Here is a 57671-nt window from a genome sequence, read left to right on the forward strand (position 1 = left end):
ATGATCTCAATTACCCTCCACATTCCCCACACGCTTCTTTCCTCTCAAATCCAAAATTCTCTCAAACCCATACACTCTCAATCCCTTCAATGCAGAGTATTCATCAAGGTACAACTGAGAGAATTCAGGACGGATGTAACTGTAGCCGGTAATGAACGCATGCTTGATAATTCGTTGATTGCCTTCTGCGACTTGATTGTGGACACCATTCTTTGACCATCGATCACGAGCCCACACATTTCTTTTTTTGTCCTTTGCTCGTGCTGAATGATTCACAGAACGATGATTGTCATTATATCTTTTCAACCAGGGATAGCCTTCATCCGTAAATGTTGGAGCATTGGCTGGCAGGAAGTCGAATAAAGGTTTGATGGTATGTTGCTTTTGGTCTGGAACGCTATCGAATATGACAGGACCTTTTTTAATGCCAATAGTATGTACCAAAGTGCCTATTTGATACTTTCCTCTTTTGTCAGCCACAGAATCACTCAAATATATGCTGGCTGTCTGTCCATGGTGCTTATAACGCTTCCTATAGCCATTAGAACGCTCTCTGGCACTGAATAATGCCACAGTATCGGCATAAATAACAGGTTTTTCCTCTATTTGCTTACTGAGGTCAATTTCTGGCTCTTTTGGGAATCTGAAGGAATCTCCAAATTCTTTATCAATATCTTTGACCATCAATGCTTTAATATCAGGGATGAATTCTGATAAAAAGAGCTGCAGTCTCCTTTTGAGCAATATGGCCGAATTTGATGATACTCCGAGTTTTCTTTGAATGGATGCTGTGTTTAATACTTGAGGATGTAACTGCATTGCTTCTGTCAGGATATAGCCAAATGTCCATAATGGCAATTTGAAATGATGTAATGGTGTATATGCTGTTCTTGATCCTTGGTAGTGGCATTGAGGACATCTGATTGCTGTTTCTCTGTTATAAATATTTACTGATAGTTTTGTTTTGCAATGAGGACAGTATTTGGGATATATGTTGTCTAAAATATTTTTTGTGAGTTGTGTGTAGTATTCGATGTTGATCTGAGGGAATTTGCCGTTGAATTTTTCTTTGGTTGTTTGGCTGTAAATTTCTTTGGAATTGTTCAGTTTGTGTGGAATGTGAGAGGGAAATATGATCTCGTGATCAGCTTCGTTAGCGGCGCCAACGACTACCTGTACAAGCCGGTGGAGCGCGATGAGCTCATTGCCCGGGTGAGGACCCAGGTGGAGCTGAAGAGGACTGTCCGTGACCGTGACGAGGCCAAGTACAAGCTTCTTCAGGAAAGAATGAATCCCCACTTCCTGTTTAACTCCCTCAACACGGTCCACGCTCTGATCGGCAGGGACCGCGTCAGGGCAGACCAGGCCGTCATCATGCTGGCCGATAATTACCGGTTCCTGATCGACTATTCCTTTCTTTCGCTGATCCCCTTTGACACTGAATGGCGCTTTGTGGAAAACTATCTGAAGCTGGAGGAGCTTCGCTTCGAAGATTCACTGTCGATCACCATGGAGCGACACGGCGATTTTACGTCGATCCGGATCCCGCCCCTGACGATTCAGCCGCTGGTCGAGAACGCGCTGAAGCACGGGTTTCGCCGGAAGGGGGGCCATGGAATGATCAGGATCCATGCGGAAGCGGGAGATAGCCGGGTGTTGATTTGCGTGAGTGATAATGGTCCGGGACCATCATCCGCTGATCTATTCTCCCGTTCCCTCGGCAATATACGGAACCGCCTGAATCATTATTACCGGGACGTGGAGATGACTATCGATAAAGCGGAGGGCGGTGGGGCCCTGGCCCGTCTCGCCTTTTCCTATGAAAACAATATAACAATAGGCATGAGGAGCGCTCTATGAAGAATGATGGAGATCCAATATATTCAGTTCTTATCGTGGAGGATGAAGTACCGGCACGGGAGCTCCTGGTGGATTGCCTTGTGACACGCAATGAGCTCAAACTCTCCGGCATCGCCAGGAACGGCGAAGAGGCCCTGTCGAAACTCTCCGGCGGGGAATACGACCTTGTATTCATGGACATCAACCTTCCCTGCCTTTCCGGCATCGAGGTGCTGCGGCGCGTCAAAAAGCCGCCCTATGTGATATTCACCACCGCTTACGAGGCTTACGCCATCAGCGCCTTTGACGTGGGCGCGGTGGATTTTCTCCTCAAGCCCTTCACCATGGAGCGATTTGACCGTTCCGTAGAGAAGTTCCTGAACATGACCGAAGCCGCCGCGAGGAAGGAGAGCGGCGTCCATGGTTCTGCGGACCTGGGCCTGGCCTACCGCGCCGGGGGGAAGCACCGCATCCTGCCATACAATGATATCGTGTACGCGTGCTCGCGGGGGAGGAGCTCCATTATCCATACCCTCTCCGGTTCCGTGGAGGTGCCCATGATCCTGAAGGACCTGGAGCTCAAAATCCCGGCCGGTCTCTTTGTCAGGATCCATAAACAGCACATTGTGAATGTCACTTTTATTGCGGAGGTGGAATACTATATCGGAGGCCAGTATCTCGCCCACCTCAAGGATGAGGATGAGAGCATTCTCACGGTGGGAAGAAAATACGCCCCCTATCTCAAATCGCGGCTGAACATGGATTGACCCGTCATCGGGTTGTACCGCGCAGCTCAAGGCCTGACGGTTTTTCCTTGAAAAAAACCGGGGCGGTACGGTAGGGTGGTCCTATACCGGTGATGTCGAGGGTGCCAATGAAAAAAATCTGTTTGATCCTGGGGATGATGCTGTTCCATTCCGCCATTTTCGCCGATCAGCTTTTCCTGAAGGACGGCTCGATCCTGAAAGGAAAAATTATCCGGATCACCGAACATGACGTTGAATATGACCCTGAGGGTCCCCGGGTATTTGACGTTGTTGACAGGAGTTCGGTCGCGCAGATCCTTCATGATAACGGAAAGACGGTGAGCGCAGAAATGGAATCTCTCAAAGAGTTGTCGCGCCCCGGGGGGTTCCTCGATGCCCGGGTGCGGGTCGGCGGCTTTTTCACCGCGAGCGCCCTCCGGGGCGGGGTCGTGGACCATGAGAGGCGCCTCTTCAGTTTGTATCGTCCGGATCTTTACATTGCCTATGTCAAGTCGAGGGATTATGGTCTTGGCATTACGGCCATGGGGGGCGGCGGGGAGATCGATCTGCTGCCGCCGGCCCTCAGGTTCGAACGGAAGCGGGATTTCGATTTCACCGGGATTAAATTCGGCCTGAAGGCCCGATATTGGTTCCAGTTCTCCGACAGCGCCGTCGTCAATGAGCGGGTCTACTACAGCTCCGTCGAGGGGTACGAGCAGTTCCGGGGCAGGCTCATGAGCCATCACGGCTGGGGCGCCGGCCCGGAAATGAACCTGGTCTTCGGTCCGCGGAACAACAGCTTCAATTTCCTCATACACTGGTATGCCCTGGTGGGGCAGGTCTTCGGCGGCCGGATCAAGGCGGCTGCCGCCCTGCGGAGCGCCCACCAGCTGCAGTTCGAGCTGGCGGGCCTGTACGGGTTCCCGGCCCTTATCACCGCCGCGGCCCCCGGCGTCATAGCCGCCACCCGCCTGTGCAACAGGGCCTCCTTCGGCGGTTACACCTTGCGGCTGGGACTGGGGCCGCATTTCACCATGAACAGGAATTTCCCCATCACCTTTGGCCTCAACGTTTTCTATGGCTACTGGAACATCACCTTTTCAAGGGCGCCCCTGGCCTATCTCGACGGGAGAAGAAAAGCTGCCCACCATGAGATCGGAGCGGAGATATCATCGGGCATTCATATATAGATAGTTTGCCTCGACTACGCTCGGGGCAAGGGTTCGGCGACCGAACACAGTCGTATCTCGACTTCGCTCGATAACCGGGGAGTGGTATAGTCCTTGACAATAATCAACAGCGGCCCCATCTCATAACCCCATGAGAATCGTCCTGGTACATCCAGCCGGGTCCAACTGGATCAAGGGAATGCAAGACCTCGCAGCCGTGGCGAACCGCATGGCGCCGTTGGGCCTTCTCTCCATCGCCTCGTACCTGGAGCGGTCGGGCCACGAGGTCTTCGTCCATGACTGCCTGGGCCCCGGCGCCCTCCGGGGGACAGAGAAAAACGCGGCCGCCGTGGCGACCCTGAGGCCGGACATGATCGGCGTTTCAGCCACCACCTCCGGCTTTCTCGATGGGTACCGCCTTGCCTCCCTCGTCAAGGAAAAATGCCCCGGCGTCATAACCGTTTTCGGCGGCGTCCATATCTCGGCCCTGGGTGGGGAGCTCCTCGAAGGGTATCCTGAAATCGATTACCTCTGCCTCGGCGAAGGGGAGGTCACCATGGCGGAACTGGCCGATGGCCGGGACCCGAAGGCCATCGACGGCCTGGCCTGGAGGAACGGGAAGGGCGTCACGGTAAACCGGCCCCGGGTCCATATCGCGGACCTTGATTCGCTCCCCTTCCCGGCCTACGGAAAGCTGGCGGGGTTCCCCCGGGGCTACAACCTGCCCCTCTTCAGCTATGTGAGGGCGCCGGGCGCCACCATGATCACCAGCCGCGGGTGCCCCTACCAGTGCTCCTACTGCGACCGCTCCGTGTTCAAGCGTGGTTTCCGCTACAATTCGGCCGGGTACATCTACGAGCACATGAGGCACCTCCGGAACGACTTCGGCGTACGCCACGTCAACATCTACGATGACCTCTTCACCATGAACCGGGATCGTATCGAGGAGCTGTGCGGGCTTCTCGTTACAAAGCCGCTGGGGATGAATTTCAACTGCGCGGTCCGCGTGGGCCACGCCGATGACGACCTCCTGGCCCTTCTTAAAAGGGCCGGGTGCCTCATGGTGTCCCTGGGGATCGAGTCTGCCGACCCGGATATGCTGAAGCGCCACAAGGCCGGTGTGAAGCTCGAGGCGGTGCGCGACACCGTGGCCCGGATCCGTAAGCAGGGCCTGCGGGCCAAGGGGCTCTTCATGATGGGCCTCCCGGGCGAGACCGAGGATTCAGTCCGGGCCACGAGCGACTTCGTCATGTCCCTGGGCCTGGACGACATGAACATGGCTAAGTTCACTCCCTTTCCCGGAGCCCCCATCTGGGCCGGCATCGAGAAGGAAGGGACCCTGGAGAACGACTGGCAGCAGATGAACTGCCTCAACTTTGTATTCGTGCCGAAGGGGATCTCTTCCCGGGAGCGCCTAGACCGCCTCTACAACGAGCATGTGAAGCGCTTCTACTCGGACCGGGCCTGGCGCAGGAGGTTCGCGAAGCGCCTCTGGCAGCACCGGTGGAGCCTCTGGTATTTAATCAGACACATCCCCTCATTCGCCCGGGCCCGGAAGAACTTCGAGCCGGGGGAGTAACCCCGGCCTGATCGGAGAATGACACCGACCGGTCGTAAATGTTTTTTTCTTGCCTTAATTATCACAATCCTATAGCAAGTTCCGGGGGCCGGTGTACAGGTACGCGAGGGGGTTTCTGCCATGAATAGTAACCATGCTGCCACGGACGGTATCGAATCTGTCCGAAAAGACCTGAAGAATTTCACGACCATGTTTATCATCTCCACGGAGAGCGTGAGCTTCCTGGCCATAATTCCCATGATCGTGCTGTATGCATGGACCAACTTCAACATGAGTCCCGAACAGGCCGCTGTTTTTTTCCAGTGGGTCGCGGTGGCGGTTACCTTCGGCTTGATATCGACGAATATAACCGATCGCATCATCATCGCGCCGATATCCAGGTATTTTAAAAAGCTCCTGCGCAATGAACCGGTGTCAGACGAGGAGTATCTGCGGGCCCAGATCAGGTTTTTCAAGCTCCCCTACATTCATGCGGTGAACTCGGCCTTCCAATGGCTGGTCGGTCTCAGCGTTTGCGCAGTTCCCTTTACCCTGACCGCCGACAACCTGACGGCAATGCAGATCATCAATGTGTACCTCGTCGTCATTATCATCCCGCCCTTTGGAGGAGTGCTTTTTTTCCTGCTTACGGAGATCTTTTTACAGAAACTGCTTAACAAGGGGATCTTCAGCCACCTCGCGCTGAAAAGCTTCAACTTGAAAATGAGCCTGATGAGGCGTGTGTTCCTGTCGATCATCTTGGTTCTGATCGTGCCTTCCATCGCTCTGAACGGCTACTATCTGGTCTTCATAGAGAACGCCCGCCTGATAACGTCGGTTTCCATCGCGAAGCTCGGCGGCATCATCCTTTTCGGGATTGTCATGGCGGTCAGTGTGGTGATCGCCCTCTGGAAATCCATGTCGGAGAAGATCAGGCTGATATCAACGTTCATCGAAAGGATCGGCAGCGGCGATCTCGCGACGGCCAAGAGCCTTTTCGCCGTCATCGACGAGCTGACGAACATCAACCAGACCGTGTACGTCATGAAAAAGAACATAAGCACCATGATGTCCGACATCAATACGATCTCCGCGCAGATCGATAATTCAAGCAATGACACCTCCCGGATCACCCAGTCCTTTTCCGAGGTCACGCAGAACCAGGCGGCCACCGTGGAGGAGGTGACCGCGACCATTGAAGAGATATCGGCGGGGATGGACCAGATCGCCACGGGCGCCCAGGGGCAGGTGATGAGCCTGAAATCGCTCATCGACCGGATGGGGGACCTGTCGCGGATTATAAAGGAGCTTTCGGAGAACGTTTCGAGCGCGTCGGAGCTCTTTGGAGGAATTTCCGCGGAAGCGCTCCAGGGGGAGGAATCGCTGCGCCAGATGAACGACAGCATGCTCACCATAAACGCGAGCTCCCAGGAGATGACGAACATCGTGAGCATCATCCAGGACATATCGGATAAAATAAACCTCCTGTCGCTCAACGCGTCCATCGAGGCGGCGCGGGCCGGGGAGGCCGGCAGGGGTTTTGCCGTCGTCGCTGACGAAATATCGAAGCTGGCGGAAAACACGGCGTCCAGCGTAAAGGACATCGACAGGCTCATAAAGACGTCCGACGGCGAGATCCGCAAAGGGCTTTCCGGCGTCACCGACGTGGTGGACCGAATCGGCCGGATCGGGACCGGCATCAACTCCATGAACGAGATGGTGGAGAATATAGCGGGGATCATGCAGAAACAGATCGATATCAACGAGATGGTCGATCAGGAAGCGAACAAGGTCATGATCAAGTCCCGGGAGATCGAGGGCGCCACCATGGAGCAGAAGACCGCCATTACCGAGGTCGTGCATTCCATCACCAGGATCAACGAGCTGACCCAGACCATCAGCGCCGGGTCCGAGGAGATCACGTCCAATACGGACGAGAACGCGAAAATGGCCAGTGAACTCAAGGCCAAGGTCGAGCAGTTCAGGATCGCCTGAGGCCGCATAATCGCTCAACATCACAGATCATAGTTACTTCCACAGAAATTTTCCTTGATATTATCAACCATATCCGGATGAATACATTCTATGTCTGATATTGTCTCATTAATCCGCCGCCTTCTTTCCGGTCCGGCCGAGCCTCTGAAGGAATTTGTCTCCCCCGGATGCACCTACGGCGACTGCTACAGCCACGGGGCCGGCTTCGTGGACCGTTTTTCCGCGATCGAACATGACGGCGAGCCGGTTTGCCTGTGCACCGAGGACCGGGGCATCATCGCGTCTGCCATGCTCTCCTCCCTGGCGGGAGGACCGGTGTGCGTGCTGCCCTATTCGCTCTCGCCCCAGGTGCTTTCGGAGATGCGCGATATCCTCGGGTTTCGGTACGCCATTGTGGACGCTCCCATGGAGCTTCCGGACGGCGTGGCTGGCATACTGCCCGAGCGGGGCCAGTGGCCGCCGGCGAAGCGGCCGAGGGATGCCGATTCCGTCTTCATGCAGCTGTTCACCGGCGGGTCCACCGGTAAGCCGAAGGTCTGGCAGAAAACGGCGCGGAACCTCCTTGCCGAGGCGGCCTACCAGGCCGAAAAGTACGCTTTCGTCGGCAGCGACCTGGTTGCCGCCACGGTGCCGCCCTATCATATATACGGCCTCCTCTATACCGTGATGGCCCCTTTTCTCGCTTCCGCCTCGGTCCTGCCCGGCACCTACGTGTTTCCCGGCGAGATCGCGTCGGTCCTCGCTGAAAAGCCGGCCACGATCCTGGTGAGCGTTCCGGTCCACTACCGCCTGCTCAAGGGCGCCGACATGGACGCGCCGAAGCTCCGCCTGGCCTTTTCATCGGCCGGGCCCCTGGACAGGGAGGACGCGGCAGCATTTTACCGCCGGACCGGCGTCGGGCCGGAAGAGATATACGGCTCCACCGAAACGGGAGGGATCGCCTGCAAGTCATCGGCGACGGGGCGCAACGACCTGGAGCCCTTTGAGTGCCTTGAATGGAAAATCAGCCATGACCGCCTCTGTGTAAAATCGCCCTTTATCTCTCCGGACCTTCCCGTGGACGGCAAGGGCTTTTTCATGACCGGGGACCGGGCCATGGCCGCCGGCGGCGGCCGCATCACCCTCCTCGGCAGGGCCGACGGCGTGGTGAAGGTCGGCGGAAAAAGGGTTGATTTAAATGAGGTGCAGGATAAGATAAAACGGCTTCCGGGAGTCCGGGACGCCTGCGTGATATCAATGAGCGGCAGCAGGGGAAGGGGAACGGACATAGCCGCAGTCATCGAAACCGACATGAGCGAAGAGGAAGCCCGCGCGTGCATGGCGGGCGCCCTGGAACGCTATGCAGTGCCGCGGCGGATACGGACGGTGGCGACAATGCCGGCCACCTCGACCGGCAAGTACGACCGCGAAGCCATCATGAAATACTTCGAATTTGAGCAGAAATGAAAGGGGGCGCTATGGGCGAAAAAACGGTATACATGTTTCCGGGCCAGGGATCGCAGTCCGTCGGGATGCGGGGCAAGCTCGGCACCCTGACCTCTGAGCAGAAAGAGCTTTTCAGCGCCGCGGATTACATCCTCGGATTTCCCCTGAGCGCCCTTATCGACGAAGGTCCCGACGAGGAGCTCACCCGCACCCCCAACACGCAGCCGGCCCTTCTGGTCATGGGGACCGCTTTCGCCATGGCCCTTGACGCCCGGGGCCAACGGGCGGACATCGTCATGGGCCATTCCCTCGGCGAGTACACGGCGCTGGTGCACTGCGGCGTGATCGACTTCAGGGACGCGGTGAGGATCGTGCGCCGCCGGGGCGAGCTTATGGAGAAGGCCGTGAAAAATACGCCGGGTAAGATGGCGGCGGTCATCGGCACGGAACGGGAAAAGCTCGAGGAGGTTCTCTCCCGATGCTCGAAGGAGGGCGTTATCGAGATCACTAACTTCAATTCCCCCCAGCAGGTGGTGCTTTCAGGCGAGACAGCGGTGGTGAGCCGCGCCGTAGCGATGATCAACGAGGGAGGCTCCGGCAAGGCGGTGGAGCTCAACGTGTCCGCGCCGTTCCATTCATCCCTGATGAAGCCGGCGGCGGAGGAATTCGAAAAATTTCTCGCGGAGTTCGCCTTCGCCAGGCCCAGGCTTGAATTCATAGACAACGTGACCGGCGCCATGGAAAGCGACCCGGAACAGATTAAGAAAAAGCTGGTGGACCAGCTCTCGAGCCCGGTCCAGTGGGAGAGATCGGTGCTCGCCGCCTGCGAAGCCGGCGCGTCCGTTTTCGTGGAATCGGGACCGGGCACGGTTCTCTCCGGCCTGGTGAAGCGCATCGTGAAGGACCAGAAGATAGTGAACGGCGAAAAGCTCCTCAGGGAGGCCTGATCGCAAAACATTATGCGACAAAATGCCCCGCAGCTTGCTGCGGGGTATTTTATTCAACCCTCGTCCCTGTCGGGGGGCTCCTCCTTTTTTGCCCTCTCCATCATTTCCATTATGTTTTTCCGGTGATTGAAGACAATGAAAAGCGCCGTGACGATAGAACCAACCGCCGCAACCGCGCTGTAGTCGCAGGCGGCTATGGTTCCCAGGGCCAGCACGGCGATCATGGCAAAGGAGGCCACGAAGGGCAGTCTCTTCACAAGGTAGACCAGGACCCAGGCAATGGCGGACACGACCGCCCCGGCCGGTGTAACCACCGCGGTGAATCCCAGGTAGTTGGCCACGCCCTTGCCCCCGCGGAACCGGTGGAAACAGGGATAGGTGTTCCCGGCCACGAGGGCAAGTCCCGCCCAGGGGACCTGTACCGGCGAAAGGATCCATGTCGCGATAAGGGCCACGGCCACGGCCCTGCCGATGTCGAGGAGGAGCACCGCCGCGGCCCACACCGGCCCCGCCAGGCGGTACACGTTGGTCACGCCGGCGTTGCCGCTGTAGCTTTTACGCGGGTCCCCCTTGCCCAGGAAACGGAACAGCAGGATGGAAAAATTAACCGACCCGGCCAGGTAGGACAGCATCATTATAAAAATTAGTTTCATTGCCCGGCGTTATATTATTTCAGAGTATGTACGCTGCTATACCGAATAAACGCATTAACACCGGTCCCTCAATTTATCAAACAAAATTAACTGGATGGAAAAAATTTTGTCATTTTCCCGTTTTTCCGGATACGAAATAGAAGTGGTGCATAAATAATATTGATAATGTTGTTCACGGTTCAATATTCCATCATCACATGTATTTATAACAATTCAGGAGGGTATTAATGAAGAGGTTTGTTGTATTTATTATTATTGGTTTATTGGCTGCCGGATGCAGGTCCTTTGATGTCATAGTCAAGGATGATCCTTTCAAGGGAAGTACCATTGTTACCGCCGACATGTGGCACAAGGTGACTGATGCTAAGATAGATAACCGCCGTGCGTTATATAAAAAAGAAATCGTTAGGGGCAAAGTTTCAAATCCAACGGTGAGTTTTGAATTTGGAGCTCAGATCATTCCAATAATTGGATATCAGGGCGCGCCCCTTGGAAACGATGTCTATATACTATGCGATGCCAAAAACTTCATGGTTAAATTAATCGATAACAATAAGGTTATGCAAACACAAATCGGATCAGGTCAAAGCATAAATGTGCAAATGACCAATATATGCACATTAACCGGCAGAATAACGTTAACCCCGGATATTCAAAAGGCGATCCAAAATCGTCAGAATTATCAGATCCGTTTTAACATAGGCAATGACAACCTTACACTAAAAGCAACACCGGCTCAGCTGGATGCTGTAAAGAAGTTTATTGCAACAAATACGCCCGATGCGGGTAAAAAAGAAATAAAGTAAACAAGTAGAGTTGTTGCAAATCTGAATCTTTTAATCGGGGTTAAGGGGCGAAGCCCCTTACAAGCCCCCCGCAGGGGCTATCCTGCGAGCGCGAGACGCAGTTTTGCAACAAGTCTCGTCATTATGATATGAGATAATGACATATTGATCAAATTTGCATTATTCAAGCACAATCAGCGTCACCAGATGGCCCTCCACCCTTGCATGTAGGGCCTCATATTTTTTACCTTCGATTCTGATAAGGCTGGATTTCTCTCCAATGGCTGTTACCGCCGACTTGCCCCAGGTCTCCGTCAGGTGCAGTCCCGTCGCCTTGGACAGGGCCTCCTTGGCGGACCATACCCTGATGGACGCCTCCATTTCGCCCAGGGGATGGCCTTTGACCAGGGAGATTTCCTCTTCGTTCATATAGTGGCCCTGGCCCTTGAGCACCCTCGGGGTGATCTCCTCCACGTCTATGCCGATGGGGTTTTCCGACACCGCTGCGATGGCGAAGCGCGAATCGTGGGAGGCGGTGCAGCAAATTTCTTCGCCGCTCCCTGTCAGGGGACACCGGGGCCTTCCGTCGGAGTGGATCGTATTGATCTCCTCCGGCGCGGTAGCCATGTCATTGCCGGATTGTCTCCGGGAGAGCCGTTTCAGGGCCAGGCGGGCGGAGCAGAAGGTGAGGCGCCTCTTTTCCCGCATGGAAGCGGAGCGCTTAAGCTCCGGGCCGGAAAAGATCTTTTCGCAGGGAGCGGTGATCGTATCGAGCTCTATGAGGGCCATGTCTGTGCAGCGGCCGCGGATTTCCGACAGGGGATCCCCTGTGCCCTCGCCGATCCACTGCGGCGGAAGCAGAGTGCCGCCGCTCACGTCCCTCATCTGGAGGCCCCGGACTTCCTCGCATAATATGCCGCCATTGTCGTATATCCAGAGGTCGTATACCAGAAGGTCTTTGTTTGTTGAGCGGGGGAGAACCCTGCAGATATAGGTTTCGCCGGCCCTGGTTATGGAATGAATGATCCTCGCGTCAAGACGGACCGGGAATCCCACGATGCCCCGGTACCTCTGGCCCCACACGCAGGCGCCGTGGAAGGACGCGTCCAGGGGAAAGGGAGAGCCCAGGGGCTCGGACGGGGCATCGGCGGAGCCGCCGCTGACCAGGGCAATGGCTCCCTCCTCCGACAGGTGGAGCGATTCGATGTTCTGATAGGCGGACTTGAACGGCACCAGCTCGGAGTAGATCCGCTCTTTTTCAGGATGGAGGCATATACCTTCCAGGCCGAGGACCAGGTCAATGGGCTCGGCTGCCCCGGCCGGATAATGCCCCGGAAAGGAGAGGGAAACGTGGCTCACGGCCCGGGTGATGGATGTTGTTCCCTGCTTCCGTACCGTGACGAGCCTTGACCGCACGACGCCGCCTTCGGATTCGATTTCGTTAAAGGCCTCGACCATGGTCATGGCGGGGTCGATGTAAAGGAACTTGCTGAAATCGGCCCCGGTGATGATGTTCACGTCCAGGCCCGGCACCGCGGAACGAGCGGAATCCGCCAGGACCCGCATCGCCTCCACGGCGGGAAAAACGGCCCTGCCGTTGAACAGGTGGTCGCGGAGGTAATCGGCCACCGGCAGCGACAGGGGGAGCCGTGAAGGGCCTTTTATTTTGGAAAGCTCTTCCATAGGTGGACTGTCTTCGGGTCGACCGCCACGGGCCTCCCCGCCTTGTTCAGGGCGCAGTGCTGTGTAAAGCCCCGGCAGACGAGCTCGTTGGTCTCGGCCAGGGTGATGAGGTAGTCGAACTTCAGCTTGACCCGCTCGAGCTCGATGGGACGGGTATGGACCCACATGAGATCGTCGTAGTAGAGGGGCCGGTAGAAGGTGATGCCCAGGTCGATGATGGGGTAGACAAAGCCGCTATCCTCGATCTCCCGGTAGGGGTAGGCGGTGTCGCGCATGAGCGAGGCCCTGCCGAGCTCAAAGTAGCGCAGGTAGTTTGAATGGTACACCACGTCTGAGCGATCCGTGTCGGCATAGAGGGTCCGGTGCTGGCAGCGGTGCCACACCAGTCCGCTGTTCCTGTCGCGGACGAAGCGGCCGTCGCCGTCGAACTGTTCAGGCAGAAATGGCTTCGGCTTCACGCTATACCCCCCTGAATACGACGCAGCAGTTGGTTCCGCCGAAGCCGAAGGAGTTGGACATGATGAGGTCGTGATTCTGCTTCCGCGCCTCGTTGGGGACCACGTCGACGCCGTCCATTTCCGGGTCCGGGACGTGGTTCACCGTGGGAAGGATGATGCCGCGCCGCATACCCTCTATGGCGAAGGAGGCCTCGATGGCGGCGGCGCCGCCCAGGGTGTGGCCGATCTGCGACTTGTTGGAGGACACGGGCATCTTCTCCAGGTGCGCGCCGAAGACTTCTCTCAGGCACTGGACCTCCGTGATGTCGCCCTTCGGCGTCGACGTGCCGTGGGCGTTGACGTACTGTATGTCCCTGGTCTCCAGGCCGGCGTCATCGATGGCCATGCGGATGCATCGCACGATGGTATCCTTGTTGGGCCGCGTGATGTGGTGCGCGTCGGAGTTCCACCCGATCCCCAGGACCTCGGCCTTGGGCGTAAAGCCGTAATGGGCTATCATGTCGTCGGCTGCCAGGACGAGAATACCGGCGCCCTCAGACAGGACGAAGCCCTTGCGGTCCGCGCTGAAGGGCCGGGACGCCTGGGTCGGGTCATCATGGGCCCGGTCGCCGGCCTTGATCTTTATGGTGGCGTTCATGTTCTCGAAACCGTGGATGATCTCCGGAATGATGCAGGTGTCGACGCCGCCGGCCAGGACGAAATCCACATCGCCGTCCCGTATCATGCGGGACCCGATGCCGATGGCGTAGTTGCCGGAGGCGCAGGCCCCCTCGGGAGAGAAGATGGGCCCGGTGAATCCCAGGAGCATCCCGGCCTTTCCGGAGGGGAGGTTCGCACACAGGTTCGGCAGGAGGTAGGGGCTCACCTTCAGCGGCCCGTGATTCACGTAGTTTTCCATGGCCACGCGATAGGCGTCGGAGCCGTTCAGGGCCGAGCCGATGAGGCAGGCGGTGCGGGGCCCGGTTTCAGCGTTGATCTCCAGCCGGGCGTGGCGGATCGCCTCCTGGCACACGGCCATGGTGAGGATTACGAAGTCTGCGTTCCAGTTATATATCTCTTTTTCATCGGTGAAATCGAGGGACCGGGGGTCCCAGTCCGGGATCTCTCCGACGACATTGCACGCGGTCTGGACATGGCACCTGGTCACATGCCTGAAGCCGGCCTCGCCGCGGACGGCCCGCTCCCAGGACGATTCAAAGGTGCTCCCCAGGGGAGTCGCCGCCCCGTACCCTATGACAAAGACTCGTCTGTTCTTTGGCGCTTTCATGTTCTCGTCTTGTATAACCTGCCGGTCATTCCTTCAATGCCAGTCATTTAAAAAAACATGCCATTAATAGGAAATGGGGGGATATTTAACAACCAAAATTTATAATCGCTATTCCTGCCGGGCTCACTCGATATTGTCGGAGCGGATCGTTTTTTTCAGCACCGCGATTTCGGCGTCAAGATTGATGAGATCTCGCTCCATTATCTTTCCGAGGATGTTCTTGAACGCGGGCGCCATGTCCGAGATGGCTGATTCGGCTGCGCGCAGGCGTGCGTCCACAGCGGGCGCGCCCTCCCTTTTTAAAAGCTCCAGATAACCGTCCACGATGCTCAGGGCGGCGTCAAGGTAATACACGGCAAAGGCCCTCGCCGAAGCGCTCGATGCGGGATGCTCCGCGAGGTAGTCCAGTATCGCGTCGGCGGCGTCCGCCATTTCATCGATGCGTGCGCGGATGGTTTCATTCGCCGCCCGGCAGGCCATGGCGCGGATCCGGGCCGCCTTTCTGCGGGCCTCTTCCGTGCGTGCGGGCCGGGTTGATCCGTCCGTCGGCATGCCTTCGCCGTATCGCACGGCTTCCTTGAAACGGTCCATCTGGAGGTCGAACCGTTGCTGCCATTCGGCCCGCTCCCTTTCCCTGAGCGAAGCAAGGGCTTCCTGTATCTTTCGCTTCCTGTCATCAATGAAGGCGTTCAGGGAGGCTACTGCTTCGGCGTGGGAGACACGGGCGGCGGCAAGCTGCTCTTCGGCCCTGCGCAGGGAGGAGCCCGATATGCCGTCCCCTGCGCGGATTTCCCCGCATTCGGCCTCGATCTCCCGCATGCGCTCCCTGATGCCGGCCGCCGCCGCTGCCCGCCTAGGGACGGTTTCATTGAGTTCCCTCAGAAGGCGCTCAATGATGCGGGCGGGCCCGCGCGGGCCATCACCGCGGCGGTCCATGAAGGATCGCACGACACGGGCAAAACGTTCTAGCATGAGCTGTCCCCCGGGGAGCGGAGCCGGCCGCTATTTGCCGAATTCGGAACCGGAGGTGAAAAGCCCGAGGGAAGCCAGGAGGCCGTTCAGGTTCGTCAGGTCCGCCGGCAGAAGCACCGTTGTTTCCGGACGCGCCCCTCGACCCAGCGTATCCATATACTGTCCGGCGAGCTGGAGTTGCACGGCGTCGGAGCCGCCGGGCCTGCTCGCGGCGGCGGCTATCTTCTCGATCGCCTCGGCCGTGGCTGATGCCAGTGACTCTATCTCCTTCGCGCGTCCCTCGGCCTCGTTTATGCGTCTTTGCATTTCACCCTCGGAGGTGTTCACGAGCTCCGCCTTTAATCCCTCCGACTTGCTGATGCGGCTCCCCTTTTCGCCTTCCGCCTTGGCTATCATGGCCCGGCGCTCGCGCTCGGCGCTCATCTGCTGCTCCATCGCCTTCTTCACCGATTCGGGCGGCACGATGTTTTTAACCTCGTAGCGGTGGACCTTGATCCCCCAGTGCTCGCTGGTTTTGAGAAGCACGTCGAGGATCTTCTCGTTGATGAGATCACGCTCTTCGAAGGTGGTGTCCAGCTGCAGTATGCCGATCACCGAGCGGACGGTGGTCTGGGCGAGCTGGATGGCGCCCAGGCGGTAGTCGGTGATGCCGTAGCTCGCCCGTTCGGCGTTTACAACGCTGATATAGAGCACGCCGTCGACCTCGACCTTGACGTTGTCCTTGGTGAAGCACTCCTGCGGGGGCACGTTGATGGTCTCTTCGCGGAGGTCCTGGATGTAGGTCACCTTGTCGAGAAAGGGCACGAGGGCGTGAAATCCCGGCTTCAAGGTCTTGCTGTATTTGCCCAGGCGCTCGACGATGTATTCCATCCGCTGCGGCACTATCCGAATAGATCGGATAAATTTGAAGGCTATTATCAAACCGATGATCGTCCATATTATCAGATTAAACCAGAACATAAGGCCCTCCTATTTGTTCTTTGTTGCGACGGACGGATCAGTGGGAACTGCCCCCGCCATGCCGGCGCTTACCCGGCCCAGACCCTCGAAAAAGCCCTTGATGTTGGCAAGCCCCTCGGGCACCACGGTGAGGCGGGATTTTTCCAGTATCTTCCCCATTTCAGCGAGGAATTGCTCGATCATGCGCATCCGCAACGCCGCCTGCCCCCCCGGCTTCTGGATGGCGTCCGCGATGCGGGTGATGCCTCCGGCCGCGGCGTCTGAAATGAGCTGTATCTCGCGGGCCCGGCCGGTGGCCTCGTTGATGCGCTGCTGGCGCTTCCCCTCGGACACGTTGATGGTCTCCTGCTTGACCCCTTCGGAGACCAGCACGTCGGACTCCTTCATGCCGGTGGCGATGGTTATGGCCGCGCGCTTCTGGCGCTCCGCCTCCATCTGTTTTTCCATCGTGTCCATCATGTGCTGGGACGGCGTTATGTTCCTGATCTCGTAGCGGATGAATTTGATCCCCCAGGGGCCGGAGGCCTTGTCGATCTCGCGCACGATGCTCTCGTTGATGCGCTCGCGCTCCGAAAAGGTGTCGTCCAGGTCGAGCTTCCCGATCTCGGAGCGCATGGTGGTTTGGGCCAGGCTTATGGACGCGTCGTAGTAGTTGCCGATGCCGTAGCTCGCCTTCTCCGGGTCCATGACCTTCAGGTAGACGATTCCATCGACCTCGACCTGGACGTTGTCGCGGGTGATGCACGACTGGCTGGGTATATCCAGGACCTGTTCGCGCATCTCGTGGCGGTAGGCGACACGGTCGATGAAGGGAACCAGCACGTGAAAGCCGGGATCAAGGCGCTTCTTGAACTTGCCCAGCCGCTCCAGTATCCCGGCCTCCCGCATGGGTATTATTACCATGGTTCGCCAGAGGATGAAAAGGATCACGAGCACTGCAATGGTGAATACTGTAAACATGGCGGATACTACCTCCTTTTGTTATGTGGTGTGGTTCGAATGGCTACCGGTCTGTACGGCGCTTTTCGGGTACGGGTTCGACGACCCATGATATGTTGTCGCGGTAAAGAATACGCGCCTTGCGTCCCTTCCTGATCTGCCCGCCGGAGGAGATGGCGGGCCAGGTGGTTCCGTTGTAGCTGATCCTTCCCTCCGTGCCGGATTCGCTCACGGTGGCGACCACGTCGACGATCCTGCCGATGGCGTCGACGTCGTCCTCGACGAGCCGGTAGCTGCTCTCCGAAGGAAAGAGCCTGATGGCAAAGCGGCGCAGCAGGAGGACCAGGGCCAGCGACAGGACGACCCATATGACAAGGAGGGTCGTGATATCGGTGACGATGCCGGATAGCGATAGGAGCCCGGTGATGACGGCGGCCGCGCCGAAAAAAACGACGATAAGTCCGGGGACGGCCAGTTCGAGCGCCATGAGGACTCCGCCTCCGATGAGAAAAACCCAGGTTATTGTTTCCGCATTCATGGCTCGGGTGCACTGTGATGACGGCATTATCCGGTATCGATGGATGAGTACCGAAAATATAGGCTGTCATACCGTTGGAAAAATAGCAAGTACTTTATAGCTTATAGCGCCGGGCTGCTGTTCGGATATGGAGAATTTTTTCTTGATTAATAGTGGAATGGCTGATTATCTAATGAAACGGGCCGTTATCCAAATCAAACACTGTAAGGAATACCATAATGGAGGATGCCGTACTATTCAGCGCGCTTTATATCGGGATAGGCATTTTTTCCCTCATCCTGGGGCTCAAAGAATATCTCCGCTGGCGCTTCCTGAAACTGAGGGGAGTGAAGGCGAAGGGCGTGGCCCGGACCGTCACGGACAGCGATGATAATGTCACCCTGACCGCTTCCTTTGTCGCCGAGGGCGGAATTTCCTACACGGTCCGCTCCAGGGGAGGCGACACGGCCTGGAAGGACCTTGACGGGAGGCAGGTCGAAATCCTTTACCTGCGCGGGAAGCCAGAGACCGCGCGACTCGTGGCGGACCTGAAACTTCGGACCGGCCTGGCCGTCTACTGGTTCGGATTCCTCTTCGCCGGAATCGGTCTCCTGGTGCTGGTCCTGCACTATTTCGGCATCGAGGTCCTTTCGCGGGATTGAATCCGCCGGATCATTGTATCCCGGTACGGCAGTTACAACTCGATGAATTCCGGGATCCCGCCATAGGGGGCGTCCCACCGGACAAAGCCGATCCGGTTCTTCCTGTTCCGGTCGGAAATGGTCGGCAGGGAAAGCCGTATGACCGGGATTCCCCGGTGCGGAGTCGAGGTGCAGGCGAAGAGATAACGGTGATTATGGCCGTGAATGATCGAGTGGAACCTGAATTTTTCAAGCAGATGTTTTTCAATGATGGCGGGGCGGTAAATCCCTTCATGATGGTCCCCGGACTCGCGCCAGAGGCTCCGGTGCGTTACCAGGTGAAGTTTTGCTCCGGCCGTGTCAATGGACGCAAGACGCGACGCGGCCCATTGCACCTGCCTCTTCCTGATGCGGTTGATGCCGATGACGCCCAGGGAACGGGCCTTGCCGCGGTGGGTGCTCCTCAGGGCCACGAAAATATTGTTACCGCAGCGCATAATGGAGTCGTAATCCTCCACCGCGATTATCTCTTCCTGGCTGAATACCGGCGCCATCAGGGCCCGGTAGCGGCTCCTCGCCTTCCGGTTGGTGTAGATGTATTCCCCGATCCAGTCGCCGAAGTCATGGTTTCCCGGCGTGAGCACCACTCGAAGGCCCGCGCTAAGGAGGGCATGGAGCAGATTCTGCGCGTCCCTGTATTCCGGCCCGGTGGCGTGCTGGGTCATGTCCCCGGCTATGATAACGATCCGGTCCGCATTGAGGCGCCGGTCCCGGGCGGTTTCAACGAAACGCTCTACATGGGCTGATAGATTAGCCCCGAAGTGTATGTCGGAAATGCAGACCATGGAAGGATACTCCTCGTTTTATGCTGCGCTCCGGCCTTATTACCGCACCCGCCGGAACACGATGCAGGAATTGCATTCGCCGAAGCCGAATGCGTTTCTCAGAGTGAATTACTGTGTCACCTCCTTGCTGGCGTTAGATGATTTTAGCGGGCCAGCAAATCATCCTGGCGGGCAATAGTAAGGCGCCCTGATTTTTCAATGAGGTCTTTTGCCTTTTCGTAGATGTTGCGCGAGGCGCCGGTGACTTCTTCAATTCCCTGCACCATGCCCGTCAGGTCGTGGTTCGCGCTTTCCACTGATTTTGAAACGTTCTGGATTGCGATTTTCTGCTCCCCGGTTCCGGTACCGATGGTGTTCGCAAGGTCCTTGTTCTTTATCACCTGACCGGTTATGACGTTTATGTGCCCTCCCTCCGCCGCGATGCTGTCTTTCAGTGTCCTGATCTTCTCCGAGCTCGCGTTAATGTCACTGATCATATCCTTGATGATTACCGCGGCGGATCGTATGATCTCAACGCCGTCGGTGGTTGTTTTCGTGTTCATGGAGAGTATCGTCTCGATCTGCTTGATGCTGTCGGACGTTTGGACCGCGAGCTTGCCTATCTCATCGGCCACAACGGCGAAACCCCGGCCTGATTCGCCGGCCCGGGCCGCTTCGATGGCGGCGTTCAGAGAAAGGAGATTGATGCGGTCGGCGATATCCACGATGATATTCACCGTTTCCGATATCATGCCGCCCTGTTCCTTTATTCTCTCGATGGTGCTCTCGACGACCCCGAGTCGCTCGCTGCCGGTGGTGGACTTGCGTACCACGGCGGTGATGTCCTCAAGCATGCTGTCGAGGTGGACCTTCGTTTCACCCTTGATTTTGCTGAACTGATTTACAATCTCTTCCATCGTTTTATTCTGGTCGATATGGTCGGCGGCAAGCTCTGATATGTTGTCAGCCGTGCCGAGGAGTTCCTCCGTCGACGCCGATATCTCCTCGAATGTCGACGCCAGGCTCTGCATCTTGTCGTGGAACGCGCTGACGGCGCTGGTCTGCTGATCCACCTCGTGGAAGAAGAAATTCATGTTTTCCCGTATCTCCGCCACCAGGGCCCTCTCGTCATTAGCCTGTTGCATGATTATCGCCTGCTGCTTCTCATTCCTGCGATCGTAATCATCTATGACGGGTATGTTGCGATACGAGGCGAAGGTGATGATGCACATCACTAAAAAGAAAAATATTTCCCGGTGGATCTGGATGCCATCATGGACGACGATGCCGCCTATCACGGACTGGGGATGGAAGGTCACCCCGTTCGAATACGCGATATAGAGGAAGACGAGCCAGTTGATGAAAAAAATCAGCGCCGACGCGATGATTATTTTTTTATTGTACAGGAACTGCTGGATCGAAATGAAACAGACGGACAGGGCCGAGAGATGGTAGCACTGAGCGGCATAGGTCCAGTCCATGGTCCTCGCGTAGTTATACTTGGATATCATGGTGAACAGGACACTGAGGAGGGCGACGCTCCATTTTAAAGCATCGGCGTGGTTGCCCTTTCTTTTCCCCCGGTAAATCAATGAGGACATGGTGATCATGGTCAACCCGAACACCATGGTAAAGGCGTAGTTAATCGGGCTCACACTGGCCATAACCTGGAAGGCGATTGAAATGAATACGATGGTGCATACAAGCACCAGGTACAGAAAGCTTCCTTTGATTTCGAGCGTCTGGCGGGCTGTGTAATTCATCGAACGTACCTCGTTTCAGGAACTTGACTATTTTCACAGAACGGCTCATGTCATCTGTAACATGGTACTATCAAGAACCTGCAGTTGTATAGCAAATTTTAAAAAATGCGGCGGCGATGTTCCGGGTACATAATGGTCATACAAAGGAGTTGCTGGATCCAGACGCGGTGCCAGTAAAGCATGTTATGTCTCTTAATCTGGAAGTGGATATCAATTTTGGTGGCTGTGGAAATTCATAACGACACGGAGGGATACTCTTGCCTTGTACGCTGGAACACGATGCAGGAATTGCACCCGCCGAAGCCGAAGGCGTTCTTCAGCACGAACTCCTGTTCGAGCTTTCGGGCCCCATCCGGAACGCAGTCAAGGGTCAGCTCCGGGTCCGCATTGTAGTTGATGGTGGGAAGGACCGTGTCTTTCAGCATTCCCTCCAGGGCGAAGACTGACTCTATGCCGCTGGAGGCGCCCATGGCGTGGCCGATCTGGGACTTGTTCGCCGAAACCGGGGGAATGGAGCTTCCGAAAATTTTCGTTAAGGAATCGAATTCAACCTTGTCACCGATCTTGGTGGAGGTGCCATGGGCGTTCACCGCGTCGATGTCTTCCGGCGTGAGGCCGGCTGAGGCGATGCTTTCGGCGATGCAGCGGGTCACGGTATCAGGGTTGGGGGCGACGAAGTGGTAGGCGTCCGAGGTCATGGCGTGGCCGGCTATGGCCAGCTCGTATTTCAGGCCGTGGGCATCGGCGAATTCCCTTGTCGCTATGATGACGCAGGCCGCTCCCTCGGACACGACGAAGCCGCGCCGGTCCGCTGAAAAGGGACGGCTCGCGGCGCCGGGATCTTCCCGCTTGTCCTTCTTATCCTTGAAGGCGCCGTTCATGGTGGCGAAGCCGGCCACGATCGGCTCCACCAGGGGGCAATCGACGGCGCCGCAGATGACCGCGTCGGCGAGGCCCTGCCTGAGGAACATCGACCCGATGATCATGGAGGTGGAGCCGGTGGCGCAGGCCGTGATGGTGGCGGTGATGGGGCCGGTGGCGCCGGTCAGGATCGAGACCTTCCCGCCCACCATGTTGATGCAGGAGTTGGGGTTCGTGAAGGGGTTCGGGAGCCTGTTGTCCTTCACCATGAGGCGGTCCGCGGCTATGACCGCGTCAAGGCCGCCGACGGCGGTGCTGAAGGTGATGCCCACACGGGGCGAAAGTTCCGGCGTAATCTCTATGCCGCTTTTTTCAAGGGCCCGGTGGACCACCAGCATGGAATTCTTGAAGATCGGCGAGGTCCAGTGGGCCATTTCACGGGGAGACAGGAACGGGTAGGGAGCGATGTCAATATCCGGCACCTGGCCCGCTATCTGCACCGGGAAGTCGTCGTTATAGGGGAAACGGGTGAGTTTACCGATGCCGCTTTCGCCGCTGACGGCGCGCTTCCACTGGGTCTCCAGGTCGGTCCCCAGGGGGGAGACCATGTCGTATGCGAGGATGACGGGTTGTTTTGAGTCCATCAATTACCACGGTATGAACTTGTAGAGCTTCGCGAACATCTCGTAGACCTCGATCCAGTTCTGCAGATCCCTGGTCGAGCGCAGGTGGGCCCTCTTGTTCACCATGACCCAGCTCATGTGGGCGGCGCCGTCCTTGCAGGTGGAGCAGTCCCTGGTCTCGGAGGTGCAGCAGCGGTGCATGGTCTGGAGGTCCGCGGCCCAGCGGATGAACTCAATGAGGCGCTTCGGCTGGGGATTGCGCTTGTCCAGGGGCTTCGTCACCGAGGGGCACTCGTTCCAGCCGAAGGGGCGGCCCAGCATTTTTCCGGTGGTTATGATCTCGTGATAATACTTCGAGGAGATGACCGTGTCCGGGTGCCGGTCCAGCATGTCGTCCATCTCGGAACGGATGGCGGCAAGCTCCTCGCCGGTCCAGGAAAAGCCGTCGACTCCCTCGTCGTTGGAGAGGAGCTGCATGTGCACCTTCAGGCCCGCGTCCCGTATCTTGTTGATGATCTTTTCGATCTTGCCGATCTGCTTCGGCGTTATCGTATAGAGGTAATAGGTGTACTGATCGCCCTCGTAGTTCTTCCGGGAGATTGAAAAGACATCGCGGCCGCGCAGTGTCTTCTCGTCCTCCTCGTCGCCCCAGAGGGAAATGCCCACCATCATGTCTGGAAAACGGTCCCGCGGGACCTTGATGATGCCGTTGGTGGCGCAGTAGGTGGGAAGGCGCTTGTAAAAGGCCTCGACCCGGTCCAGGAAGAGCGTGGGCTCGCCGCCGATAAGGATGGCGAGATTGACGCCCCGCTCCTTTTCCTTGTCGACAAAGGCCTCCCATTTTTTGATGTCCGGCTCGTCCGGGGATTTCTTGTGCTCGTCGGAGGAGAAAAAGAAGCATCCCTTGCAGCGGAGGTTGCAGTTGTTGGTCACATCGTATATGGAGCTCCGGATGTTGAGCTTTGAAATCTTCTTGTATCGCTCGTACCATTCCTTGTCGAGCAATGAACTGACGGTATTCATGTCGTACTCCTCAAGTGTTTTCTCGTGCCGGTGCGGTCGGTAAACGGCGGCCGGTCTGGCTGCCGTTTATAGCTCGTGACCCGGCGGGGGCGTCATCCGATCCAGCAGGTTTTTCCCTTTTTCGTAGCCCATGACCCATACCGCGAGATAGGTGTCGACGTAGTCGAGCCAGGCCTTGAAGGCGGTCGGGTCAGTCCCGTGACGGTAGAGCCGCGCCGTGACCACTGCGCTTCCAGAGGCGTAGTGCCGGCAGTCGACGCAGTCGGTGTCAGGCACGCAGCAGGAGACGCTCCGGTCCCAGGAGAGGTCCGCCCGGTACTGCCGGAAGGACCTACCGAGGCCGATATCGGTGGAGGGGTTCATCCGCGGATAGGAGCACGCGTACAGGTCGTGCAGGCCCAGGCGGTGCGTGTGGGCCACCACGTTGTAGGGAGAATAGAGGACGTTGTCAGGGTATTTGTTCAGGATGTCCATCATCGCCTTCCGCGTCCGGGCCAGTGTTTCGCTGTCATGGCGGAGCCCGCCTTTGTAGCCCACCGGCGCCGAGAACATGTTAAAGGTGGCGCGGCAGCCGTTATTCGAGAGCATCTCCATCACTTCGTAGATCTCGTCTATGTTCTCCCGGGTAAAGGTGTAGACCCATACAGCGCGGGGGTCGTTCCGGTAGTTTTCAATCTGCTTTGCAAGAAGGTTCTTCGCGTTGCGTATGCGCCGGCTCGATTCATCGTTCCCCCACACGGAGATGTGGATCCTGTAGCCCACCGATTCCGGTATCCGCTTGAACCCGTTGGAGGCGATGCTTCCCAGGGGGATGACGTCATGGCAGGCCTGGCACAGCTCCGGCACCAGGGAGGGCTCCGCGCCGGCGAGAACGACATAGGTGATGCCCCGCTTTTTTTCCCCTTCCATGAGGGCGCGCCAGTCGCCGGGGGTGTTATTTTCCCGGGCGAACTGCTTTTCGCCTTCATAATAATAGCAGCCGTCGCAGCGGATGTTGCACCGGTTGGTCATGTCATAGGTGGATTCCCTGAGGAAAAACCAGCGGCGCACCTTTTCCCACCTCTCCCGGACCGTCGGGTTGGCAATGATCTGGGAAAACTTCATCGCTCCTTTTCCCGTGTCAGCTGAAGGCTTTTTCGCGTGTTTAACATTCATGGGCATCCTCGTAATTGCTGGTATGACGAATGTAATGAATTTTTACTTTTCCTTCAACTTTTCTTCAATGTAATCCGCGATCAATTGAACGTTTTTCAGCTTGGGATAGTCATCCTCGTCGATGGTGATGCCATACTCGTCCTGTAACACGAGCACTACCGTGGTCAGGTCCATGCTGTCGATGCCGAGCTCGTCGATAAGGTCGACCTTGGGATCGAATGTCTCCGGCGTCACGTCCTCGAGCTTCAGCTCGTCGATGAGAATTTCCGCCACGCGGAGAATTAATTTTTTATCTGCCATCTGTGTTCCTCCTCCAATTGGAAAATGCAGGGTTGAATTGCTGTCAGCTGGGTGCCGGCGCGGTCTTCATGGATCCGCTGCAGGCAACCTGGCCCCCGACGGTCACCCTGAATTTGTACCATGCGGGGTCGTTCTTTTCCGGCGTCGCCGTAACCAGCACCGTATCGCCCGGTTTTATGAATTGCCTGAAGCGCACCCGTGATATTCCCGACAGCGAAACCGTGCGGCCGTTCCGCTTCATATGCTCCTGTATTGCATCAAAGGCCAATGAAAGCTGGGCTATTCCGGGAAGTATCGGGCTGCCGGGAAAATGTCCGTCGAACCATTGAGAGTCAGGTTCCAGGGTAGCTTCGGCAGAGATTTCGAGCGAGTCGTTCTCCTTCGGGTGTTTCAAAAAATGCCAGTTGTTATTCATGGGTACAATAACTTTTTATCAGACTCCAGTCTATGCTGCCGTGCATAACATTTTTGATTGAATTCGGCGGTCTGTCTATAGCGGTATTAATAGAATAAAATCCCGGACCGGTGTCAAGAAAAAAAAGCCTATCCTTTCCTGCCGGGCTTAACCGCCATTGCTTCCAGCAATAGGCCCCCCACGAGCGGCCATTTCATCACGTGGGACGATACCTCTATCCGCTCAAAACCCGCGGAGGAGAGCATTTCCCTGACTTCCCCGATGGAGCGGCCGTGGAGCCACAGACCCTGGCGCAGGGCGTTCCCGATCTGTATGAAGAATCTTAAAAGAGACCGCCGGGCTGTCGTAAAATAGATGATGCCGCCGGGCTTGAGATTCCGAGAAGCCATATCTATGACCCGGGAAAGGCCCGGGATGTATTCAAACGATGAAAAAGCGCAGATGCCGTCGTAGGCCTCTCCCGGCTCCAGGGCCTTGATATCGATATTTTTATAGATGATATTGGATACTCCTTCGCGGCCCGCTTTTTCCTTCAGCTTCACGGTCATGCTTTCTGAAATCTCCACAGCGGTGACCTCCCGGCATCTCCTGGCCAGGGGAATTGTGTAGATGCCTGTGCCCGCGCCGATCTCCAGGATCCGGTGCTCAGGAGACAGGCGCGGAAGAAAATGTTTCTCGAAAAGATGGTATTCCCGCGCAAACACCGGAGACTGGTTTTCCGATCCGCGTTCGGCGTCGTAGGAAGCCGCGATGGAATCATAAAATGCCGCGGCAGGACCACTGGAGCGGCCGGTGACGGCGGAGCGGGACATCACGGCACGGCCGATGAGATCTTCCAGGGGAAGGATGGCCATGTTCATCCGGCGCAGGCCGGCGATGATTGACTCAACCTCATCAATCCAGCGGCCTGTGTCGAAATTTTTTCCCGGCGAGACATCGTGGAGCAGTATGATGTCCCCCGGTTGCACCCGCTTCAGGATTTTCCGCGAGAGGCCGCCGATGCGGCGGTTGCCGGCGTCGCCGGCGCGGCGGCTGAAATTGACGCAGTACATACCTTCTTCAAGAAGAGCGCGCCAGAGGCGGGGATTGGTGATCCCCACCGGCGGCCTGAAGGCGAAGGTCCGGACGCCGAATTCGGCGAGAAGGGACTGGGCCGCGGATATTTCAGCGCGGAGGCGCGCCGTGCTTTTTAGCATGAGCGCCACCGAGTGGCCGTAGGAGTGATTGCCGATGCAATGGCCCCTGGAAAGGATCTCCCGCACCAGGTCCCGGTGGGCCGCGGCGCGGAGCCCGGTGACGAAAAACGTTGCCGGAACACCGTGGCGCTCCAGGAGCTCCAGCAGGCGCGGCGTGGCGGCCGGGTCGGGGCCGTCATCAAAGGTAAGGGCCACGGCGCGGCGGTCCCTGCTCCCGCGGCTCACGATGGGGAGGTAATAGGCGAAGCCGGGGAAAAAGGGCGCAGCCAGGGAGACGGCGAGGAACAGGGCGAGGGGGATGGCGGCGTAGCGGATGTCGACGAAGGCAAGGATCGCCGCAGCCTGAAAGGCGCCGAGGCCGACAAGGTGGGCCGGCGCCAGGGGGACCAGTGTCGGGCCGTTCCTCATCGTATCATGTGCTCCCAGAGGGGGCCGACATGGCCCTGCTTGTGGAGGCGCGACACCAGGCGGGTGGTGCTGGCGCTGGTGGTCCCGACGAACCAGTTCTCGCGGCCCGCTGCGCGCTCCCTGACGAGGCGCATTATCTCGTCGCTCGCGATGCCGGGGGACTGATAGAAGACCGGCTCCAGCAGGTCGTCGCTTTCACGGATCTGGCCTTCCCTGACCGCTATCTCATGGAGCTTCGTGTGGGGATAGATCCGTATGCCGCAGAAGAAGAATAGAACCGTTTTGTCAAGGCCCTCGGCGTTGTCCAGGGTTTCCCCGATGGTTTCCCTGGTCTCTCCGGGACCGCCCAGGAGAAGGTAGTGGGCCACGAAGAGGCCTGCGTCCAGGGCCGCGCGATGGGCGGCGAGAACATCCTTCACGTTGAAGGGCTTGCGGTACGAAGCGAGCATGGTGTTTGAAAGGGACTCTGTGCCGAATTCGGCGTGGGTCATGGCCGAGTCACGGAGGAGACGGTAATAACCCTCCGGCGGCATCGTCGGCGCGAGAAAGGCTCCCCAGGGAATGGAGACGCCCTTCTCTTTAAAGGCCCGGGCCACCTCGGCGCTGTGATGATAGTCGCAGTTGAAGGCGGAATCGGTTATGAAGAAATATTTTCCGCCCATGCGCTGGAGCTCCAGGGCCGTTTGAGCCACCTCGGCGGCGGGAACGGGCCGCAGGTCCGAGCCTTCAATATGGGGATAGGTGCAGTAGATGCAATTGTAGGAGCAGCCGCGTTTTGTCTGGAGGTTCAGAATTCCTCCCCGGTCGATATAGAAACGGGCGATATCGCCGCCTATGAAAGACCTCCGGAACGGCTCGTCCAGGGGGGGAGGCACCTTCTCAGCTCCGGTCCCGGTGATGACTCCCGGTATGGCCGATGCGTCGGTTCCCGCTTCAATGGCCTCCAGGAGCAGGGGAAGGCGCTCCCCTTCGCCGATGATCCCGTAGTCCGCCTTGAGCTCCGCCATGAGCTGCTTCGGGAAAATGGTGAAGCCGCTGCCGCCCAGAATGATCGGTGATCGGGACACGGTCCGTATCTCCGCTATCTGGGTGCGGTATGTCTGGATAAAGCCCCTGGTGTCGTTGACATCGGTGTTGTCGATGTTGCGGAGGGATATCCCTATGGCGTCCGGGTTGAATTCCCGGATCATGTCCAGGAGGGGGTCGATTTTCTTGCTGAGGTTGACATCGGCTATCCTGACCGTGTGCTTCCCTGCCAGGGCGCCGGCGACATAGTCCAGTCCCAGCGGATAGATATAATAGGGCACCCTCACGGTATTGGCGGATATGAGCAGGATCTTCATAGGCGTTGTTACGCGATTATTTCAAAGGCTGTTACGGAAGAGCCGAGACCCAGCAGAAGAATCCGCTTCCCCCCGAGGGGCAGGGCCGTCCCTGAACAGAGCGCCGCCGGGAGCGTCCCTTCCTTTGCATACTGCGTCGCCACCACGGCCGCGACAGCGGAGGCGCTGCCGAATTCGCCGAGAAGGGCCCGGTAGTCGATGACCGGGCCGGTAAAGGCGGTCGACCCCAGGAATTCATCCAGCTGCTTTTTGCACAGATCCCCGGCTGCCAGCGGCATGCCGGCGAAGACCGCGGCATAGGCTTCCTCAATCCGACCGGCGCCGCCCAGGGTCTGGACCATTGAGGGGATCGCGTCGGCAGAGGAAGATGCGTAAAAGAGGGGGGATATCCTGATGCCACCGGTTGATTCATTTTTTTGAAGTAAGAGGGCTCCGCCCCCGTCCGAGGGAGCTTCGGCGGCCTTGACCGATCCGTCAAAGAGGGACGACAGTGTCTCATGGTGTTCATCGGCGCCCATCACCAGCAGTGTCTCGCCGCTCCCGGCCGCCAGGGACGCTGCCACCAGGGCCTCCTCGAAGGAATAATCCCCGCCGGTCGTGGTTATGTTCGCGCCGGTCGCTTTCAGCCATATGGCCGCCTGCCCGGCCGGGGCGTTGTGGACCGATCCCACGAAATCGGTGGGGCTGGTGAACTGCTCGTCCGAATCGAAGAGCTTTGTCAGAAAATCATGGGTCTCCGACAGGGGGCCCCAGGCGGTGCCGAAAAAGATCGACGCCGGGTCCTGGGCCGCGCTGTTTCGCGCGTCAATGGCCAGGGCCAGGGCAAGGCGGGGAAGGCGCTTCAGGCGCCGCACCTCCCGGGCCGGCAGATTCTTTGATATGTCTCCCAGGGGAAGAATGCCGCCGCAGGCCTTCCCTTCATTGAGGCGGGCCATGGTCAGGGCCAGGTCCCCGGCCCCGGTCACGCATGAGCCGGCGATGATCTCAAAGGAAGCAGGAGGACCGGGCTGCGGGGCCTCGCGATTTACCGCCGGATCGCCCAGGACCAGGCAGGCGTTGTTGCCGCCGAAACCGAAGGAGTTGGATAATACCGTGCGGACCCGCGCCGTCGTCGGAGCGAGGAGCGGCCGGACCGCCAGGTCCGGATCCGGCTCGGCGCAGCCGGTGTTGGCGGGAATGAATCCTTCGCGGATCGCCATGGAACAGATGACTGCTTCAATGGCGCCGGCTGCGGCCAGGGAGTGTCCGGTGGCGCCCTTTATCGAAGAAAGGGGCGGGACAGTCCCGGCGAAGAGGGAGCCGATGGCAAGGGCCTCGGCCAGGTCATTGTCCTTCGTTCCGGTGCCGTGGAGGTTTATATAGTCGATGGCTGAAGGTCCCGCTCCGGTGTCTTTCAGGGCGCCGTCCATGGCGGAGCGGGCGCCGGCCCCTTCCGGATGGGGCGTCGCCGGATGATGGGCATCGCAGCTCAGGCCGCCGCCCAGCACCTCGGCGATGGCGTCTTCAGGCGCCGTCCCGGACGCTTCAAGGAGGACCATGGCGGATCCCTCGGCGACGGTCATGCCGCGGCGCGACCGGTCCAGGGGCCGCGCTCCCTCCGGGTCGATGAGCTGGAGGGAGTTGAACCCGTAATAGGTGAGGCGGCAGAGGGAGTCGGCGCCGCCGGCAAGGACGCGGCGGGCCTGGCCGGTCCGGAGGAGCTCCAGGCCGAGCTTTATCGCCGCGGTCCCGGAGGAGCAGGCATTGGTGACGGTGATGATGAGGCCCCTGCAGCCCAGGGCGCCGGCGCAGTATTCAGCAACTGATGATGTGGAATGATAGCGATATGCGTCAGGGTTCTTCTCGCCTTTCTTGAGGAGCTCTTCGGTCAGGGCCATGCCGCCGGTGGTGGTGCCGATGATGACTGCATCGGGGATAATGTTTTTTCCCGCCATGGCCTCCCGCGCAGCAGCCAGGGCGAGTCTATGGGTCCGCGGAACAGCGGTGTCGCCGGGAAATCCGGTAATCTCGGCTGCGGGGTGCCGGTTGCCTTCCGAAAGGGGGAAGAGGCTGAGGGGCTTTATACCGGAGCTGTTTTTCTTCAGGGAATCGAAATTCTCCCGCACATTGTTTCCCAGTGAGCTCACGATGCCCATGCCGGTAATGAATACGCGGATGCCCTTCAAGGCCGTCACCCCTTGCGATTCTTCTGGATGTGTTCGGCGAGGGTCCGGAGCGTGGAGAAAACCTTCTGGCCCAGCTCCTTGTTGTCGATCTTGATGCCGTAATCCTTTTCGATCATCATGGCAAGCTCCAGAATATCGATGGAATCGATGCCGAGCTTGCCGCCCACGAGAGGCTCGTTTTCCTTGAAATCGCCCGGCGTGATATCGATCAGGTCCAGGGTTTCGATTATTTTTTCCTTGAGCTCGTTTATAAGCTGTTCCATATGTCTCCTCTCGGGCATGTCGGTCATGGGCCGTCTCATCGCACCGGATACTATTCGATTGCAAGCCATCGCGGGCGCAACGCCGGGCGGAAATAATCGGGCTTTTTAAAAGCAATATCAAGAGGATACAGTTGTTGATAACAGGTCTGTCAAGATATTTTTATTGACATTAACCCGCCGGTGACGATACGGTATCATGCCATAGCCGGATCGGACATGCCCATGTATTCAATAGAACAAATGATCCCCCATCGCGGCACCATGAAGCTCGTGCAGGAGATAGTCGAGATCGGCGATAGCCGGTGTGTCACCGCCTCAACCGTCTCGCCGGACTGGCCTACCTTCGACAACGGGAGCGTCAGTCCCATTGTCCTGATCGAGCTGGCGGCACAGACGACGGGCGTGAACATCGGCTGGCAGGAGCTTCACAGCGACAGGCCATCGGGGAGAGTGGGCTGGCTGGTGGGAGTAAAGAGGGCGGAGTTTTATATCGACCGGATACCGGTGAATACGAGGATCCTGACGATAATCGAGCAGGGCCCCAGCGAGGGCACCTACGCGGTGATTGCGGGACGGGCCAAAGTTGATTCGGAGCTCATCGGCGAAATGGAACTCCAGGTCTTCCGCCCCGAAGAGGCATAAAATTGGAAAAAGGGACATTTACATGAGCGAACCAACGGGAAGGAGAATAGCCATCGTCACCGGCGGGAGCCGGGGCATCGGCAGGGCCATTGCCGTCGAGCTGGGCCGGGACGGCTGCTATGTCATCGTTAATTACCGATCCAACGACGAGGCCGCAGCGGAGACCCTGGCCATGATCAGGGCGGCCGGCGGCGACGGCGAGACGGTCAGGTTCGATGTCGCCGATTCTGCCGAGGCTGAAAAGGCCGTGAACGACATAGTAAGCCGCTTTCCCGCCATCGATATCCTCGTCAACAACGCGGGGATCACCGCGGACAACCTTTTTCTCATGATGTCCGAGGCCGAGTGGGATTCGGTCATTGACACGACCCTGAAGGGGTTTTACAACATGACCAAGCCCGTGATGAGAAGAATGCTCCGCAACAAGAAGGGGTCCGTCGTGTCAATCGCCTCGGTGGCCGGCATCATGGGCAACAAGGGGCAGGCGAACTACTCCGCGGCCAAGGCGGGCCTCATCGGCGCGAGCCGCTCCATCGCCTCGGAGATAGCGAAAAAGGGCGTCCGCGTGAACGTCGTGGCCCCGGGACTCATTGAGACTGATATGATCAAGGACGCCCCGGTGGAGATGATAAAGAATGTCATTCCCATGGGAAGGATCGGAAAGCCGGAGGAGGTCGCGAAGGTGGTGCGCTTCCTCTGCTCCGACGACGCGTCGTACATCACCGGGCAGGTGATATCGGTCAACGGCGGGATGATGTAAATGCGATTCTGATAGGGTGCGGTTTAAACCGCACCCTATCAGAATCGCTAAAAAGGTGTATATGATGAAACGGAATAATATCACAATTATCGCTCGGACGACAGCCGTCATCGGCATCTCCCTCTCGCTCCTCTCCTGGGGCGACTCCTGGGACCAGATCAGGAAGACCGCGAAGGACATAACCTCCGTGGAGGCCGAGTTTGTCCAGAAAAAGCACATGGCCATTCTGGCGAAGCCGCTGGTGTCGAAGGGAAAGCTCTGCTTCCAGGTGCCCCGGTCGCTTCGCTGGGAGTACCTGTCCCCGGTGAACAGCGTTCTATTGATGCACGGCGGGACCGTCACCCGCTACGTGAAGAAGGACGGCGTCGTCACCAGGGACTCGTCGGCGCGGCTCCAGTCGATGCAGATCGTCCTCCAGGAGATAACCATGTGGATGAAGGGCAATTTTGACGCGAACCCGGCCTTCAGGCCGGAGCTCAGGCCCGGGCGGATCATCATGCTCACGCCGAAGGAGAAATCGATGGCGGATATCATCCAGCGCATAGAGCTGAAGCTCTCCGACCGGCCCGGCGTCATCCAGTCGGTGCGGATTTATGAGAACGAGAAATCCTTCACGGTGATCGACTTTATCAAGGTCAGGATGAACGAGAAAATCCCCGAATCGTTATTCAAGAGCCTGCAATGAAAGCCGCGGCGGTAATATTTGCCTGCGCCTGCATCCTCTCCTGCGCGGGCCTTCCCCGTATAATCCCCGCCGGCGCGTCGGAGGCGGGTGATCTGCAGCGTATGGCCAGGGCGCCCTTCCTGGAAGGGGAATGGCGGGTCGTTCACTCCATACAGGGGAGGCTGCCCGGCGGTTCCACCGCGGACATGATCGGCGTCACCGTCGCCTCATCCCGAACGGGGAAGCTCCGCAGCACCCTCATGTCCATAGAGGGCCTGGTCTTCCTCGACGCGGAATACGGGTCGAGGCTTGTCATCAACCGGGGCATCGGTCCCCTTGGCCGTCCCGACCTGGTGACGGGAATGATGCGGGACATCCGGCTTATACTTTTTGCGCCGTCGGGGGCTGCCGTGGAAACGGGCGCCCTTGCCGGCCGGGGCCGCGCCTGCCGGTACCGATCGGAAGATGGCTCGGTCTATGTCATCCTCAACAATGACGGAACCATTGAAATCAGGTCCTATGACGGATCATCGAAGCTCCTGCGCACGGTGAGGTTTCTGAAGCGGCGCTCCGACGGGATTCCTTCCCGCGTTTACCTTGAATCGGCCGGCATCGTGGGCTACTCCCTCAGCCTTGACTTGATCGAAGCGGAAAAAATTCGATAGCGTCCATTTCGGATAAAACGGTGACAGCGGACCTGGCTGCGCATCGTGCATGCGGCACAACCAGGCGGCATCAGGATTCGGAAGAAACCGACGCCCGCACCTGAAACACGGTTTCCCTGCCGCGTTCGAGCGTAAGGGTGCCCTTTAGCTGAAGGGTCAGGGTTTTCACGAGAAGCAGTCCCAGGCCGCTGGGATTATCGATGTCGAAATCGGCGGGCAAGCCTCTGCCATTGTCGGAAATGGCTAGAATGATTTCACCCTTCTGCTTTTTCAGATTGATCCGGATGGTGCCGGCGCCGCCCTCCGGGAAGGCATACTTGTAGGAATTCGTCAGCAGTTCGTTCGCGATGAGGCCCCAGGCGGCAGCGTTTTTCGCGTTCACCCGCAGCCGTTCGAGCTCTTCTTCGATCCGTATGCTAGATGAGGCCGTGCCGTAGGAACCGCTGAGGAGATTTATGATGGATTTCAGGTAATCTCCGAGGTCTACTTCCTTGAACGTGTCAGATTGAAAAAGCAACGCATAGAGGCTGGAAAGCGATTCTATCCTTCCCTTGATGTTATCAAGGACTCCGGCCAGGTCCTTGTCCCTGAACCGTTCGATTTCCAGGTTGATGATGCTGGTTATAAGTGCCAGGCTGTTTTTCATGCGGTGCTGCAGCTCCCGGAGGAGCGCCTCCTTTTCGGTGACGGTTTTTCCAAGCGCCTCCTGGATGGCTTTTAGTATCGTTATATCGGTATGGGTCCCGATCACCCTGAGCGGCTTGCCTTCCGGGGTGCGGCTGATGACCTTACCGCGGTCCAGTATCCATTTGTACTCCCCGTTCTTGCATTTCATGCGGTGCTCGCTCGTGTATACCGGGATCACTCCTTCAAAGTGCTTGTTTATCTCCCCATGCACGCGGTCCCTGTCGTCGGGGTGCACGCGGCTCTCCCATTCGGAGAGGGTGTCTCCTATCTCATTGGTATCATAGCCGAGCATCGCTTTCCACTGGCGCGAGAAATACACTTTGTCGGTCTGTGCGTTCCAGTCCCACAGGCCATCCCCGGAACCTTCCAGGGCGAACTGCCACCGTTCCTCGCTTTCCCGCAGGGCTTCCTCCGCCTGCTTGCGCTCGGTAATATCCGTCGAAATGCCGCACAGGGCGTATATGGCGCCGCCGGAGTCGCGGAGCGGGATCTTAACGGTCCAGTAGGTGCGGCGCCTGGTGCCGCCGGGGGATGCGAGGTTCGTCTCCTCCCGTGTAACCGTTTCCCCCTCTTCTATGACGCGCCTGTCGCTTATCATTATTTCGGGAATGGAATCGGCGGAAAAGAACTCGGCGTCGGTCCTGCCGATGATATCGGGCAGGTCCCGTCCGAAAAGCTCGCAGCATTTTTTGTTCGCAAAGGTGTACCGGTAGGAGGTGTCTTTCATGAAGATATAGGCGCCGACGTTATCGTAAACGGTATTCAACAGCCGCTGGTTGTCCAGGAGCGCCTTTTCGGTCTTCTTTCGATCGGTTATATCGGTAAATGCCGCAGCCATGAGGCGGTCGCCTATCCGGAATGCCAGCACGTCGAAGGCCCCCCGTATTTCGTTTTCATCGTAGTCGATCTGCTCGGTATGCCAGGACACGCCCTTTTCGGCCGCCTCGCGGTAGCGCCGGGGCGCTTCGGTTGCGGTCAGTGCGGGAAAGGCTTCTTCAATGGTTTTTCCGATGAATATGCTGTTGTCGACGCCGAGGATACTGTCCGCAGCGGGATTGGCGCCGTCGAAGACCAGGCGGCCGTCCGCTTCAAGACGGTACAGGTGAATCCCTATGGGGATTGAATGAATAACCCGGCGATATCTGTTTTCACTCTCGTTCAATGAGCGTTCGGCGAGCTTAATTTCAGTGATGTCAGCGAGAAAACCCCGGAATCCATCAGGCTGGCCGTCCCGGTAAATGACGGAGGAATGGACCAGCGCGGGGAAGGTGGTTCCGTCCTTTTTCTGCGCCATGTATTCATTGAGGCTGAGGTGCTCGCCCTGCAGGATCCTGGCAATTTTTTCGATCGCCTGTTTCTGGCTCCGGGGGGCTATGATGGAAAGGACATTCAGTCCCCTGTCTATATCGCCCTGGGTATAGCCGAATTGTTCCAGGCCGGTCTGATTGACATAGGTGATCCTGCCCTGCCGGTCCGCTTCATAAACCGTTTCAGGCAGAAACCGGACAAGGTCGCTGAAGCGCTCCTCGCTCCTTTTGAGTTGTTCCTCCATTCTTGCGCGATCAGTGATGTCGATGATGGTCCCCAGGCTATTTGCCGATCCCGGTATCATGGCAACGTTCATGTAAAAATCCCTGACCTCTCCGGAACGCATCCTGGCCTTGAATTCATAGGCTTGAGGGGGGTTGCCGGATTCTTTAATGCGCTGGAGGTGGTACGCCTTCATTTTCTCGACATATTCATCCAGTATGAAGGAGGTCCAGCTCATCCGGCCTTCCATTTCTTCCCGGGAGTAGCCGATCAGTTTTACGAAATTGGAATTGGCGAGGAGGATCGTGGTGTCGGCGGCTGCGATGATGTTGGCCGTGGCGGAATTCTCGAAGAGGGTGCGGTACAGTTCCTCGCTTTCCCTGAGAGCGTCCTCGACGCGTTTGCGTTCGGTAATGTCGGTCAGGACGCCTTCCACTCCGATTATGGTTCCGTTTCTGTCGCGGTAAAACTGGGAGTTGACCAGTACGTTAACGGGCGCCCCGTTGTCCACCCGCCTGAGTGTCGCCTCGTATTGCTTGTAGGTCCCCCGCTCTTTCAGAATCTCGCCTTGTTTGACGGATTCTTCGGGATTGATATAGAAGTCCTTTAAATTCTTTCCTATCATCCATTCCACCGATGGACAGCCGAGAATGACCGCGGCGGATGGCGTGGCAAAAGTGATCCTGCCTTTCAGGTCGCAGCGGTACATGACGTCCTGCATGTTGTCGACCAGGGTGCGATATTGCTCCTCGCTCTCTTTGAGCGCCTCGGCGGCCCGCTTTTGATCGGTTATGTCCCGGAAATACCAGACCCTTCCGTGGTAAGTGCCGTGCCTGTCGAACATGGGGGAGGAAAAGCGGTCGAAGATCCGCCCGTCCTTGAAGATCAGTTCATCCTTGCTCGTTTCGGATCTATGGGCGTAGAGATGGGATACTTTTTCCAGGAACTGCTCCGGGCTCGCCAGCTTGTCAAGGATGTTATCCATGGCTGCCTTGTCCGATCCGGCTGACAATATATCCGCCGGCATTCCCCACATGTCGGCAAACCTGCTGTTGTATGAAAGGATCGTGCCGGATTCGCCGACCACGAGAATTCCGTCGATCGATGTTTCCTGCTGGGTCGTTAGCAGCAGATTCTTGAGTCGCAGCGCCTCCTCGGTCTTTTTTACTTCTACCAGAGAAAGTTCAAGTTCCTTCTTGGTTTCCTCAACCTCGGCTATGGTCGCCTGGAGCTCTTCATTGGTCGCCTCGAGCTCCTCCACCGTGGCGTTCAATTCTTCGTTCATCGCCTCCAGGTCGGTCTTGGCGCTCCGCAGCTCCATCTCGAATTCGGTGAGCCTGGTGATGTCGTTGGACACGGTTAGCAGATATTGCCTGCCATCCATGTTGAGAAAAACCGAGCTCATGAGAACATGGGCAATGGAGCCGTCCTTTTTATAGAAATCGACCCGGTGATTGGCCAGCTTTCCCTCGGTTTTGATGATATTCCTTATCCGCTCGCCTTCATCAGGAAGGACCCAGGTTTGCAGCATCTGCGGGCTTTTGCCTATGACGTCTTCCTTTGTCCAGCCGGTCCATTCAACGCCTTTATTTGCCTCCACGACGATGCCGGTTTCCATCTCGGTGACGGTTATAGCGCTCGGGGTATTCTCGAAGATGAAGTTCAGCTTCCATTGGCTCTTGCCGAGCTCCTCTTCGCGTTTTCTCAATTCCTGATGGGCCGAGTGAAGCTTGAAGGCCATTTTAATTGAAGCGAGGATGACCGTTTCCCCGGAATTTTTCACCACGTAGCCGTAGGAGGTGATCTTCTCGGTCTTGTCTACGATCTCAGGTTCGTTATGGCTTGAGAGGAAAAGCACGGGGATGTCCCGGGTTTTTAAGATGATTTCCGCCGCCTGGGTGCCGTCCATGCCGGCGCCGAGGTCAATGTCCATCAATACGAGGTCAAGATCGGGCTGCTCCGCCGCCTTTCGTACGGCATCTTCTCCTGAATGGGCGGTGAGAACGCGGTAGCCGTTCTTTTCAAGCATCCTGGATTCGGACATGGCGATGATGGCTTCATCATCAACAATGAGTATCTTTTTTTTACGATCGGGTGTCAATGCTGGAATACCGCCTGATTGTTATGACGCGTATTTAAACATACTCACAATTGCACTGGAATTCAATCAAAAAATGCATGTAGTTAAACGGTAGCGGCATGGTTTTTTTTCAATACCACTGAAACGATCGCGTCATTGATCACAGCGCGCGCCAATCCCGGAGCTCTGCCGCGGGGTATTTTATTGTCGATAGACATAATGTGTTTGAAATTGTTAAATGCTTGACACTGACCGGTCCGCTTTTAATGCTTTGGACTGCATGAGGAGCGTCCTATGAAATTCAGGCTTATCTACCCCCGGTGGGAAAAACTTTCGGGGCAGACGAACTTCAACCTGCCGCCCCACGGGCCGGCGGTAATGGCGGCTACCCTTCCTGACTATGTCGATGTTGAATTCATCGATGAAAATCTCGAGCGCTTCAGTTTCGATGACCCGGTCGATTTTGTGGGCATCTCCATGATGCTCACCACCCAGGTGAAACGGGGATGGGAGATCGCCGACGAGTTCCGGCGCCGCGGGAAGAAGGTCATATTCGGAGGCATATCCGCCATGCTCCATGCCGAGGAGACCCTGGAGCACGCCGACGCCCTGTTCCTGGGGGAGTCCGAAGGCCGCATGGAAGAGGTTTTCACCGATTTCAGGAACGGGAATCTCAAGAAGGTGTATAATTACCTTGCCGATCTTCCTCCTATCGAGAGCGTGGGGCCGGCCCGCCGGAGCATTTACAACCGCGACCTCTATTACTACAAGGGCGTGCAGATGGTGGATCTGGTCCACGCCTCACGGGGGTGCCGGTTCAACTGCTATCCCTGCGCAGTTCCCTACCTGGGGGGAAGGAAGTTCCGGCCCCGTCCCATCGACAGGGCCATAGAGGAGATCGCCCTCGCGGACAATAACCGCCTCTTCGTGGTGGACAATTCCCTGGCCCAGGACACGCAGTGGGAGATGGACCTCTTCCGCGAGATGATACCCCTCAAGAAAAACTGGTGCAGCCACACCATCGAGGACAAGCCTGAGGTCCTGGACCTGGCGCGGCAGGCCGGCGCCTGGTACGTGTACCAGGCCGTGTTCGACATGTCGGATTTTATCAGGGAGCGCATCAAGCGCTACCATGACCACGACATCGCCGTGGAGGGGACCATCCTCCTGGGCATGGACAACCATGACGAGGAGTACATCAAGCGCTTCATCGATTTCCTCCTGGAGATCGACCTGGACCTTGCCGAGTTCACGGTCCTCACGCCCTTTCCCCATACCAAGGCCTACGACGACATGCGCAAGCAGAAGCGTATTATCAGCCATGACTGGAACGATTTCAACGCCGGCAAGGTGGTGTATCAGCCGAAGCTGATGAGCCCGGAGCGTCTCCAGGAGCTCTACTATTTCGCCTGGGAGCGGTTCTACCGGGACGAGCCGCAGCAGATGAAGATGTACAAGCTCATCAGGAAGGTGGCGGAGCGGGAGATGGCCCTGGGGACCTACAGGCCGCGGCGCCGCGACCTGATTCGGAAAGCCTTCGGCGAGACCCTGTAGGGGGCTTTAGCCGCCTGATTACCCTTTTTCATTTTTCCGGCTTCTTCCGAGTGCCGCATGTTTTTTATTGACAAAGAATGGTTGTGCTGATAGGTACATTATTCAGGGCCATGGACATGCCGGGTTTACCCGTTATAGACTGTAACGGTTTTATGATCCATTATTACATGCGTTGACAGACATTTTTGAAGGGATCCGCAAAGACGGGAAGCGGGCGAGGTATCAGCACATATAACTTTTTCGATCATAATGGAGGATTGTGACGTGAAAGTCAAAGATGTTCCCCAAGAGGGAAAAAGAATGCTCAAGTCGACCCTGGTGCACTATGCCGTCAATGACGAGGGGGATTTCGTGAAGGTCCAGTCAACCGGATGGAACCCCGGCTATTACGCACATCTGAACATTCATGAAGAATTCATGGAGCTTGCGGAACAGGCGAAGGAGAGGGTCAGGAACAACCAGGCTTCGCCGCTGGAATACTTCATGTACCACGCTATTCAGGATGTGGACGGCCTGGCTGCTTTCATGGGAATATCAAAGCGGAAGGTAAAAAAGCATTTAACGCCTGAGGGGTTTGAGAAGCTGAGCGGTGAAATGCTCGAACGATACGCCCGTGTTCTGATTACGGATGTTGAAACCATAAAAAAATTCAAGAGTACACTATAATGGAACAGAAATCACCGCAGGCGGAATACATCAACTATCAGGGGGGGCACTGCGAATCGGCTTCAGTCTCATCCCTGGTAAGAAATTTCGGTTTCGAATTATCGGAACCGATGGCGCTGGGGATCGCGAGCAATATCGGCTTCGTCTTCCTGCCCTTCATCAAGGTCTGGGGCAAGCCTCTTATCGCCTTCAGGATGTTGCCCCAGAGCATAGTAAAAGGGGTCCAGAAGCGGCTGGGTATCGAATTCCGCATCAAGACCTACGACGATCAGCGGGAAGCCATGGACGAGCTGGACCGGCTCCTTGAAGAGGGGAGGGCAGTCGGAATACAGGCTTCTGTGGAGCATCTTCCCTATTTTCTGGGGGAATTCCGCATCCCCTTCAACGGCCACATGACCATCATTCACGGGAAGGACGGTGACGATTATCTCGTCAGCGATCCCCTGTACGACCATCCCACGCGTATCAGTCGCGAGGATCTTCAGAAGGCGCGCTTTGCCGAGGGGCCCAATGCCCCGAAGGGCTTTATCTTCTATCCCGTATGCCTTCCGGAGGCGGTGGATTACCGGAAAGCGATAAAAAAGGCCGTAAAGCGCGTCGCCACTATGATGCTGCAGCCGACATTTCCTTATTACGGCGTGTTTGGCATTAACACCTTTGCCCGGACCGTCCGCAAGCTTCCGAAAAAAAGAGATATGAAGTATATCCGCTCGTTCATGAGCAATGTTTTTCTCTTTCAGGAAGAGATCGGCACCGGAGGCGGAGGGTTCCGGTACATGTACGCAGCCTTTCTCCGGGAGGCCTATGATATGCTGCAGATACCGGAGCTTCTGGAGGCGTCCAAACAGATGGTCCAGATCGGGGATACATGGCGGAGGGCGGCGGCGTCCTGTGCAAAATTCATTCAACGTCAGGAAAGCACCGTTGACCTGGATGGGGCGGCCCAATTGTACCGCGAGTGCGCGCGGAAGGAAAAAGAGGTCTACCGGATGCTGAAAAGAATCAGGTGGAACCAGTAATATCTTTCAATGGCCGACGGGAGGCATCAGCATTTTTCGCACAGAAGCACCACGTGTTGTCTCAGGTCATTCCTGTTGACATGGACCATCGACGTGTCACTGCCTGACGCAAAGAAGGCGCTCACCGCGAAGGAAGCCGCGGTATCATAAAAACCGTTCATGCCGATATAATCGAGCTCCTCCTTCGGGGCGCAGGCCTTTTTCCATATCTCCTTTTCCTGCGGCGTCATGAGTATCCCGAAGGCGAGAGTCATGTCTGCTCCGGCGTTGTTTCGCGTCCAATGGATGGCCTGATCCCGGTCTGAAAAGGTCCGCAGGTCATTCACTTTTCCGAGGGCCCCTTCCGCGTCGGCGGTGCAATAGAGCCAGCTGCTTCCTTCCACCAGCTTTACGTCATGGTACGATCGATCGTATTTTTTCACGAAGTGTTCCCGCGATATCACGGCCTCGTCAACGCCGCCCACCAGGGCCTCCGAGACATGGCCCAGATCGAAATCAACCATCGCCAGCTCCAGCGCCCGTTCAAAGGAGACGTTCTTGCTCGAAACCGTGATGCTTCTTCCCAGGGACTTCAGGCTCTGGGCCACGTAGAACGACGCGGTATTGCTCATGGTGTTGATGAAGTTGAAGGGTTTGGGGAAGGAGTTTTCCCGGTACATCTGGCGCAGGACGTTTTCCGTATCGCCCAGGTTGCCGTTTTCAGTCGCAATAAAGACGGCGATGGATTTGTCGAAATCCCTGTTGTGCAGGCATCGATGTACGCCCAGCAGCGACAGGAGGATGAATTTATTGACCCTGCGGAAAAAGAAATCGGTATAATTTTTCAAGTCGGCCTTTAAGCCGTCGATTTCATCGACGGGATCGCAGATAAAGGGTGAAACAGCCTGTACGTACATGATGGTTATTCCTTGTTGGTAACTATATTGGACGTGCAGTTGCCGCCGAATCCGAAGTAATTGAGCATGACCGTCGCCCTGGATAGCTCAAGCGGCTCGGTGAGGGGCCGCGCGTTTATCTCCTCGTCGACCTCGGCAAATCCCGGTGTGGCGGGGAAAAATCCCCGCTTGACGCACTCCGTGGCGATGACAAGCTCGATCACGCCGCAGGCCCCCACGGTATGGCCGATATAGGGCTTCAGTCCGGTAAAGGGAGGCAGGGAATCGCCGAAAGCCTTCCGCATGCCGTTGAATTCCGTGACGTCGTTGGCGGGGCTCCCGGTGGCGTGGGCCTTCACCGCGTCAATGTCCGCCAATGTGAGGCCGCAGTTGTTTATGGCGTCGCCGATCACGAAGGCGATATCGTCTCCCTCTATATTGTGGGTGGTGACGTTAAAGGTGTCGCAGGCATTGGATCCGCCCAGGAAGCGGAAGTCATCCGGGGATTTCCCCTTCCGGTCCAGGACAACAACGCCGCATCCTTCGCCCATGATGATGCCGATCCTGTTCTTGTCGAAAGGCTTGTACCCGAACGGCTCGATGAGCTTCATCGATTCAAAACCGTAGAAGCCGACCTCGTTGAAAAGGTCGTAGCCGACAACGATGGCCCGCTCGATGCGGCCGGTCCGAATCATGGACGACGCGTAGAGGAGGCAGTTCGCGGCGGAGGTGCAGGCGGTCGTGAAGGTGTAGCAGGGCCCCTGAATCCCCCAGGTATCGGCGACGATGCCGGCGATCTTTCCGTATCCGGGGGACTCGTAGGAGAGTCTCTTCGTGCCGTTTTCACCGTCGCGGCGGTAGGTCATCTCGAACATCGGCATGTCAATGGATGTCGATCCGAAAAAAAGGGCGCTCTCCCTTATTTCCACGTCGTTCAGGCCGGCGTTGTCGATGGCCCGGGAAACCGTGGCGTGGAGGGTCTCATAAAAATAACGCTCCAGGTCCGCGTTCCGGTCCTCACCGCCGGGGATGCTATAGTAGGGGCGGCCGTAGTCGAGGGAAGCGATACGGACCGGCAGGTTCGCCGCCCCGCATTCCATGGACCGGACGCGGCCTATGACCCGGTCGATATCATGGCCCAGGGAACAGGCGACGGCCGAGCCGCGGATGAAAACCTTATTTGTCATGCCGTCACTCCGGCTGGATATAATCGGCAAAGGTGTTTATGGTCTTCATCACCCTTCTCAGCACCTTGCTGTCGGTGATGACCACGCCGTACTTGTTCTGCACGGCTATCGATATCTGGAGGGCGTCGACTGAGTCGAGACCTATGGGCGAATCCGATCCGAAGAGGGTGTCGTCGTCGCCTATCTCATCCGCGGTTATGTCAAGATCGCATTCGGCGATTATGAGTTCCTTCAGGTCGTTTTTCAGTTTTTCGTCAGATGATCCTTTCATTGGCTATCCTGCCTTGTAAAATGTGACCGGCCCCCTCGTTCGTTCATCGGCGCCGGTGCGAAGATGGTTATATAATTCTTTTTCTTATCAACACGCCGGTTGCCGCGATCATGATGGCGCTTGTCAGCAGCAACAGGGCGCATTCCGTCATGATGTCGGGGATTCCCCCGTTCCTGAGCATGATATCAAGGAACCCCTCCATCCCCCAGGAAAGGGGGGATATGTGAGAGAGCTGCTGAAGGAATTTCGGCATGACGAATTTCGGCACCATTATGCCGCCGATCGCCGACAATATGATGATCAGGACTATCCCGACCCCGTTGGCGACGATGCTGCTTCGTGACGCGGACGAGATCAATAGGCCATAGGATATGGCGTTCATGCTGATGCAGGTTGAAAGGAGGAACAGCCCGAGAAATGAATTGCCGATTTGTATGGTGTCCCCGCCCAGGAGGGGAACGAGGTAGCGTCCCACGCAGAGCATGGACACGACCTGCACCAAGCTGATGGTGTAATATGACACGATTTTGCCGATAATCAGGTACCGGCTTTTGATGTTGATGCTGCGCAGTCTCTGGAACGTGCCATTGTTTTTTTCCGTGTGAAAAATGGTCGATATGGGGAGTATGAGAAAATACATGGAAAACACGAGCCATGCCGGAACGCTCTGCTGGGCAGCGCTCGGGATGATCGTATCACGTCTGTCCTTGTATACGTACATGGTTTTCAGGGCGCCTTCGACGGACCTGAGCAGGGCATCCCTGTTGATGCCGGCAAAAGCCAGGAGAGGGGCGTTTTTGTTCACAAAGGCGGCGAGCCTCATTTTTGAGAGCTCCATTTCGATCTGGTTTTTCACCACCAGCTGGGTAAGCATCTGCATGGTGGGATCGATGAGCATGGTGACCGGCTCAACCTCCGGTCCCGTTCCGAGGTCACGGGCATACGAAGCAAAGGTGTCGTTGATCGTCAGGGCGAACTTGTGGTCGCCATCCAGTAGTTTTCGGGACAACTGATCGGTCGACATGGCGCCGTCCAGTTCCGTCACGGACAGGTTTTGAAGGGTCTTCAGGATGCCGATAAATTGTTGTGATTCGGCGCTCCGGCTGTGGTCAACGGATAAAATATGGATTTTAAAATTCGAATGGGCCTGGAAAAGCGCCTGCATGGACAGGGACATGACCAGAATGAACACCACCGGCATGATGATCAGTATCATGAAGGACTGGATGTCCCGGTAGATTTCGAGCATCTCCTTTTTTATTATATAATAAAGCCGTTTCATTCCTCGTCCCTGAGATTTTTACTGGTCAAACGCAGGAAAAGGTCTTCCAGCCTGTTTGCGTTGTACCGTATGTTCTGTATCGATATATTCCCGTCGCGCAGAGCTGTCAGAATGTGAATGAACGAGTTGAGGTATTGATCGTTTTTTTCGATCACAATTGAATTGCCAGTACAGAAGACACCGGGGACGTCTTTGATGTACGACCCGATCATGCCGTTGAGTTCGGTCTCCGGAATCTGGATCGCAAAGGCGTCACTCGATGCCAGTATGGTTTCCTTCGGACCGCGCAAGATGATACTGCCTTCATCAATGATGGTTATCTCATCGGATATATGCTCAATTTCATCTATGTAGTGGGAGGTGTAGATGACGGTGGTTCCCTCTTCCTTGTTCAGCTTCCGGATCATCTCCAGTATGTAGTTCCTTGATTGGGCGTCGACGCCGACCGTCGGCTCGTCAAGATAGAGGATTTTAGGGTTGTTCAGCAGCCCGATGGCAAAATTCAGGCGGCGCTTGAGGCCGCCTGAAAATTTGCCGGCGCGTTTCCGGTAAAAGGACTGCAACGAGGCGACCTCAATGGAATAATCGATGCGTTCCTTCAGCAGTGATCCGTGCAGCCCGTAGAGGACGCCGAAATATTCCAGGTTTTCATAGGCGGTGAGGAGCGGGTAAAAGGCCAGTGTCTGCGGCACGATGCTGGACAGGGACTGTATTTCGGCGAGGTTGCCGTCAAGGTCCAGCCCATTAATGAGAACATGGCCTCCGCTTTTCTTGATGATACCGGTGAGTATGGAAACGAGAGTCGTTTTCCCGGCGCCGTTGGGTCCGAGCAGACCCGTAATGGCCCCCTCTTTTATGGTCAGGTCGATATCCCTCAGAGCTACGGTATCATCATACGCTTTATGGAGGCGCTCTATCGTGATCATGTGATGGACTTGAATCCCCCCCGGAACCGGTATCTAAGTAGAGATACAGTTAATGTTTGTACGCCAGCCGGACAAGGTCTGTCAACTATAATTCATCACGGCATGGAATGGTTGGTGCAGGGCAGCCGAGGAGGCTAGAAGTCTGCATCGCAACAAGTCCATTCTATTACTAAAAAGATATTGATAAAAACAGCATCATGTTTTGGAGTCGTTAGTGAGAAAGGCAAGCAATGGAATATAGTGACAGAACATTTGATTTCAAGGGCCGCTGGGACACCCCATCCCGGTGCGGGCTCAAAATCATCAAAAATCCAGACCGCCACGTCGTCATCGTCACCGAGCTTTTTGAAGAGAATCCGGGGACATCCATAACCGAATTCAACACTGAGCTGGCGGCGATCATTGTCAGGGAATTCGGCCTTGATCCGGCAAAGCTTGTATTCATCGAGCATAACCCGGACCGTGGCTCGAAGCTGGACCACTACAAGGAATCCTTTGACAGGGTGCGTTTCCGGAGGGATGGCTCCCGCTTTAGCGATCCGGAATGGGAGCGAATCGGCAGGGAACGGGTCGATGAGCTGATTGGGCAGGCCCGTTCTCTTACTCCCTGATTAAGCACCCGATAAAGTTTGACTAAAGGAGCTGTTTCACTCCCGGTTATGCAGCGCCTGTAGTAATGCTGCCAGGCTGGGGACCTGTTATTTATCCGGATGAATCTGCCGCAGCACGACTTTTCCGCTGCTCAGGACCTGGAAATCGACCGGCGGCCGGTCCTCCGCGATATCGGCCAGCGACATGCCCCTTTTCCTGAGGGCCGTCTTGATTTTCGCGAGCAGTTCCGGGTCTGGAGTGAACTCGGTCCTCGAATCTCCCACCAGCCGGTAGAATTTTCCGTGGACATATTCTATCTGATAATTATTGACGGCGCCGGAGGGTCCCTTTCCGGTTGAGATTTCCCTGCTTGTTTTTCCTTTTCCGTAGCTGCCCTTCATGACCGGCACCTCCTGGCGGCGTTCCCACTGAACCAATCTGGCTGCGCGTCCCTCCCGAAGGGGCGCTTCTTTGTCCACGCCATTGTATATTCAGCATGCACATGTAAGGGGGAAGGTCCAGCATTTTTTCCGGCGATGGGGTGCGGCTGCCTTTCATTACCGGCGGCCCGCGACGTTTGGTCAATACCGAAGGGAAAACCGATGTTAAAAACGCAAACCCTTACCGGAAATAATCCCTGATCGCCAGGATCAACGAGTGCGCCATGGTTCCGAAAAGCGCCAGATAGATCAGGAGTCCGAACAATGCCATGCCGAAGCGCTCCCTGAAATGGGGCCATGAACCTGAGCCGCGGAGGGGAACCCTTCCGGTGACGGCAATGGAGATCAGGATCAGCCCGGATCCGAGGCATATGGAACCGAAAAAAGCAGCTTTTCCAGATGGCGATGAGAATCCGGTATCAGAAACAGGATGAATGGAAGCAGTATAACGACAATCCCGATATAGACAAGCATAGATCCTCTCCTGGTTGATTGAAAAAATATATATCTCAATGCCATGAATCTCACGTATAAAACGATGGAGGCTAATAAAAATTATATGCGCCAGGTTGCGCTTGATTCTTCCGGGGGATAAGAGAGGTGCCTTAGGCGCTGTTACGCCTCCCCGAAGGCTTCGGCGCATCTGCGGCGCGCCAGGTCAAGGCCCTTGACCAGGTTCTGTCGCAAATCCTTCACCGCGGGGATGGTCCAGTCCACCAGGCTTGATTCAATGCCGTCCTGGGAGGCGCGGGCCTTGTCCAGGTAGCTGCCGATGAAGCTGTTCCGCAGCTCTTCGGCACGGGTGGTTTCAACCTTATCCATAAGTCGGTTATACTAAAATCAAGGAATCTGTGCTAACTTGAGTACAAGCCAATAAGACTGAATGCGTTTTATCAGCAGCTTCCATTGGTCTCACGTGATCCCCCTCAGCACAAAAAGTTCTGGACAGGGGCCTAAAATTTTCTCCATGTAGCCGGCGGCACGCTCTCCCCTGCTTTATTCTAACCCGGACTCCGAATGAAAGGCGACGGGGATATCGTCAATATTTTTTACCGTAAAGGGTTTTTTCATGTGCCTACCGCAGAACCCCATAAGCATGGCATTGACTCCCCTTTTTATATCCCTGCCGTTTTTATCATAGAGTTCCTTCACCATGCCATAATATGTCAGGGCGGCTTCCCGCTCATACAAAAGATCTAGGCCCAGCCCAATCATTAAAAGGGCGTGGGCACGCTCATTGTTGGACTGAGTCAGCTGAAGGGACTTTTTCAGCAGGTCCACCGCTTTCCTGTACTGTCCGGAATGCAGAAGAAGGGATGCCTTCAGGCGAGGATAAATTGATTCCTTCGGGTCAGCTTTGATGGCCGCATCGAGGTGTTTTATCATTCCCTCAAAGTCGTCTGGATTTTCCTCATGGGCAGCGTATGCCTTCATGAAGTGGTGCAGGCCCCTTTCAAGGGAAGGATTGATCCAGGCATAGGGCCGCAGGTCCGGAATGTTCCTGAAGCGGCCGTCTTTTAGAAGTGTCCTGGCGTCATATCCGTGAAAGATTCCGTCGCAGGCCGGTTCTATGCCCGAGGCAAGCCATAATATCCCGTCCTCCGGAATGAAAATGGCCGAGGTGACATTGTTGGCGGCCCCTATGGTGATGCCCGTAGCCCTTTCCGTACGGGTTACCCAGTCAAGGCGGTCTCCCATGTAGGCGGCGGCCCTGGTGGGCGTTATGCGCCCCCTTTCGGAGGTGAGAATTTCCTCAAGCCGGTAATACCTGCCCGCAAGGTCGCGCATCACAAGGTTGTAACGCGACATGAGGTCCACTCCCTTCATCTCCTTCGTAATGGCGAAGTTGGTCACCACCGCAGTATTCTTTTCCATGCCCCTCACCCCCATGCGGCCCTCATTGGCCTCAATTACCAGGGCCTTCTGAGCGGCGCCGGAGGCCAGCATTAAACCGAAAGAGCCCGCCCGGGGCGTTCGGCGCAGAATCTCCAGGGCCTCCTCTATCGTGGAAGCCCTGCGCATAATCTCGTGTTCCAGTATGGTGAAGGAAAGCCCGCGCGGTCCGGTCTCGTCAAATCCCATAAAATGGCCCCCGATGAAGATGCCGTGCTTGTTAAAAGCGGAATTGCATTTGATGAGCCCGGCGGTGGAAATATTCACATAGGAATAGTCTCGCGCCGGGCGATAAATAAATATGGTCTGCGCCGCGATCCACCTGCCCTGACCGAAGTAGTCGGTATTCCTTCCGATGATTAGTTTGCCGTCAGCCGTGGCCGGCCCCGCCGCCGCGAAATCGGTACATTCCGCGTTTATTCCGAAATCGCTCGCATTGCCCTTTACCTTGCCCGGAAGCATAATCATGCCGAGCTCGGACTTGAAGGTGGCCCTTAAAATCACCCTGAAATCGATGCCGGCGCCGTCGGAGATTCCTTTCAACTCCTGGAGGTATTCCGCCGGAGTGTTCCTTTCCAGGGGGCCGAAGACAGTGAAATCAAGATAAAGAAGTATGAGCTTCCGCACAAGGGCCGGCTTGCCATGCATGTCCCTCATCTGCGAAACCGGATTTCCGAAGACCGGCACGACGCCATTGAGTATTTCTTTTTTTAGAAGCACGCCGTGCTGAAACCCCATCTCGTAGGGCTCGCCCGTCATAGAAAGGACGATGTTGCCATGCCGATTTTCCCGCCAGGCTTCCCCAAGCCAGATGCGTTCCCCGTCAACGCGGGGCTGAAGCGCCATGATTTTTTGGAGCGTATCATGGTCAGGCCTGTATGCCATTCCGGAACTAATGATCCTGGTGGACACAAAAACCGCCGCAATCAATATTATTACAATAATGACGGAAATTAAAAAATACAATCGTTTCATTTAATCCTCTCTTGGTTTATATCACCGGTTTTCTATTTCCGCACGTTTCACGTCAAGCCCCAGCAGCTCGGCCGCGTTTTTAAAAAAGAGCCGGTTTTCCAGTGTACGGACGCCGCGGCACGCAATACGGACAGTGCTCACGTGCGGAGGCCGCATGCCGTAGGGCCAGTCCGACGCGTACATCACCCTCTCTGGTCCGAATGTCTCAATAAGAGTGCGGATGGTGTGGGGAGACTGGAAACTAGTGTCGACCCATACGTTAGCCCATCCTGCAAGCAATTCACACACTTCCCGGTGCCAGAACAGGCCCGAGTGACCCACTATGAATTTAATGCCGGGGAAAGATCGGATCAACCCCGCGATTGGTTTTATAGAGCCGTATTCCGGAATATTCCTTTTATTTTCCTTAACCGGGTAGTATTCGTATTTTCCCGCATGGATCAGCACGGGCTTCCCAAGGGGCTGGAACGCCTCAAGGGCTTGCATTACGCGTGAGTCCGAGGGGGAAACACGCTGGATGACCGGATGGAGCTTGAGCCCGTATGCTCCGTTCTTCACGTCGGCCCGCAGTTTTTTCTCCACGGAGTCCATCCTGTCAAAATTGATACTGGTGAAGGGAAGAATGCGCGCATCCTGTTTCACGGCAGATCGAAGGTCATCAAAGGTTAGGTACGGTTCTATGGGAAGACACACAGTGTAATCGATTCCGGCTTCGTCAAGCGAGGCCTGCATGTTCTCGAGGGTTGCTGCAGCGTTGCGCGCGGCTTCGGCCTTTATAGTCTGATTCTTCAACAGGCGGTAGATACAAAGCCCGAATCCAAAATTACGCATTTGGAACTGCTCGTTGAGAGCCTGCGGATTGAATATATCAGGTACGCGTATCCCGGTTCGGTGAATCAGCGTTCCCCCATTGTAGTTTAACACATCGCCAAGATGGCTGTGGGCATCGATTATCATAGAGCAGTAAACCATCCATTCATAAGATTTTTGGTGCAAGGGTGAGATTCATTTGTTAGGAATCACCTCAAGACCGGAACCGCACCCGGCAAGTTTGCGAGATGCCATGCCTGGACGCTGCCGCGAATGTCTCCGTATCTCTATTTGAAAAATGAGACAACATCACCCTGAAGCTATGCAACATTATCTAAAGATATCTTCACGCATTCCACAATTTGCTGAACATCCTCCCGTGTAACCGCAAGTGAAGGTCTGAAAACCACGCTTCGCCTGTCAACGCGTCCACGCATGCAGATCAATCCGGCTTTACGAGCTTCGACGCAGAATCTCCGCGTAATTTCTTCGTCCTTCAAAGTTATGGATTGCAGCAGTCCGATTCCCCGAACCCCGCCTATCATTTCAATGTTGTCCCTGGCGATCCTACAAAGTTCGGAATGCAGCATATCACCCATACTTTGCGCATTTTCCCAGGAGCGTTCACTTTCGTATAATTCAAGCGCCTTCACCGCGACCCTGCAGCCCACATCGTGGCCGCCGAAGGTGCAGAGGTGAATAAGAGGGTGGTCGTCGAAAAAGGATTTCAGTTTTCGGGTAAAGGCCATGGCTGTCATGGGAAACATGCCGCCGGTAATCGCCTCTCCGAGGACGGCAATGTCGGGCTCGAATCCGAACCGCTCAAAGGAGAATCGCTCCCCGGTACGTCCGAATCCCGTCTGCGATTCATCGACGATGAGTACGGCGCCGGACCGGCTGCAAAGCTTTCTCAACTCGGAGTAATATTCCCCGGCTGTATGGCGGCATCCGTTTTCCGCCTGGACAGTCTCCAGGACAACTGCAGCCGTTTTAGAATTCACGGTCTTCTTTGCTGCATCAATGTCGCCGAAAGGAATCTCCTTGATCCCGGGAATCCCGGGACCGAAAAGATGTTTGTCCTCCCGGGCCGACATGCACAGGGAAAAACCGGTATGTCCGTACCAACCGCCATCCACGGTGATGATTTCGGCGCGTTTTGTATATCCGCGGGCAAGTTTGCAGGCGGCGTCCATCGCTTCGCCGCGCACAACCGTGAAAAGAAAACATTCGAGCCTGCCAGGTATAAAGGAGGAAAGCTTTTCAGCAAGAAGCGCTTTCTCCTCCGAGATCGCAATAAAATTTCCCTGATCGGTTTGCCTGGCCGCTTCACGAAGCGCATCGCCAAGTTCTCTCCTCCCTCTCCCGAGATTATAAATCGCCCCGGAAGTGTCGCAGTCCAGGTACTCCAGACCCGACATATCATATAATCGCGTGCCGCGTCCCCCCTCCTCAATGAGATCAATCCCCTCGGCTGTAATCATATCCACATAGCCCTTTGAAAAAACCGCCGCCGCGTCCTGCAGCAATTCTTTTCTGTCGTCAATTTCCTTTTGTATAACTATATTCATTGTTCTCCTCCTCTTTTTTCCCTTACTAATCAGGCAAGATGCAGTTTCCGCAACAAGTTGTTCAGGAATATGAGCACTTTTACATTGTTCATAATTTTTTTAAACAGAGATATCCTCGAAAGAGGAAGCATCAGGGAGAGGTAGAGTCCCATTCCCCTGACCGCTTTGCCTATCTTGGCTAGGATGTCATCAATCTCTTCTTCAGTAACCGTGATGGGCACCATGAAACGCATCACATGGGGAGCATTGCCGGAATAAGCCGCAAACACACCTTCTTTGGCGAGGTTGTCAGCCATGAGCACCCCCATGAATTCATGCAGGTATTCGACTCCCAGCATGAGCCCCTTTCCGCGGATTTCCCTGATAAGCTTTGGGTATGAACGCATCAGGTCATCAAGTCCCTCCTGGAATCTCTTGCCGCGTTGTGCCGCGTTTTCCCACATCCGGTTATCGACAAGGAAATCGATGACTCTTGATGATACCATGCATCCGATATCCGATCCTCCGCCGAATGACTCATGGAAATCAGGGTGTGAGTCCACGAAGCTTCTCAGTATATCGATATCGCGAAACACAACCGCTCCGTTAGGATAGACACCTCCGCTTATGGATTTTGCCAGCGCCATTATATCGGGCACCACTCCGGAATATTCGCCATAAAAAAATTTTCCGGTTCGGCAGAAGCCGGTCTGTATCTCGTCGAAAATTAACATGATCCCCAGTTCATCGCAGATAGACCTAAGTCCCTTGAGATAGTCATCGCTGCCCACATGAATACCGCCTTCACCCTGAACCGGCTCGAGAATGATCGCAGCGATTTCGAGTGATGCGCTTTTCCTGACAGCGTTAAGATCACCGAAGGGTACATAGCTGAAGCCGGGCTTCAACGGCTTAAAGAGCTCCTTGTAGTAGTCCTTCCCGCCCGCAGAGAGGCTGAATCCGGAGTGTCCGTGGTAGGCGTTCACCATGGCGATAACCTTGCTCCTGCCCGTGGCGCCCATAGCCAGCTTAAGGGCGCATTCAACAGAGTCGGCCCCGCTCCCGGTAAGCATTACGCGGTTGAGATCCCCGGGCGCCAGGGATGCGAGTTTTTTCGCAAACCCTATTTTATGCCGCGAAAGTAGCCGGTGGCTCCCCATATCTGCTTTAGCGATCTCATCAAGCCCTGCAACCACTTCACTGTTCAGTCGTCCTACGTTGAAGCATCCTGCCGATGAGAAAGCGTCAATGAAGCGCCTTCCCGAAGTGCGGTCCACAAATCCGATCCCGCCCCGTTCAGTTTCAAGAATATCCAAATGACCGGCCGAGAGAAACCTGATCTGTTGTTTCGAGATGTGACTTCCAAAAAGTTCAAATACCCGTTTGTTCAGTTTTCGAATACCGGCTGAAATTTTCAGCTTCATGATGTCCTCCTGCGCTATTTTATGCGATCTTCCGGCCGGCGTACTCCATTCCATGAGCACGAGCAACCTGTTCATTAGTAAGTTGCCCGTTGTAGGCATTAAGCCCTTTGAGCAGGGCGGGAACACTGCGAAGCGCATCATCGGCGCCCATGTCGGCGATCGTAATGGCATAAGGCAACGTTACGTTTGTCAGTGCATAGGTTGACGTGATAGGCACCGCCCCGGGCATGTTCGCCACGCAGTAATGCACCACGTTGTTCTCAATATAAATGGGGTCCACGTGGGTAGTGGGCCTGCTCGTCTCAGCGCATCCGCCCTGATCGATGGCGATATCGACAAGCGCGGCCCCCTTCTTCATTATGGAGAGGTCTTTTCCGCTGATGAGCTTTGGCGCCTTTGCGCCAGGTATAAGTACCGCGCCGATCACCAGATCCGATTCTGCCAGGCATCGCTGTACATTCAATGCGTTCGACATGAGCGTGACGATCCGCGAATGAAAGATATCCTCGAGATAGCTGAGCCGTTCCGCGTTGATGTCGAGTATGGTCACTCGCGCGCCCATGCCTACGGCCATATGTGCCGCGTTGATGCCGGATACTCCTCCACCGATGATTGCAACCTCGGCGGGCTTCACTCCCGGGACTCCCGCAAGCAATATCCCGCGTCCCCTGCTTGTCGACTCAAGACAACGGCATCCCGCCTGGAGCGAAAGCCTTCCAGCAACCTCGCTCATGGGCGTGAGCAAAGGCAGCGATCCGTCATTGCCCTGTACTGTCTCGTACGCAATGCCGGTGACTTTATTCTTTAATAGCACACGCGTAAGGGGCTCATCCGCGGCGAGATGAAGATAGGTAAACAGGATCTGCCCTTCACGCATGAGAGGATATTCAACATCTATGGGCTCCTTGACCTTTACAATCATATCCGACTCTTCCCATACTCTCTCCGCAGATTCGCTGATTATCGCTCCCGACGCGATAAAATCAGAATCAGCTATGCTGGAACCGACCCCGGCTTCATTTTCCACAAGCACGGTATGGCCCCTTCTGACAAGCTCTGCCACCCCGGCGGGCGTCAGCGCCACCCGTTTCTCCTGCGACTTGATCTCCCTCGGTACTCCGATTTTCATACTCATCACCTCTTGTATTTTGAAAGTTAGTTAGTTAACTAACTAAAAATAATAAGATAACGGTTTTCCGTCAACAGATTTTACAAAAAAAACGAAAATCCGATAATTGTGAGTGATTGGAGATTTAAACTTGACCTGCCAATTGTCAGGATATTATTGAGAATAAGGATCATTCAGGGGTGCAATCAATGCCGAAGAAAAGTGTGAGTGAAGAACGAAAGAGCCAGATAATGGAGAGCCTTTATAAATGCCTCCTGAAGAAACAATATCATGAAATCACACTCACGGACATTGCTGCGACGGCAGGTGTCAATCAGGGGATGATATATTACTTATATAAGAAAAAGGAGGAAGTGCTACTCCACTTTATTGACTTTATTGAAGAAAGATACCGTCGTGACTTTAGCGAGTATATGAACAAAGAAGAAATTCGTTCCTTGAAAGGGAAAGCGCTTATCGGCCACGCCATGAGTTTCAGCAATGACAGAATAACCGTCAACAGGGACCTTTCAAAAATTTTCATCGAAATTTGGGGCATTGCCAACCATAATAAAAAGGTCAGAAAGAAGATGCGTCATCTATACGAGCAGTGGATTTCTCATGTAAAAGGTATTATTATTAAAACCGGCGTATCCGATGAGAAGGCGGAAGGCATCAGTAACGCCATGGTTTCGTTTTATGAGGGGAGTTCGTTAATCTCCATAATACTCGACTGGAAGGGGGAACAAATTAAAATCACTTTAAACGATTTCCAAAACAGGATTATGGAAATGATTGACGAATGATTTTTTCGGCACTTCCATGCCAGTGTTTCTTCTACGCATTTTTATACGCAGATTTCCGGGCCATACCAGGCCGATAACACTCTTTCTAATCCGCCTTCAGGGGGGGAGGGGCCGGGAAGCAAGATGTGGGTAATGACTATCAGGGTGGCGGGGGCTTCTTACGTCAGTGTTACGCCTCCCCGAAGGCTTCGGCGCATCTGCGGCGCGCCAGGTCAAGGCCCTTGACCAGGTTCTGTCGCAAATCCTTCACCGCGGGGATGGTCCAGTCCACCAGGCTCGACTCAATGCCGTCCTGGGAGGCGCGGGCCTTGTCCAGGTAGCTGCCGATGAAGCTGTTCCGCAGCTCTTCGGCACGCTCCGTTTCCCCCCTGTCCATCAAACGGTTGAACTTCTTTCCGAATAAGAGGTCAAAGGCCGCGTCGACCCCGATGACCGCCATGATGGCCCTGTCCAGGGCGATGTACACGATGCCGGGCCTCAGGAACTTGTTGAAGGCGTGGATTAGGCGGCCGCCGTAATTCTGGTTAAGGACCACGCTCACCACCGGGATGGTCCCCAGGATGTTCGTGTCGAGGGACTCCGCGCCGATGGCCTGGATGCGGTGGCGCTCCTGCTGGGACCCCGGAACGAAACCCGACGAATTGGAGAGCATGACCAGCGGTATCCGGTGGAAGTTCAAAAACTCCGTGAAGACGCGGAATTTTTCCGTGCCGAAAGCGTCAGCGCCGCCGCCCTTGCTGAGGGGCTGGTCGGCGATGATGCCGACGGTGCGGCCTTCCAGCCCGGCCAGTCCCGTGATCAGGTTCGGCCCGGTGACGGGGTTGTTCATGGCGCGGTAGAATTCGACAAAAGTGCCGGCGTCAAAGGCATGGTCGATGACCGACCCGATGATGTCATAGGGCTCGGCCGCGTTCCCGGGTATGGAGGGCGCCGTGGCCGGGACGCTGAAGGCGGCCGGACCGTCAAGGGGATCTATCATGGCGATGAGGCGGCATGCCAGGTCAAAGGCCCCGGCCAGGGAGTCCGCCAGGAAGGCCGCGTTCTTTTCCGCAAAGATGGAATCCGACAGGGACGCCTCCGGATGCCTGACGTATATGACGGCGTCGGCCGCGTTATTGATGTCGAAGCACTTGAGCCCCTCCGGGTGGGTGACGATATTGATCTTCAATCCCGATTTTTTCTGCAGGGTGTTCATGAAGTCCATGCGTGGACGCATCTGGATATTCTCGTGGATGTCGGGGGTCTGGTGCCACTTCCGTCCCAGGATCAGTATCTGGTGGGACCCTGTCCGGTAGGCTGTTTTCAGGAGCTCCCGCGCCTTTATGATGCTGGCCAGGGACCGGAGACCGGAATGGGTGCGCGGTCCCATGATGAGGACGCGCCTTCCACCGATCGTCGCGAAGCCGCCGATGAGAGCCTCGGCCGCGTAGTAGTTTTCCTTGAATGGCCAGAAAACGCCGCCGTCGACGTTGCCTCTCAGGTCGGCTTCGGTGAAAACGATATGCCGCGGCGCCGTGCCCGGTTCGGGCGGCGGAACGCTCCTCCGGGCAATGGCCGGCAGCCCCGTGCGTGAGCAGAATACATCCTGGACCATGGCGATGCAGCAGGTCAGGTGGAGCTTGTCGCAGGCCACGATGTCCACGATCCCCGTCCAGGTGCCCAGTATCTTGGCGCCGCCGATGTCATAGTTGGTTATGTCTTCCCCTATGACCGTGTGGACCACCTTGGACCCGGTGAGGACGCGGTATGATTCCTCGGAATCGAGGAGTATCTGGATTGAGGCCTGGCTCGATCCGTACACGTCTAGGCCGGCGGAGGAGCCGATTCCCACGGCCGTGAGCTGGAACGAGCGGTGGCGCCGGTCAAGGGCATCCGCCGAAAGGCTGAACTGCTCGTTAAGCTCCCGGAAGAGTTTTTTCAGCTCCGGGTCGGCCGTGTGCTCCACGTAGCTCCTGAACACGGCGGCTCCGCTCCGCTCGGTGAGGAGCGTGTTCATCATGAAGCCCTCGGCGCCGCGGTTCAATGAAATGACCCCTTCCATGATATTGGCGCCGGCGCTGTCGTTCCACACGTACAATGGCCAGTCGTTGAGGTATGACAGGTACGCGGCGGCGATGTATTTGAGCCCCTCGCGGCTTCCCGTGGAGCCGCCGCTGACGCGGGAGTCCTTCATGTAAAAGCAGGCCGGCGATCCGCCGATGGCGCCGAAATAGATTTTAGCGCCGACGGGGCGGCTGATGATCTGGAGCTCCGAGGGATTCGCTTCGCTCATGTCATCGATGGAGGGGATCCGTATTTCCCTGGCCGTTCCCGGGTCGAAACATTCTTCAGCCCAGACCTCAAGGGGCCATTTACCGATATCCAGAAGCCTCTGGT

Annotated in this window: 52 protein-coding genes (1 of these 52 running past the window's edge); 18 read left to right on the forward strand and 34 right to left on the reverse strand. The window is 56.3% G+C overall.

The genetic code is table 11. The annotated features are described in order from the left end of the window. Positions 1 to 6: 6 nt before the first annotated feature. Positions 7 to 924, reverse strand: coding sequence for a hypothetical protein (locus KA369_20380; protein ID MBP7738343.1), 918 nt, complete (start codon positions 922 to 924; stop codon positions 7 to 9). Positions 925 to 1287: 363 nt separating this feature from the next. Here KA369_20380 and KA369_20385 point away from each other — a divergent pair, with 363 nt between their 5' ends. The 7 genes from KA369_20385 to fabD all read left to right on the forward strand — a co-directional run bounded on the left by KA369_20385 (position 1288) and on the right by fabD (position 9679). Then, positions 1288 to 1860, forward strand: a complete 573-nt coding sequence (locus KA369_20385) for a histidine kinase (protein ID MBP7738344.1) — start codon at positions 1288 to 1290, stop codon at positions 1858 to 1860. Beyond that, positions 1857 to 2606: a response regulator transcription factor gene (locus KA369_20390; GenBank protein ID MBP7738345.1), complete on the forward strand. Its 750-nt coding sequence runs from the start codon at positions 1857 to 1859 to the stop codon at positions 2604 to 2606. The genes KA369_20385 and KA369_20390 overlap by 4 nt, the downstream gene beginning before the upstream one ends. A gap of 107 nt (positions 2607 to 2713) precedes the next feature. Continuing rightward, complete coding sequence (locus tag KA369_20395; GenBank protein MBP7738346.1) at positions 2714 to 3775, forward strand: hypothetical protein; 1062 nt, start codon at positions 2714 to 2716, stop codon at positions 3773 to 3775. A gap of 130 nt (positions 3776 to 3905) precedes the next feature. Beyond that, on the forward strand, positions 3906 to 5333 hold the full coding sequence (locus tag KA369_20400; protein ID MBP7738347.1) for a radical SAM protein: 1428 nt from the start codon (positions 3906 to 3908) through the stop codon (positions 5331 to 5333). A 120-nt stretch (positions 5334 to 5453) separates the two neighbouring features. After that, entirely contained in the window at positions 5454 to 7307 is a 1854-nt protein-coding gene (locus KA369_20405; GenBank protein ID MBP7738348.1) for a methyl-accepting chemotaxis protein, read from the forward strand. Positions 7308 to 7397: 90 nt separating this feature from the next. Beyond that, complete coding sequence (locus KA369_20410) at positions 7398 to 8753, forward strand: acyl--CoA ligase (protein MBP7738349.1); 1356 nt, start codon at positions 7398 to 7400, stop codon at positions 8751 to 8753. An 11-nt stretch (positions 8754 to 8764) separates the two neighbouring features. Continuing rightward, positions 8765 to 9679: an ACP S-malonyltransferase gene (gene fabD, locus KA369_20415; GenBank protein MBP7738350.1), complete on the forward strand. Its 915-nt coding sequence runs from the start codon at positions 8765 to 8767 to the stop codon at positions 9677 to 9679. Between the two features lie 53 nt (positions 9680 to 9732). Here fabD and KA369_20420 read toward each other — a convergent pair whose 3' ends face one another. Continuing rightward, complete coding sequence (locus KA369_20420) at positions 9733 to 10332, reverse strand: glycerol-3-phosphate acyltransferase (GenBank protein ID MBP7738351.1); 600 nt, start codon at positions 10330 to 10332, stop codon at positions 9733 to 9735. Between the two features lie 227 nt (positions 10333 to 10559). On the opposite strand from KA369_20420, the gene KA369_20425 reads away from it, so the two are divergent. Beyond that, positions 10560 to 11138, forward strand: a complete 579-nt coding sequence (locus KA369_20425) for a hypothetical protein (protein ID MBP7738352.1) — start codon at positions 10560 to 10562, stop codon at positions 11136 to 11138. A 159-nt stretch (positions 11139 to 11297) separates the two neighbouring features. Here KA369_20425 and KA369_20430 read toward each other — a convergent pair whose 3' ends face one another. From KA369_20430 to KA369_20460, 7 genes are all read right to left on the reverse strand, one after another. Next, positions 11298 to 12800, reverse strand: coding sequence for a polyketide synthase dehydratase domain-containing protein (locus KA369_20430; protein ID MBP7738353.1), 1503 nt, complete (start codon positions 12798 to 12800; stop codon positions 11298 to 11300). Beyond that, positions 12779 to 13258, reverse strand: a complete 480-nt coding sequence (locus tag KA369_20435; GenBank protein MBP7738354.1) for an acyl-CoA thioesterase — start codon at positions 13256 to 13258, stop codon at positions 12779 to 12781. The genes KA369_20430 and KA369_20435 overlap by 22 nt, the downstream gene beginning before the upstream one ends. 1 nt (position 13259) lies before the next feature. Continuing rightward, positions 13260 to 14525: a beta-ketoacyl-[acyl-carrier-protein] synthase family protein gene (locus KA369_20440; protein ID MBP7738355.1), complete on the reverse strand. Its 1266-nt coding sequence runs from the start codon at positions 14523 to 14525 to the stop codon at positions 13260 to 13262. A gap of 123 nt (positions 14526 to 14648) precedes the next feature. Beyond that, positions 14649 to 15497 (reverse strand): 5-bromo-4-chloroindolyl phosphate hydrolysis family protein, encoded by an 849-nt coding sequence (locus KA369_20445; protein MBP7738356.1) that lies wholly within the window; start codon positions 15495 to 15497, stop codon positions 14649 to 14651. A 30-nt stretch (positions 15498 to 15527) separates the two neighbouring features. Further along, on the reverse strand, positions 15528 to 16457 hold the full coding sequence (locus KA369_20450) for a paraslipin (GenBank protein MBP7738357.1): 930 nt from the start codon (positions 16455 to 16457) through the stop codon (positions 15528 to 15530). A gap of 9 nt (positions 16458 to 16466) precedes the next feature. Beyond that, on the reverse strand, positions 16467 to 17417 hold the full coding sequence (locus tag KA369_20455) for a paraslipin (GenBank protein ID MBP7738358.1): 951 nt from the start codon (positions 17415 to 17417) through the stop codon (positions 16467 to 16469). 43 nt (positions 17418 to 17460) lie between these two features. Further along, positions 17461 to 17883, reverse strand: a complete 423-nt coding sequence (locus KA369_20460; GenBank protein ID MBP7738359.1) for an NfeD family protein — start codon at positions 17881 to 17883, stop codon at positions 17461 to 17463. A gap of 269 nt (positions 17884 to 18152) precedes the next feature. On the opposite strand from KA369_20460, the gene KA369_20465 reads away from it, so the two are divergent. Next, positions 18153 to 18575 carry a hypothetical protein gene (locus KA369_20465; GenBank protein MBP7738360.1) on the forward strand — a complete coding sequence of 141 codons (423 nt, stop codon included), beginning with the start codon at positions 18153 to 18155 and terminating at the stop codon, positions 18573 to 18575. Between the two features lie 32 nt (positions 18576 to 18607). Here the strand turns inward: KA369_20465 and KA369_20470 are convergent, their stop codons facing one another. From KA369_20470 to KA369_20520, 11 genes are all read right to left on the reverse strand, one after another. Then, complete coding sequence (locus KA369_20470; protein ID MBP7738361.1) at positions 18608 to 19399, reverse strand: metallophosphoesterase; 792 nt, start codon at positions 19397 to 19399, stop codon at positions 18608 to 18610. Positions 19400 to 19542: 143 nt separating this feature from the next. Next, the gene (locus KA369_20475; protein ID MBP7738362.1) at positions 19543 to 21141 is read right to left on the reverse strand and encodes a hypothetical protein; all 1599 of its coding nucleotides are present in this window, start codon (positions 21139 to 21141) and stop codon (positions 19543 to 19545) included. A gap of 233 nt (positions 21142 to 21374) precedes the next feature. Further along, positions 21375 to 22646: a beta-ketoacyl-[acyl-carrier-protein] synthase family protein gene (locus KA369_20480; GenBank protein ID MBP7738363.1), complete on the reverse strand. Its 1272-nt coding sequence runs from the start codon at positions 22644 to 22646 to the stop codon at positions 21375 to 21377. A 3-nt stretch (positions 22647 to 22649) separates the two neighbouring features. Further along, positions 22650 to 23648, reverse strand: coding sequence for a 4Fe-4S cluster-binding domain-containing protein (locus tag KA369_20485; protein ID MBP7738364.1), 999 nt, complete (start codon positions 23646 to 23648; stop codon positions 22650 to 22652). 66 nt (positions 23649 to 23714) lie between these two features. Further along, positions 23715 to 24752: a radical SAM protein gene (locus KA369_20490; GenBank protein MBP7738365.1), complete on the reverse strand. Its 1038-nt coding sequence runs from the start codon at positions 24750 to 24752 to the stop codon at positions 23715 to 23717. A 93-nt stretch (positions 24753 to 24845) separates the two neighbouring features. Continuing rightward, entirely contained in the window at positions 24846 to 25103 is a 258-nt protein-coding gene (locus KA369_20495) for a phosphopantetheine-binding protein (protein ID MBP7738366.1), read from the reverse strand. Positions 25104 to 25146: 43 nt separating this feature from the next. Continuing rightward, positions 25147 to 25518, reverse strand: a complete 372-nt coding sequence (locus KA369_20500; protein ID MBP7738367.1) for a hypothetical protein — start codon at positions 25516 to 25518, stop codon at positions 25147 to 25149. 128 nt (positions 25519 to 25646) lie between these two features. Continuing rightward, on the reverse strand, positions 25647 to 27122 hold the full coding sequence (locus tag KA369_20505) for a polysaccharide deacetylase family protein (GenBank protein MBP7738368.1): 1476 nt from the start codon (positions 27120 to 27122) through the stop codon (positions 25647 to 25649). Beyond that, entirely contained in the window at positions 27119 to 28465 is a 1347-nt protein-coding gene (locus KA369_20510; protein MBP7738369.1) for a cobalamin-dependent protein, read from the reverse strand. The genes KA369_20505 and KA369_20510 overlap by 4 nt, the downstream gene beginning before the upstream one ends. Positions 28466 to 28473: 8 nt before the next feature. Then, the gene (locus tag KA369_20515; protein MBP7738370.1) at positions 28474 to 30630 is read right to left on the reverse strand and encodes a beta-ketoacyl synthase chain length factor; all 2157 of its coding nucleotides are present in this window, start codon (positions 30628 to 30630) and stop codon (positions 28474 to 28476) included. 5 nt (positions 30631 to 30635) lie between these two features. After that, positions 30636 to 30893, reverse strand: coding sequence for an acyl carrier protein (locus tag KA369_20520; protein MBP7738371.1), 258 nt, complete (start codon positions 30891 to 30893; stop codon positions 30636 to 30638). Between the two features lie 222 nt (positions 30894 to 31115). Here KA369_20520 and KA369_20525 point away from each other — a divergent pair, with 222 nt between their 5' ends. The 4 genes from KA369_20525 (at position 31116) to KA369_20540 (ending at position 33624) form a co-directional block, all read left to right on the forward strand. Next, entirely contained in the window at positions 31116 to 31535 is a 420-nt protein-coding gene (locus KA369_20525) for a hypothetical protein (protein ID MBP7738372.1), read from the forward strand. A 22-nt stretch (positions 31536 to 31557) separates the two neighbouring features. Then, positions 31558 to 32295, forward strand: coding sequence for a 3-oxoacyl-ACP reductase FabG (gene fabG, locus KA369_20530; protein MBP7738373.1), 738 nt, complete (start codon positions 31558 to 31560; stop codon positions 32293 to 32295). Between the two features lie 64 nt (positions 32296 to 32359). Continuing rightward, positions 32360 to 32980: an outer membrane lipoprotein carrier protein LolA gene (locus tag KA369_20535; GenBank protein ID MBP7738374.1), complete on the forward strand. Its 621-nt coding sequence runs from the start codon at positions 32360 to 32362 to the stop codon at positions 32978 to 32980. Then, positions 32977 to 33624, forward strand: coding sequence for a hypothetical protein (locus tag KA369_20540; GenBank protein MBP7738375.1), 648 nt, complete (start codon positions 32977 to 32979; stop codon positions 33622 to 33624). Before KA369_20535 ends, KA369_20540 begins: the two co-directional genes overlap by 4 nt. A gap of 70 nt (positions 33625 to 33694) precedes the next feature. Here the strand turns inward: KA369_20540 and KA369_20545 are convergent, their stop codons facing one another. Next, positions 33695 to 37942, reverse strand: coding sequence for a PAS domain S-box protein (locus KA369_20545; GenBank protein MBP7738376.1), 4248 nt, complete (start codon positions 37940 to 37942; stop codon positions 33695 to 33697). 273 nt (positions 37943 to 38215) lie between these two features. Here KA369_20545 and KA369_20550 point away from each other — a divergent pair, with 273 nt between their 5' ends. The 3 genes from KA369_20550 to KA369_20560 all read left to right on the forward strand — a co-directional run bounded on the left by KA369_20550 (position 38216) and on the right by KA369_20560 (position 41160). Further along, positions 38216 to 39475 carry a cobalamin-dependent protein gene (locus KA369_20550; GenBank protein ID MBP7738377.1) on the forward strand — a complete coding sequence of 420 codons (1260 nt, stop codon included), beginning with the start codon at positions 38216 to 38218 and terminating at the stop codon, positions 39473 to 39475. A gap of 264 nt (positions 39476 to 39739) precedes the next feature. After that, complete coding sequence (locus KA369_20555; GenBank protein ID MBP7738378.1) at positions 39740 to 40141, forward strand: hypothetical protein; 402 nt, start codon at positions 39740 to 39742, stop codon at positions 40139 to 40141. Further along, a complete protein-coding gene (locus tag KA369_20560; protein ID MBP7738379.1) occupies positions 40141 to 41160 on the forward strand; it encodes a BtrH N-terminal domain-containing protein in 1020 nt (339 codons plus the stop codon). Before KA369_20555 ends, KA369_20560 begins: the two co-directional genes overlap by 1 nt. A 26-nt stretch (positions 41161 to 41186) precedes the next feature. Here the strand turns inward: KA369_20560 and KA369_20565 are convergent, their stop codons facing one another. From KA369_20565 to KA369_20585, 5 genes are all read right to left on the reverse strand, one after another. Further along, positions 41187 to 42056, reverse strand: coding sequence for a hypothetical protein (locus KA369_20565; protein ID MBP7738380.1), 870 nt, complete (start codon positions 42054 to 42056; stop codon positions 41187 to 41189). Positions 42057 to 42061: 5 nt separating this feature from the next. After that, positions 42062 to 43222: a hypothetical protein gene (locus KA369_20570; GenBank protein ID MBP7738381.1), complete on the reverse strand. Its 1161-nt coding sequence runs from the start codon at positions 43220 to 43222 to the stop codon at positions 42062 to 42064. A gap of 4 nt (positions 43223 to 43226) precedes the next feature. After that, positions 43227 to 43493 (reverse strand): acyl carrier protein, encoded by a 267-nt coding sequence (locus KA369_20575; protein MBP7738382.1) that lies wholly within the window; start codon positions 43491 to 43493, stop codon positions 43227 to 43229. Positions 43494 to 43560: 67 nt separating this feature from the next. Continuing rightward, the gene (locus KA369_20580) at positions 43561 to 44775 is read right to left on the reverse strand and encodes an ABC transporter permease (GenBank protein MBP7738383.1); all 1215 of its coding nucleotides are present in this window, start codon (positions 44773 to 44775) and stop codon (positions 43561 to 43563) included. Continuing rightward, positions 44772 to 45701: an ABC transporter ATP-binding protein gene (locus KA369_20585; protein MBP7738384.1), complete on the reverse strand. Its 930-nt coding sequence runs from the start codon at positions 45699 to 45701 to the stop codon at positions 44772 to 44774. The genes KA369_20580 and KA369_20585 overlap by 4 nt, the downstream gene beginning before the upstream one ends. Before the next feature lie 230 nt (positions 45702 to 45931). Here KA369_20585 and KA369_20590 point away from each other — a divergent pair, with 230 nt between their 5' ends. Continuing rightward, the gene (locus KA369_20590; protein ID MBP7738385.1) at positions 45932 to 46312 is read left to right on the forward strand and encodes a hypothetical protein; all 381 of its coding nucleotides are present in this window, start codon (positions 45932 to 45934) and stop codon (positions 46310 to 46312) included. Between the two features lie 87 nt (positions 46313 to 46399). On the opposite strand, the gene KA369_20595 is transcribed toward KA369_20590, so the two are convergent. The 7 genes from KA369_20595 to ald all read right to left on the reverse strand — a co-directional run bounded on the left by KA369_20595 (position 46400) and on the right by ald (position 54510). After that, positions 46400 to 46729 (reverse strand): hypothetical protein, encoded by a 330-nt coding sequence (locus KA369_20595; protein MBP7738386.1) that lies wholly within the window; start codon positions 46727 to 46729, stop codon positions 46400 to 46402. A 618-nt stretch (positions 46730 to 47347) separates the two neighbouring features. Continuing rightward, positions 47348 to 47554 (reverse strand): hypothetical protein, encoded by a 207-nt coding sequence (locus KA369_20600; GenBank protein ID MBP7738387.1) that lies wholly within the window; start codon positions 47552 to 47554, stop codon positions 47348 to 47350. A gap of 174 nt (positions 47555 to 47728) precedes the next feature. Beyond that, positions 47729 to 49510, reverse strand: coding sequence for a hypothetical protein (locus KA369_20605; protein MBP7738388.1), 1782 nt, complete (start codon positions 49508 to 49510; stop codon positions 47729 to 47731). A gap of 111 nt (positions 49511 to 49621) precedes the next feature. Further along, complete coding sequence (locus tag KA369_20610; protein ID MBP7738389.1) at positions 49622 to 50557, reverse strand: amidohydrolase; 936 nt, start codon at positions 50555 to 50557, stop codon at positions 49622 to 49624. 173 nt (positions 50558 to 50730) lie between these two features. Beyond that, entirely contained in the window at positions 50731 to 51978 is a 1248-nt protein-coding gene (locus tag KA369_20615; protein ID MBP7738390.1) for an aspartate aminotransferase family protein, read from the reverse strand. Positions 51979 to 52007: 29 nt separating this feature from the next. Beyond that, the gene (locus KA369_20620) at positions 52008 to 53381 is read right to left on the reverse strand and encodes an aspartate aminotransferase family protein (protein MBP7738391.1); all 1374 of its coding nucleotides are present in this window, start codon (positions 53379 to 53381) and stop codon (positions 52008 to 52010) included. A gap of 19 nt (positions 53382 to 53400) precedes the next feature. Then, positions 53401 to 54510, reverse strand: coding sequence for an alanine dehydrogenase (gene ald, locus KA369_20625; protein MBP7738392.1), 1110 nt, complete (start codon positions 54508 to 54510; stop codon positions 53401 to 53403). Between the two features lie 188 nt (positions 54511 to 54698). On the opposite strand from ald, the gene KA369_20630 reads away from it, so the two are divergent. After that, entirely contained in the window at positions 54699 to 55295 is a 597-nt protein-coding gene (locus tag KA369_20630; protein ID MBP7738393.1) for a TetR/AcrR family transcriptional regulator, read from the forward strand. A 169-nt stretch (positions 55296 to 55464) separates the two neighbouring features. Here the strand turns inward: KA369_20630 and KA369_20635 are convergent, their stop codons facing one another. Beyond that, positions 55465 to 57671: the end of a hypothetical protein gene (locus tag KA369_20635; GenBank protein MBP7738394.1), read on the reverse strand. It continues 3646 nt past the right edge of the window; only the last 2207 of its 5853 coding nucleotides appear in the window; the start codon falls outside the window, past its right edge — the gene reads right to left on this strand; the stop codon is at positions 55465 to 55467.

The sequence above is a fragment of the Spirochaetota bacterium genome, assembly GCA_017999915.1.
Lineage (GTDB): Bacteria > Spirochaetota > UBA4802 > UBA4802 > UBA5550 > RBG-16-49-21.

Bases quoted from the DNA above. Each gene is read 5' to 3' on its own strand.
- KA369_20600 (MBP7738387.1), bottom strand. From the start codon at position 47,554: ATGGATAAGGTTGAAACCACCCGTGCCGAAGAGCTGCGGAACAGCTTC.
- KA369_20495 (MBP7738366.1), bottom strand. From the start codon at position 25,103: ATGGCAGATAAAAAATTAATTCTCCGCGTGGCGGAAATTCTCATCGAC.
- KA369_20480 (MBP7738363.1), bottom strand. From the start codon at position 22,646: ATGGACTCAAAACAACCCGTCATCCTCGCATACGACATGGTCTCCCCC.
- KA369_20525 (MBP7738372.1), top strand. From the start codon at position 31,116: ATGTATTCAATAGAACAAATGATCCCCCATCGCGGCACCATGAAGCTC.
- KA369_20385 (MBP7738344.1), top strand. From the start codon at position 1,288: ATGAATCCCCACTTCCTGTTTAACTCCCTCAACACGGTCCACGCTCTG.
- KA369_20610 (MBP7738389.1), bottom strand. From the start codon at position 50,557: ATGATAATCGATGCCCACAGCCATCTTGGCGATGTGTTAAACTACAAT.
- KA369_20505 (MBP7738368.1), bottom strand. From the start codon at position 27,122: ATGAGGAACGGCCCGACACTGGTCCCCCTGGCGCCGGCCCACCTTGTC.
- KA369_20450 (MBP7738357.1), bottom strand. From the start codon at position 16,457: ATGTTCTGGTTTAATCTGATAATATGGACGATCATCGGTTTGATAATA.
- KA369_20490 (MBP7738365.1), bottom strand. From the start codon at position 24,752: ATGAAGTTTTCCCAGATCATTGCCAACCCGACGGTCCGGGAGAGGTGG.
- KA369_20425 (MBP7738352.1), top strand. From the start codon at position 10,560: ATGAAGAGGTTTGTTGTATTTATTATTATTGGTTTATTGGCTGCCGGA.
- KA369_20575 (MBP7738382.1), bottom strand. From the start codon at position 43,493: ATGAAAGGATCATCTGACGAAAAACTGAAAAACGACCTGAAGGAACTC.
- KA369_20570 (MBP7738381.1), bottom strand. From the start codon at position 43,222: ATGACAAATAAGGTTTTCATCCGCGGCTCGGCCGTCGCCTGTTCCCTG.
- KA369_20455 (MBP7738358.1), bottom strand. From the start codon at position 17,417: ATGTTTACAGTATTCACCATTGCAGTGCTCGTGATCCTTTTCATCCTC.
- KA369_20500 (MBP7738367.1), bottom strand. From the start codon at position 25,518: ATGAATAACAACTGGCATTTTTTGAAACACCCGAAGGAGAACGACTCG.
- KA369_20400 (MBP7738347.1), top strand. From the start codon at position 3,906: ATGAGAATCGTCCTGGTACATCCAGCCGGGTCCAACTGGATCAAGGGA.
- KA369_20470 (MBP7738361.1), bottom strand. From the start codon at position 19,399: ATGGTCTGCATTTCCGACATACACTTCGGGGCTAATCTATCAGCCCAT.
- KA369_20590 (MBP7738385.1), top strand. From the start codon at position 45,932: ATGGAATATAGTGACAGAACATTTGATTTCAAGGGCCGCTGGGACACC.
- KA369_20605 (MBP7738388.1), bottom strand. From the start codon at position 49,510: ATGGCATACAGGCCTGACCATGATACGCTCCAAAAAATCATGGCGCTT.
- KA369_20540 (MBP7738375.1), top strand. From the start codon at position 32,977: ATGAAAGCCGCGGCGGTAATATTTGCCTGCGCCTGCATCCTCTCCTGC.
- KA369_20620 (MBP7738391.1), bottom strand. From the start codon at position 53,381: ATGAAGCTGAAAATTTCAGCCGGTATTCGAAAACTGAACAAACGGGTA.
- KA369_20565 (MBP7738380.1), bottom strand. From the start codon at position 42,056: ATGTACGTACAGGCTGTTTCACCCTTTATCTGCGATCCCGTCGATGAA.
- ald (MBP7738392.1), bottom strand. From the start codon at position 54,510: ATGAAAATCGGAGTACCGAGGGAGATCAAGTCGCAGGAGAAACGGGTG.
- KA369_20440 (MBP7738355.1), bottom strand. From the start codon at position 14,525: ATGAAAGCGCCAAAGAACAGACGAGTCTTTGTCATAGGGTACGGGGCG.
- KA369_20630 (MBP7738393.1), top strand. From the start codon at position 54,699: ATGCCGAAGAAAAGTGTGAGTGAAGAACGAAAGAGCCAGATAATGGAG.
- KA369_20550 (MBP7738377.1), top strand. From the start codon at position 38,216: ATGAAATTCAGGCTTATCTACCCCCGGTGGGAAAAACTTTCGGGGCAG.
- KA369_20405 (MBP7738348.1), top strand. From the start codon at position 5,454: ATGAATAGTAACCATGCTGCCACGGACGGTATCGAATCTGTCCGAAAA.
- KA369_20580 (MBP7738383.1), bottom strand. From the start codon at position 44,775: ATGAAACGGCTTTATTATATAATAAAAAAGGAGATGCTCGAAATCTAC.
- fabG (MBP7738373.1), top strand. From the start codon at position 31,558: ATGAGCGAACCAACGGGAAGGAGAATAGCCATCGTCACCGGCGGGAGC.
- KA369_20420 (MBP7738351.1), bottom strand. From the start codon at position 10,332: ATGAAACTAATTTTTATAATGATGCTGTCCTACCTGGCCGGGTCGGTT.
- KA369_20465 (MBP7738360.1), top strand. From the start codon at position 18,153: ATGGAGGATGCCGTACTATTCAGCGCGCTTTATATCGGGATAGGCATT.
- fabD (MBP7738350.1), top strand. From the start codon at position 8,765: ATGGGCGAAAAAACGGTATACATGTTTCCGGGCCAGGGATCGCAGTCC.
- KA369_20560 (MBP7738379.1), top strand. From the start codon at position 40,141: ATGGAACAGAAATCACCGCAGGCGGAATACATCAACTATCAGGGGGGG.
- KA369_20475 (MBP7738362.1), bottom strand. From the start codon at position 21,141: ATGAATTACACAGCCCGCCAGACGCTCGAAATCAAAGGAAGCTTTCTG.
- KA369_20445 (MBP7738356.1), bottom strand. From the start codon at position 15,497: ATGCTAGAACGTTTTGCCCGTGTCGTGCGATCCTTCATGGACCGCCGC.
- KA369_20390 (MBP7738345.1), top strand. From the start codon at position 1,857: ATGAAGAATGATGGAGATCCAATATATTCAGTTCTTATCGTGGAGGAT.
- KA369_20430 (MBP7738353.1), bottom strand. From the start codon at position 12,800: ATGGAAGAGCTTTCCAAAATAAAAGGCCCTTCACGGCTCCCCCTGTCG.
- KA369_20460 (MBP7738359.1), bottom strand. From the start codon at position 17,883: ATGGCGCTCGAACTGGCCGTCCCCGGACTTATCGTCGTTTTTTTCGGC.
- KA369_20520 (MBP7738371.1), bottom strand. From the start codon at position 30,893: ATGGAACAGCTTATAAACGAGCTCAAGGAAAAAATAATCGAAACCCTG.
- KA369_20485 (MBP7738364.1), bottom strand. From the start codon at position 23,648: ATGAATACCGTCAGTTCATTGCTCGACAAGGAATGGTACGAGCGATAC.
- KA369_20410 (MBP7738349.1), top strand. From the start codon at position 7,398: ATGTCTGATATTGTCTCATTAATCCGCCGCCTTCTTTCCGGTCCGGCC.
- KA369_20510 (MBP7738369.1), bottom strand. From the start codon at position 28,465: ATGAAGATCCTGCTCATATCCGCCAATACCGTGAGGGTGCCCTATTAT.
- KA369_20615 (MBP7738390.1), bottom strand. From the start codon at position 51,978: ATGAATATAGTTATACAAAAGGAAATTGACGACAGAAAAGAATTGCTG.
- KA369_20585 (MBP7738384.1), bottom strand. From the start codon at position 45,701: ATGATCACGATAGAGCGCCTCCATAAAGCGTATGATGATACCGTAGCT.
- KA369_20395 (MBP7738346.1), top strand. From the start codon at position 2,714: ATGAAAAAAATCTGTTTGATCCTGGGGATGATGCTGTTCCATTCCGCC.
- KA369_20535 (MBP7738374.1), top strand. From the start codon at position 32,360: ATGAAACGGAATAATATCACAATTATCGCTCGGACGACAGCCGTCATC.